Below are 47,814 nucleotides of genomic sequence, written 5' to 3'. Positions count from 1 at the left end.
GGCTCGCGTTTGCGTGGCCGTCGCGTACGCGACGAAGGAGCAAGCGGCGGTCGCGCAAACGCGAGCCATAAGGGGGCCGCGAACACCCAGTGCCGCAGGCGCTGGAAAAATAACACCGTGACCGAATCGCAGAATGTAATCGCCACCGCCGACCTGGCCGACGAGATCGGCCCGGAGATCCGCAGCTGCGACACGCAGTTCATCCAGTTCGGCGGTCGTGCGGCGTTCTCGGGACGCATCACCACCATCCGCTGCTTCCAGGACAATCTGCTGGTGAAGCAGACGCTCGGCGAGCCGGGCGAGGGCAAGGTGCTGGTGGTGGACGGCGGCGCGAGCGTGCACACGGCGCTGGTCGGCGACATCATCGCCGGGCGCGGCGTCGAGAACGGCTGGGCAGGCGTCATCGTCAACGGCGCGGTCCGCGACTCCGCCATCCTGCGCACCCTGGATATCGGCATCAAGGCGCTGGGTACCAACCCGCGTAAGAGCACGCAGACCGGTAGTGGCGAGCGCGATGTGCCGGTCGAGTTCGGTGGGGTCACCTTTGTGCCCGGCGAGGTGCTCTACAGCGACCACGACGGCATCGTCGTGCGCGCCGAGGACTGAGCGGCTCGGCGGCGCGCACGGATCGCTCCGGCCGCCGGCCGAACCCGCGATCAGGCCGACACGATCGCCTTGTGACCGGCGATCGCGACCACATCGCCGATGTGCAGTTGCCGCCCGCGCCGCAGTTCCACCTCGTCGTTCACCCGCACCAATCCGGCGGCGATCACCGTCTTCGCCTCCGAACCGGATTCGATCAGGTTGGCCAGCTTCAGAAACTGGCCGAGCCGAATAACGTCGTCATCGATCGGCACTTCGACTGGTTCCGACATGAAGTAAATACTTACTCCCCCATCCGAACTCGCCGGACACCGCCCCATCCCCTCCGCGATCTCCGGGCAACTCGAGCCGGACCTTCCGCACCGCGCGGAAATCCCACCGTCGAACCGTATGCATCGAATTCCCGCCGATTTGATCGGCTACTCCGCCCAGGTCAGCGCGGAATCGGGAAAGTCGGCGTTCGGCTCCGCCCGGCGAAGAACACGCCGCGAAGAAGTCGGCCCGCGCAAACGCCGCACAAACACGCGCACCGCAGGCTTGGCAAATCCGACACACTCACGTACACACTGGTTCCGTGACCTCCACGCAAGCCCAGCAACACCTCGACACCGCACCACGCGCGGATAAACCGACTCCGCCGGTTCCCCACCGGGGTCACGGACGACTTTCGGAAGTGCCGCATATCGCGGGGTTGACGCTCGGTGTATTCGCGGCGGTGTGCTTCCTTTGGAGCCTCTCGCCGGGCCTGCGTTTCCTGACCCAGGTGCCGCGCCGCTATATCGATACCTATTACTTCGACGCGCCGGACACGAACCTGATGTGGGCGCTGGTGGTCGGTCTGACGGCGGGCGCGATATCCAGCCGCAAACGGATCGCCTGGTGGTTGCTGACCGGTTACCTCACGATCTACACGATCGTCAACGGCGTCACCTTCGCCGACCGGGGCAGTATCCACGCGCTGGTGGCGATGGTGCTGCATCTCGCCGTGATCGGTGTGCTCATCGCGGCATGGCCGGAGTTCTACACCAAGGTGCGCCGCGGCGCAGGGTGGAAGGCGCTCGGTGTGCTGGCGGGTGGCCTGGCGATCGGCGCTCTGCTCGGCTGGGGCCTGGTGGAATTGTTCCCGGGCAGTCTCCCGCGGGGCGTGCAGCGACCGGGCTGGGCGATCTACCGCGTGACCGCGGCGGTGCTGGCGGACAACGAGCACTTCGACGGGCATCCGCCGCCGTTCGTGAATTTCCTGCTCGGCCTGTTCGGCGCCGTAGCGCTGCTGGCCGCGGTGGTGATCCTGCTGCGCTCGCAGCGGGCGGCGAACGCGATGACCGGCACCGACGAGTCGGCTATCCGCGGGTTGCTGGAGCGTTCGGACGTGGAGGATTCCCTCGGCTACTTCGCCACCCGCCGGGACAAGGCTGTGGTGTTCGCGCCCAGCGGCAAGGCGGCGGTGACCTACCGGGTGGAACTGGGTGTCTGCCTGGCCAGTGGGGATCCGATCGGCATCCGCGAGGCATGGCCGCAGGCGATCGATGCCTGGCTGCGCCAGGCCGATCAATTCGGGTGGGCTCCGGCGGTGATGGGCGCGAGCGAACTCGGTGCGACGGCGTACCGCCGGGCGGGTCTTTCCGCGTTGCGCCTCGGCGACGAAGCCATCCTGGACACCAGGAACTTCTCACTGGCCGGGCCCGAGATGAAGCCGGTGCGGCAGGCCGCGAACCGGCTGCGCAAGCACGGCGTGGCGGTCCGTATCCGCAGGCACCGCGATATCCCCGCCGAGGAATTCGCCCGGATCATCGCCCGCGCCGACGCCTGGCGCGACACCGAGACCGAGCGTGGGTTCTCCATGGCGCTGGGTCGGCTGGGTGATTCGCTGGACGGCGACTGCTTGCTGGTGGAGGCGATCAACCCGCAGGAGCGGGTGCTCGGCATGCTGTCGCTGGTTCCGTGGGGCCGCACCGGTGTCTCGCTGGAGCTGATGCGCCGCGACCCCGGTGGCCCCAACGGTGTGATGGAGTTGATGATCTCGCAGCTCGCGCTGAATTCCGAGCAGTACGGCATCACCAAGGTGTCGCTGAACTTCGCGGTCTTCCGCTCGGTGTTCGAGGAGGGCGGCCGGATCGGGGCCGGTCCCGTGCTGCGCTTGTGGCGCGGTGTGCTGCTGTTCTTCTCCCGCTGGTGGCAGCTCGAGGCGCTGTATCGCTCGAATGTGAAGTACCAGCCGTACTGGGTGCCCCGGTTCTTCCTGTTCGAGGAGCGCAGGCAGCTTCCGCGCGTCGCGGTGGCCAGCGCGCTGGCGGAGGGCTTCCTGCCGCGGTTCGGCAAGGAGCCCGACACCGCGACGCACACCGGCGAGCACACGGCGGTGCCCGCCACGGTGACCGGCCTGCACGCCGACGGCAGTCCGCCGGACATCGCCGAGGTCGACGGTGCGGAGCAGCTTCCACGCAGGCCCGAGCAGGTCCGCGTGCGCATGGACAAGCTGGCGCGCCTGGCCGAATCCGGCATCGACCCCTACCCGGTGGCCTACCCGCCGACGCATACCGTCGCCGACGCGCGCCGCTCCCCGCGCGGCACCACGGTCCGGGTGTGCGGCAGGCTGCTGCGCATCCGCGACTACGGTGGCGTGATCTTCGCGGTCGTCCGGGACTGGACCGACGACATCCAGCTGGTCATCGATCGCGACCGGGTCGGAGCCGCACGCAGCGCCGAGTTCGGCGAGTTCTTCGATCTCGGCGATCTGATCGAGGTGAGCGGACAGATCGGGGCGAGCAGGCGCGGTGAGCTCTCGCTGCTCGCGGCGGACTGGCACATGCTCGGCAAGTGCCTGCACCCGTTGCCGGACAAGTGGAAAGGGCTGGCCGATCCCGAGGCCAGGGTGCGGCAGCGCTATGTGGACATGGCGATCAGCACCGAGATCCGCGAGGTGCTGGCCAAGCGGAGCGCGGTGGTGCGCTCGCTGCGGGACTCCTTGGATTCCCTGGGTTACCTGGAAGTGGAGACGCCGATCCTGCAACAGGTGCACGGCGGCGCCAACGCCACGCCGTTCGTCACGCACATCAATGCCTACGACCTCGACCTGTACCTGCGGATCGCACCCGAGCTGTATCTGAAGCGGCTGTGCGTCGGCGGTATGGAGAAGGTGTTCGAGATCGGGCGGACCTTCCGCAACGAGGGCGTCGATTTCAGCCACAACCCCGAGTTCACCATTCTCGAGGCCTACGAGGCGCACAGCGACTACGAGCGCATGATGCACACCTGCCGAAGGCTGATCCAGAACGCCGCGATCGCGGCCAACGGCGCCATGGTGGCGTTGCGGCCCAACGGGAACGGGACCTTCGAGGAAGTGGACATCTCCGGCGAGTGGCGGGTGCGGACGGTGCACGGCGCGGTGTCGGAGGCGATCGAAGCCGAGATCACCCCCGAGACCGGGGTCGAGGAGTTGCGCGAACTGTGTGAGAAGGCGGGGGTGCCCTATCAGCACGGCTGGGACGCGGGCCAGGTGGTGCTGGAGATGTACGAGCACCTGGTCGAATCCCGTACCGAGGAGCCGACGTTCTACATCAACTTCCCGACTTCGGTGTCCCCGTTGACCAGGCAGCACCGCAGTATCGCCGGCGTCACCGAACGCTGGGACCTCGTCGCCTGGGGCGTCGAACTCGGCACCGCCTACAGCGAACTCACCGACCCGGTGGAGCAACGCCGCAGGCTCACCGAGCAGTCGCTGCTCGCGGCCAACGGTGATCCGGAGGCGATGGAGCTGGATGAGGACTTCTTGCAGGCGCTGGAGCACGCCATGCCGCCGACCGGCGGGCTCGGCATGGGCGTGGACCGGATCGTCATGTTGATCACCGGGCGGAGCATCCGCGAGACACTGCCGTTCCCCTTGGTGAAACCACGCTGACCGGCGCTTCGTCATGGAAGGGTCTCATCGAGCGAATCGGACCGCTACCCTTGAAGATTCGGCCCCGGGAGGAGGCCGCTACACCGTAAGGGGTTCGGATATGTACCTTGACCTGCTGACGAACGCGAGTTTGCTGGACCACACCGTTTGGGCCAGCCCGGACACGTGGAACTCCGCGCTCGAGTTGGCCGCCAAGAAGAAGAAGAGCAGGGGCGGGGGCGGCCTGATCATCGGCGCGATCTGCTGCCTGCTGGTGGTCGCGCTGATCATCGGCGGCATCTACCTGCTGACCAAGCGCAAGAAGAACACCTAGCGGCAGACATCGACGGCCCGGCTCGCGCGAAGCGAACCGGGCCGTCGTTTCCCGTTGTCTACCGACCGGCTCAGAGTCGATCGATCTCGGTCAGATCGATGTCCATATCGAACGGCACGGTCAGCTTCAGGCGATCGTGGTGAATCCCGGTGAGCGCGTAGGTCTTCGTGGCCGGATCCAGTTCGTAGACGTAGACGACCGGGCGGCCGTCCGCGTTCTCGACTCGCCAGAAGTGAGCGATTCCCGCACGGGCGTACAGCTGCGGTTTGCGCTCCCGATCACGCGTACGCGATTCGGCGGAGACGACCTCCGCTGCCAACACGACGTCATCGGCACGGTAAGTAGTCAGTTCGGGGCCACCGACGCTTCCGGCGTGGATCACGATGATGTCCGGTTCTGGGCGCTGGTCGCGTCCGAGAGTCACGGTCATTTCCCGTCGTATCCGGAATTGAGACGGCGCCAGGCGGCGAAGTGCGGAGTCGAGCAATGTGATGACCAACATATGGAACTGCGCCTGCGGGCTCACGAAGACAAGACTCCCGTCGATCAACTCGGTATGCGGGGGAAGGTCTGGCAGGCGGTCGAGATCCTCGGCGACAAATCCGCCCGGCGGCGGGCGCAGCCACTGCGGAAACGGCTCGAGATTCATGCTTCGAGTATGTCACCCCGAATGTGCCGGTCATCGAGACCACGGGCCGGATGAAGTGAGTCGTGGGCATGCGGCAGAGTGGGGCGGGTGCAGTTGATTCTCGTTCGCCATGCTCAGCCGGTCCGGATGTCGAGTTCGAGCGGGCCCGCCGATCCGGAGTTGGCTCCGGTGGGGCTGGAGCAAGCCGAGCGGGTGCCCGCGGCGCTCGGTCATCACCGGGTCTCCCGTGTGGTGAGCAGCCCGCAGCGCCGGGCCAGGGAAACGGCGGCACCGACCGCCGCGAAGCTCGGTCTCGGCGTCGACGTCATCGACGGACTCGCCGAATACGATCGCGATCTGCCTGCCTACATCCCCATCGAGGATGCCAAGGTCGAATTCCGGGACGCCTATGACCGGATCAAGGCCGGGCATCTTCCGGTGCAGGTCGACGGTGCGGCATTCAAGGCCAGGGTGCACGCCGCCGTCTCCGATGTCGTCGCGGCCACCGATCCGGCGGACACCGTGGTCGTGTTCGCGCACGGCGGTGTGATCAACGTGCTGCTGCAAGAGGTCCTCGGACTGGAAAGGCCGCTGACCTTCCCCATCGATTACTGCTCGATCACCAGGATCCTGTTCTCCCGGACGGGACGCCGCACGGCCGCGACCGTCAACGAGAACGGGCACGTCTGGGATCTGTTGCCGCGCAATATCGGCCCGCGCTGAGTTCACAGCCGAGTGCCAGGCCGGTCGCATCGATTTGCCAGTGACACGACCTGAAATAGGACACGTGAGCCGCTCCGAACAGCGGCCCACGATCCGAAAGGAAGGAACCTTCGTGTCGCTCTCCAAAACCACTACGCCGCTGCGGCGTCTGGCCCGGGTCGCCGTGGCCGGTGCGCTGATCGCTGTCCCCCTGGCGGCCCTCGCGTCGACCGCATCCGCCGAAACTCCGGCAGCCCCGGACGTGGTACAGGTGGTGGACGCACCGCAGCAGGTAGCCGACCACGACGACTGGTCGCGCCAGTCCGCACATGACGAACGGCGTGACGATCCGGGCCATGGGCAGGACGACGGTCCGGGGCGCGGACCGGACAACGGGCCCGGCCATGGGCCGGACAACGGACCGGACCGCGGCTCGAACGACGGCCCACGACAGGACGGCCCGCAGCAGCAGTTCATGCCGCCGACCGGGTCGAGCTAGCCCGAACGGCCCAATCGAAGCGGGCCCACCTTCAAGCGCGGGGGTGGGCCCCCTTGTGCAGATGAACGGTGCCACACACGGCCGCCGCCGGGAACGATAACGCCCGACGCGGCGAACGGACTGGTGTGGCGCTCGGCCGGATCCTCGACGTGCTGCAAGCCGTTGCGATGGGGGAGGAATACCAGCCGCCGCAGGCAGATACCGACGACCGGTACTGACCTACGCCTTCGGGTGGTAGCGCAGCACCGCGACGTCGCCGAGCTGGGTGACGTCTACCAAACGCATCCGCCGCGTCGAACCGCCCGGGAATTGCGCAGGATTCACGAACCGCGGCGCACTGGGGTCGCCGACCAAGGTAGGGCCGATCGCGAGGTGCAGCTCGTCGGCGAGTCCGGCCGACAGGAAGACCGTGTGCATGTGGGAGCCGCCCTCGACCATCAACCTGCCGACGCCTCGGGCTCCGAGGTTGTCGAGTAGCGCACCGAAGTCCACGGTCTCGCCGAGCGCGACCACGTCCGCCAGTTCGCCGAGCTGTTCGCGCGCCTTCGCTGCGCCGGCGTCGGTTGTGTAGACCACGGGCCGGTGCTCGTCGGTGCCGTGGTGCCAGAACTTCGCCTCCGGGCCGAGATTGCCGCTGTCGGTGACGGTCACCTTCAACGGCTGCCGGGCCCGGCCCGCGGCCGCGCGCTCGTTCTGCCGGTCCTCGCTCTTCACGATGAGCCGGGGATTGTCGGCGCGGATCGTTCCCGCCCCGATCAATATGGCGTCGCACTCGGCGCGGACCTGGTCGACCCGGTCGAAGTCCTCGGCGTTGGACAGCAACAGCCGCTCCGGGCTGGTGTCGTCTATGTAGCCGTCGATACTGGTCGCGGCCGACAGCAGCACGAACGGCCGCGTCACGAGACGACCGCCCAACGTTCGGCCGCCTCGCGGAACTCGACGACCTCGGGCAGGTGCCGCACAGACAGCAGCTCGTCGACGGCGCGCACGTTCTGCAATACCCGCTCCGATCCGGTGCTGACGCCGACCTGCATCGCGGCCAACCCGAGCGTGGCGGCGGGCTCGGCCTCACCCGCGAGCGCGTAAGCGAGAGCCCGCCGGGAGGTGTAGACGGCCTGGTCTCGGGTGAACCCGGACTGCATTCCGCTGATCGCCCGACCGAACTGGTCGATCGCGGCGCGGTAGTCGCCGAGCGCTGTGCGCCCGTGCGCCTGGTGAGCGTCGATGTACTGCGCGTCGAGGAACCCGCCCCACACTGGATCCGCGTCGGCATCGGCCGCGAGCGTGCGGGCCCGGTCGAACGCGCGAGCACTCGCAGAGCGGTCACCGGCCAGCGCGGCACCGTATCCGGCGAATGTTGCTGCCACCGCGGCGAAACGGGTTCCAGGCGGCGCGGCGCGTTCGGCCGCCTCGGCCAACTCCATTGCCTCGGTACCGTCCTGCATGTCGTTCGCGATCTGCGCCTTCCGGATCAGGGTGGCCGCGATGCAGTAGTCGTCGCCGAGCTGATGCGACCACGTCAACGCGCGGTCGGTCCAATGCTGAGCACGGGTCCAGTTGCAGGCGTCCTGGTACAGCCACGCGGCGAACTCCGCGTAGAAGATCCGCATCCGTTGCATCTCGGCGGCGTCGCCGATGCCCGCGCGGCGCAGCTGATTCATTATTTCGAGGTTCTGCTCGACCAGCGGGACCACCGATTGCCCGCCGTACAAATTGTCGCTCTCGATCAACGCCGTTCGCAGCGTGCGGAAGTGGGCGGGATGGTCGATGTGACTGTGGGCCAGGGCCGCCGCGGGCTTGGCGCCCACGGCGGCGGCTAGGGCTCCGGCCCCGAATCCTGCGACTACGGTGCGACGTGGGAGTGACACGAGGACGACCTCTCCGGCGGCGGTCCGGGCGCGCACCCAGACCTGATCAGCATCACCAGCACCCGACGCGATCGGCACCAGCCGACCGGGGGTGTCATTCGTCAGCGTAACCGTTACCGGGGAACCGCCCTCGGGTTCGTCTCGCTGCGATCCGATCTCGGCGAGAACCCGCTCGAACCGGGCAACCACCTCTGGCGAGGCTTCCGCGAGCGCCGTGTCCAGCAGTTCCCGGCTGCTCGGCCGCATGTGCGCAGAGACGCCCTGAAGCTCCCAGTTCGTGACCGACCGCGACGAGATTCCCATTTTGGCCGCGAACTTTTCGACGCTGAGAAGCATCGCCTCGCGCAGCGCTCTCGATTCCACTCCGGTCCAGCGATAGATGATCATCGGCTCGTTCCAGCCCCTGCCCGTGCCGCCGTGGTGAATTCGAAAACTACACCGGTCCAACCTCATCCGCCCTCGAATCGCTCAGGGCAGAGCCTGCGAAGTTGCGTTGCAACTGCATCGCTACTTCCTGGTTGCTTCCACCCGCCCCGGCGACGCTGAGACGGCACACCGGTGCTGGACCGCAGGAGATTCCTCATCACGTCTCGGATACGTACCCGGCCGCGCGAGAGGTCATCTTCGGTTCGGACTGCGCGGCTGGTCCCGGCGCCGGTGTGCCCGAACCGCCTGCCACGGAGGCCGCTATGCGTATATCGCACGACACCCGGGACCTGTGGTCCGCACGTTACCGCGACTGCGGCATCGAACCCACAGACCTTGATCTCGACCGCGCCCGTTTCATCCTCGCCAACCATGCCGCCCACGGCGGTGGCTGCCTGCCTTACCTCGCAGCGATGGCGTACTCGCAGGGATCGAAGGGGTAGGCGCGGGATGGACGCGGGCAACAGATCTCAGTGGCACGAGCTCCGCGCGGCGATCAGCTACATCGCTGGCGACCGTCCGGGCGATCACCTAGTCACACGGTGGGCGCGCGCGCTCGCGCACCTGCACCGCACCCGCCGCATTGAACCCGGCCGCGCCACCGACATCGACCAGCGCCGCGCCGAGGTCGTCACGCTGATCAACCAGTGGGTGAGCACCCACCTTGCGCCGGCCACCCGCGCCGCCAATGTCGGGCCCGCCGCTGACGCACTCGCCGCCGCCTACATCGACGCCGAGGTGCTGCTGCTCGCGCAGAACGAAACCCCCGAGGAAACGCTGCACGCGGCATGGTCGCAGGTGGGTTACCTCGCTACGCAGTGGGCCGACCTCGTGACCGCGGTCGTGGACGGACAGCCATGCCCGCCGCCGGGCCAGTGCTGATGCTCGCCGCGATGACCGCCACGGTCATCGCCTGCGTGTTCGCCGCCGCCTGGGCGCTCGCCGCGCAACCAGCGGCCGGGCCACGGTTCCGTGAGATCGACGAACGCCTCTGCCACGAACCGCCGCCCCTGCCGTTGACGGTCGAGCAGGCGCGCCAGCAGTGGGCCCGGCATGTCGGCTGCCGCCTCACCCACTGCGCGCGCAAGCGGGAGATCCAGCGGACATTGCGCGCGGCCGGAGTCGCCCCACCCCTCGACATCACATCAACGGCACCGACCCGGCGAGGTGGTCGGCACGCCCACGCAAGGAGGAAGCCATGAAATTACGAATCGGCCGCGCGCTGCTCGCGGGGTGCTCCGCAGCGGTAGTGCTCGCCGGAGTAGCCGCCCCGTCCGGAGCCGCACCGGCCATCGAGCCCGTGGCGGCCAAGCCAAGCGGTGTTTGCACCTTCGAGTTCAACAAGACCCCGTACGTGCTGCACAAGGCCGTCGTCGTCGGCGGAACAGTGACCTGCGATCCCGCCCCGCTCGAGTTCCACCTCACGTTGCAGCTGTGGCATCGGTCGGGCACCAGCAACCCGAAGCCGAAGGGGGAACCGGGCATTGTCACGCAGATCCCCAACCCCAGCGTCCACGTCGCCGCGATGGCGCTGGACTGCGTACCCGGCGCGTGGCAGGGCAAGATCGTCATGCGGGCCACCTGGGACACCGGGACGAACGAGGGCCGCAAAGAAACCGTGCCCATTATCCTCCAGTGCTAGGTTCACTCCGGTGAAGCTGCTCGTTGTCCGTAGCGGCCCTGCTACGTGGTCGACTCGTTGGTTTGTATTGCGCTGCCACGTGCACTCCTGGTTCCGGCGCGTCTCCCGCGAGCCCGGCTATACCGGTGAAGGTCAGTGGCATCCTCACCGCGAATACGGCGGTTGGGTCATCCGTCCGGCCAGTGGGTGGCGTCGGTTCCGCTGGGTAACCCCGCCCCTGCACTACACGCGCGCCATCCCTGCCGACGACATGTATGCCCTCGGCACGTGGATGCTGGCGAAGCTGGAGATGTAGACCAGGACACCGGATACAGAGAATCGCGCCCCGCCTCCGAATCGACGGAGGCGGGGCGCGTTATTCGTCGGACAGGACCTACCCGCGCGGACCGCGCGGCATCCACGTCCCGAGCACCACTTGATCGAGGCCGGCGCAGAGCGCGGCCCGGCGCATCGCCGCGGCGTCGTCGGGCGCGTCACGCACCATCGAATCCAGGATCGAAGGCGGGTCCGGCATCGAGTTGTCCTCGGTCTGCCAGAGATCTCTTGCCCCGCAATATCAGTCGTACTGCGCATTCACAGCCGATTGCCAGGCCTGTCGCACCGGTGTCCCAGTGACCGAATCTTCGATAGGACCGGTGAGCCGCTCCCGACAGTGGTTCACGGTTCGAGAGAAAGGAATTCCGTGTCGCTCTCCAAAACCGCTACGCCGCTGCGGCGTCTGGCCCGGGTCGCCGTGGCCGGTGCGCTGATCGCCGTCCCGCTCGCGGCCCTCGCATCGACCGCATCCGCCGAAACCCCCGCCGACCAGGGCCGGGTACAGCTGGTGGACGCGTCGCAGCAGGGCGCCGACATCGACGGCGGGCCCCGTCGTTTCGAACGTCACGAACGGCATGACGGGCCCGGTCGTGGGCCGGACGACCGCCCCGACTGTGGGCCGAACGGCGGCCCCGGGCCGGATGGCCCCCGGCACTTCTACAAGTTCGAGCATGTCCTGCCGCCGACCGGCTCGAGCTAGTCGTTCCGCCCCGACGAAAAGGCCCACCTCCGAGTTCGGAGGTGGGCCTTGTGTTTCAACGAGGGCTCAGGCCATGCCCGCGATCCAGTTGTGCATCCAGGAGATGGCCGTCTGACCGCCGCCCACGGGGTAGCTGCCGTACAGGGTGTGGGACTGCGACTTGTAGAAGCGCTCCAGGTCCTTGGCCCGCTGCTGGGTGGCCGAGTCGGTCAGCTGCGCTTGCAGGACCGGGACGCCGCCCGAGGACATCAGGTCGCCGAAAATGTTGCCCGCCTCGATCTGGTAGCGCCACATGTTCGCGGGGTTGGCGTCCGACGCCTGGGCGAGGAAACCGGCGAACCGCGTGACGAAGTCGTCGGTCGCGGTCGCGCAGTAGAGGTCGTCGAGCGCGCAGATGGTGCGGGTGCGATCGCTGACCCAGCCGAAACCGCCGACCCGGGGGCCGCCCGCGCCCGCGCCAGGAGCGACGGGGCCGACCTGGACGTCGGTGGGCGACCGGCGCGGATCGGAGATCAGGCCGACACCGGCGATGCGATCGGCGGGCACGACGCTGAGGCCGGTGCCGATCTCGGCGGCCAGATCACCGGCGGCGTCCGCACCCTGGCTGTAGCCGACGAGCGCGATCTTGGTGGCGCCGCACCGCTGCGCCATGTTCGCGATCAGGCCGCGCGCGTTGTCGACCGCCTCCTTCTTGGAGTTGCCGTAGATCTCACCTTCCCAAGGGAAGGCGGTCGCGGCGTAGGTCACGTAGTCGACTTCCGCGGAACCGGGCAGCCCCCGAGTGACGCCGGCGAGCATGCCGGGCTGCGGGGTCTTGTCCCGCCCGGTCTCCCAGGTACCCGGGATCGCCACCACATACAGGCTCGGGCAACCGGGAGCGGCGCTCGCCGACCCACTGCCGAAAACCAGGCCGGACATCACAGTCGCGGACGCGCCCAGAGCCGCGACGACCTTCTTCCACTGCATACCGCTCCAAACCTCGCCCTCGTCGAACTTCCCGCCGAGTTGCCGCGTCAATGCTGAACTCACCGGATGTCGTTTCAGTGCACGCCGGGTGAACAACGATCACCCGACCGGTATGACGTGCACCCATTACCGCATCCCAAGATCAGCAGCACGCCGGAGATCACAATAAAGCTACGGACGCCGCAATGCCATTCGAACCTCGTAGTGTGTCGGATTTCCGATGCCTGCTCGGGCAGGAGCACAGGTGAGGCGTGGGCCGGAAGCCCATCGATCGCGAAAAGGCGCCTGCGGACGAGTTGTCCACAGGCGCCTTTGTTTCCGCTCCGGTAAGAGAGGGGTTCTAGCGCTGCGCCACCATGGTGGGGGTGATCGGCGCCGGGAGGGCGGTCTCGCCTTCCAGGTACCGGTCCACACCCGCGGCCGCGGCGCGGCCTTCGGCGATGGCCCAGACGATCAGCGACTGACCGCGGCCCATGTCGCCCGCGACGAAGACGCCGGGAACATTGGTGGCCCAGTTCTTGTCGCGTTGCACGTTGCCGCGCTGGTCGTAGCCCACGCCGAGATCGGTGAGCAGTCCCGGCTTCTCGGGACCGACGAAGCCCATGGCCAGCAGCACCAGATCGGCCTCGAGGGTGAAGTCGGTGCCGTCCACCTTCTCGAAGCGACCGTTGACCATCTTGACCTCGTGGGCATCCAGGCCGGTCACCTTGCCGTCCGCGCCGACGAAGCGCTCGGTGTTCACCGAGAACACCCGTTCGCCGCCCTCCTCGTGCGCCGAGGAAACCCGGTACATCAGCGGGTAGGTCGGCCACGGGGTCGACGCGGCCCGCTCCTCCGGCGGGCGCGGCATGATCTCGAACTGGTGCACGCTGGCCGCGCCCTGCCGGTGCGAGGTGCCGAGGCAGTCGGCGCCGGTGTCGCCACCGCCGATGATGACGACCTTCTTGCCCTTGGCGTGGATGGGCGGCAGGCCCTCGTCATCGGTGACGTCGTCGCCGTGCTGCACCCGGTTGGCCCACGGCAGGAACTCCATGGCCTGGTGGATGCCGTCCAGGTCGCGGCCAGGGATCGGCAGGTCGCGGGCCAGGGTGGCGCCACCGGCCAGCACGATCGCGTCGAACTTCTCACGCAGCTGCTCGGCCGTGATGTCGACGCCCACGTTCACGCCGGTCTTGAAGATGGTGCCCTCGGCCTCCATCTGCGCCATGCGGCGGTCGATGAAGCGCTTCTCCATCTTGAATTCCGGGATGCCGTAGCGCAGCAGGCCACCGATGCGGTCGGCCCGCTCGAACACGGTCACGGTGTGCCCGGCGCGCGTCAGCTGCTGCGCGGCGGCCAGACCGGCCGGACCGGAACCGACGACGGCGACCTTCTTGCCGGTGAGGCGGGTCGGATAGACCGGGGTCACCCAGCCCTCGTCGAAGGCGTTCTCGATGATCTCGACCTCGACCTGCTTGATCGTGACCGGATCCTGGTTGATGCCGAGCACGCAGGACGCCTCGCACGGCGCGGGGCACAACCGTCCGGTGAACTCCGGGAAGTTGTTGGTCGCGTGCAGCCGGTCGATGCCTTCCCGCCAGCGGTCCTTGTAGACCAGGTCGTTCCACTCGGGGATCAGGTTCCCCAGCGGGCAACCGTTGTGGCAGAACGGGATACCGCAGTCCATGCACCGGCTGGCCTGGGTGCGCAGGGTCTCGTGGGAGAACTTCTCCTCGTAGACCTCTTTCCAGTCCATCAGGCGCAGCGGCACCGGCCGCCGCTTGGGCAGTTCGCGTGCGGTGTGCTTCAGAAAGCCCTGCGGGTCAGCCACGTGCGGCCCCCGAATAGTCACAGCGCTTCGTCCACGTCATCTCTAGAACTTCCTTAGCCACGAGCGGCCTCCATAATCGCCTCGTCCACGTCCTTGCCGCTCTTCTCAGCTTCGGAGATGGCGAGCAAAACCTTCTTGTATTCGCGCGGCATGACCTTCACGAAGTGGTTCACCTGCTGCGACCAATCGCTCAGAACGCGCTCGGCCACCGCGGAACCGGTCTGGTCACGGTGCTGGGTGATGATGTCGTGCAGCCAGGTGAAATCGTCACCGGACAACTGCTCGACGGCGTCGGCCTGCTCGGGGTTGAGCTTGGACGCGAAGGTGCCGTTCGGGTCGAACACGAACGCCACGCCGCCGGACATACCGGCGCCGAAGTTGCGTCCGGTCTCGCCCAGGATGACCACCCGGCCACCGGTCATGTACTCGCAGCCGTGGTCGCCCACGCCCTCGACCACCGCGGTGGCGCCGGAGTTGCGCACGGCGAACCGTTCGCCGACCACACCGCGGAGGAACACCTGACCGCTGGTGGCGCCGAACAGGATCACGTTGCCCGCGATGATGTTCTGCTCCGAGACGAACTCGCCGGGCGCGTTCAGCGACGGGCGCACCACCAGGCGACCGCCGGAAAGACCCTTGCCGACATAGTCGTTCGCGTCACCCTGCACGCGCAGCGTGATGCCGGCGGGCACGAAGGCGCCGAAGCTGTTGCCCGCCGAGCCGGTGAACGTGATGTCGATGGTGTCGTCGGGCAGGCCCGCGCCGCCGTAGAGCTTGGTCACCTCGTGACCGAGCATGGTGCCGACGGTGCGGTTGACGTTCGTGATCTTGGTCTCGAACTTCACCGCCTGACCCCGCTCCAGCGCGTCGCGGCTCTGCACGATCAGCTGCTGGTCCAGCGCCTTGTCCAGGCCGTGGTCCTGGGACTTGGTGCAGCGGCGGTCCTGGTACATGAACGCCGTCTCGACGTCGTCGAGGATCGGCGACAGGTCCAGCTTGCTGGCCTTCCAGTGCTGCTTGGCCCGCGAGGTGTCGAGCAGGTCGACCCGGCCGATGGCCTCATCCAGCGTGCGGAAGCCCAGCTGCGCCAGCAGCTCCCTGACCTCTTCGGCGATGAACAGGAAGAAGTTCTCGACGAACTCCGGCTTGCCGGTGAACCGCTCGCGCAGCACCGGGTTCTGCGTCGCGACGCCGACCGGGCAGGTGTCCAGGTGGCAGACGCGCATCATGATGCAGCCCGAGACCACCAGCGGCGCGGTGGCGAAGCCGTACTCCTCGGCGCCGAGCAGCGCGGCGATCATCACGTCGCGGCCGGTCTTCATCTGGCCGTCGACCTGCACGACGATGCGGTCGCGCAACCCGTTGAGCAGCAGCGTCTGCTGGGTCTCCGCGAGGCCGAGCTCCCAGGGACCGCCGGCGTGCTTGAGCGAGGTCAGCGGGGACGCGCCGGTGCCGCCGTCGTGGCCGGAGATCAGCACGACGTCGGCGTGCGCCTTGGAGACGCCCGCCGCGACGGTGCCGACGCCCGGTTCGGCGACCAGCTTCACGTGGATGCGCGCCTGCGGGTTGGCGTTCTTCAGGTCGTGGATCAGCTGCGCCAGATCCTCGATCGAGTAGATGTCGTGGTGCGGCGGCGGCGAGATCAGGCCGACGCCCGGCGTCGAGTGCCGCACCTCGGCGACCCACGGGTACACCTTGTGCGCCGGGAGCTGGCCGCCCTCGCCCGGCTTCGCGCCCTGCGCCATCTTGATCTGGATGTCGGTGCAGTTGGTCAGGTAGTGCGCGGTCACGCCGAAGCGGCCGGAGGCCACCTGCTTGATCGCGCTGCGCCGCCAGTCGCCGTTCTCCTCCGGCTCGAAGCGCGACGGCGACTCGCCGCCCTCACCCGAGTTCGACCGGCCGCCGAGGCGGTTCATCGCGATCGCCAGGGTCTCGTGCGCCTCGGACGAGATGGAGCCGTAGCTCATCGCGCCGGTGGAGAACCGCTTCACGATCTCCGAGGCGGGCTCGACCTCGTCGATCGAGATCGGGCTGCGCGCCTTGTGCTTGAACTTGAACAGACCGCGCAGCGACGCCAGCCGCTCGGACTGGTCGTCGACCAGCTTGGTGTACTCCTTGAAGATCGGGTACTGGCCGGACCGGGTGGCGTGCTGCAGCTTGAACACCGTGTCCGGGTTGAACAGGTGGTATTCGCCCTCACGCCGCCACTGGTACTCACCGCCGACCTCGAGCTCGCGGTGGGCGCGCTCGTTGCGGTTCTCCAGGAACGCGATCCGGTGCCGCTGCGCGACGTCCTCGGCGATCTCGTCCAGGCCGATGCCGTCCAGGTGCGAGCGCAGGCCGGTGAAGTACTCGTCCACCAGATCCTGCGACAGGCCGATCACCTGGAAGAGCTGGGCGCCGTTGTAGGAGGCCAGCGTGGAGATGCCCATCTTGGACATCACCTTCAGCACACCCTTGCCCGCGGCCTTGTTGTAGTTCGCGACCGCCTTGCGGTAGTCGGCGGCCAGGTCGCCGGTGCTGCCCGGCAGCTCGAGGGCGCCGCGCTCGAGCATGTCCTCGATGGTCTCGAAGGCCATGTAGGGGTTGATCGCGGCGGCGCCGAAGCCGACCAGGGTGGCCATGTGGTGCACCTCACGGGCGTCACCGGCCTCCACGACGAGGCCGACCATGGTGCGGGTGCGTTCGCGCACCAGGTGGTGGTGCACCGAGGAGGTCAGCAGCAGCGACGGAATCGGCGCCAGCTTCTCGTTGGACTCGCGGTCGGACAGCACGATGATCCGCGCTCCGCCGTCGATGGCGGCCGACACCTGGGTGTTGATCGCCTCCAGCGCCTTGCGCAGGCCCTTGCCGCCCTTCTTGACGGGGTACAGGCCGCGCACGACCACCGAGCGCAGCTCGGGGTGCGATCCGTCGTCGTTGATGTGCACGAGCTTGGCCAGCTCGTCGTTGTCCAGGATCGGCTGCTCGAGCGCGATCATGTTGCACGACTCCGGCCCCGGGTGCAGCAGGTCGGCCTCCGGGCCGATGTTGCGCTTGAGGCTGGTGACCACCTCTTCCCGGATCGCGTCCAGCGGCGGGTTGGTGACCTGCGCGAACAGCTGGGAGAAGTAGTCGAACAGCAGGCGCGGGCGGGCCGACAGCACCGCGATCGGGGTGTCGGTGCCCATCGAGCCGAGCGCTTCGCCGCCGGTCTTGGCCATCGGCGAGATCAGCAGGTTGAGCTCCTCGGTGGTGTATCCGAAGATCTGCTGGCGGATCAGCACGCGGTCGTGCGACATGTGCACGTGCGGGCGGTCGGGGAGGTCGGCGAGGCGGAACACGCCCGCGTCCAGCCACTCCTGGTACGGGTGCTCGGCGGCGAGCTGGGACTTGACCTCTTCGTCGCCGACGATGCGGCCCTGGGCGGTGTCGACCAGGAACATGCGGCCCGGCTGCAGGCGCGCCTTCCTGACCACCTTGGACGGGTCGATGTCCAGCACGCCGACCTCGGAGGCCATCACGACCAAGCCGTCGTCGGTCACCCAGATACGGCTCGGCCGCAGGCCGTTGCGGTCGAGCACGGCGCCGACGACGGTGCCGTCGGTGAAGCACACCGACGCGGGGCCGTCCCACGGCTCCATCAGCATCGAGTGGTACTCGTAGAAGGCCCGCTGCCGCGGGTCCATGGTGTCGTTGCGTTCCCAAGCCTCGGGAATCATCATCAGCACGGCGTGGGGCAAGCTGCGGCCGCCGAGGTGCAGCAGTTCCAGCACCTCGTCGAACCGGGCGGTGTCGCTCGCCCCCGGGGTACAGATGGGGAAGATCTTCTCCAGCCGGTTCTTGCCCGCCGAATCGACGCCGAAGACGTCGCTGCGAAGTAGCGCCTCACGGGCGCGCATCCAGTTCTCGTTGCCGGTGACGGTGTTGATCTCACCGTTGTGCGCCACCCGGCGGAACGGGTGCGCCAGCGGCCAGGAGGGGAAGGTGTTGGTGGAGAACCGGGAGTGCACGATGCCCAGGGCGCTCTCCACCCGGGAGTCCTGCAGGTCCAGGTAGAACGCGCGCAGCTGCGGCGTGGTGAACATGCCCTTGTAGACGAAGGTCTGCCCGGACAGGCTCGGGAAGTAGACCGACTCCCTGCCGACCGCGCCCTCACCCGCACCGGCCGACCCCAACTCGCGCTCGACCCGCTTGCGCACCACGTAGGCGCGACGCTCCAGATCCATCTCCGACAGCGGATCGGAAGCGTTCTTCGGGGAGGCAATGAAGATCTGCCGGAAGCTCGGCATGGCGTCGCGGGCCAGCGCGCCGAGCGACGACTCGTCGATCGGCACCTCGCGCCAGCCGAGAACCTCGAGGCCCTCTTCCTTGACGATCTTCTCCACGCCGTAGGCGGCGCGCGCGGCTTCGCGGCGGGCCTGCGGCAGGAAGGCGATACCGGTGGCGTAGGAGCCCTCCGGCGGCAACTCGAAGTCCACGATCGCGCGGAAGAAGCGGTCCGGGACCTGGAGCAGGATGCCCGCGCCGTCACCGCTGTTGGGCTCGGCGCCCGCGGCGCCACGGTGCTCCAGGTTCAACAGAGCCGTAATAGCCTTGTCGACGATGTCGCGGCTGCGGCGGCCGTGCATGTCGACGACGAATGCGACGCCGCAGGCGTCGTGCTCGTTCGCCGGGTCGTAGAGCCCGATGGGTCCAGGTGACCTGTGGCCAGGAAGTTGCGTCATGCCTCTGCCTTCAAGAAAGTCGGCCTTCGAAGAAAACGGCCTTTCGCCGAACGCCTCCGTACAAGACTGCGCCCGTACGTTCCGAAGCCAGCCGCGCTGATGGTCTTCGGCGTGCAGTCAGGTCTGCAGTTGTCTCTCCACCCGCTTCTGTGACGTAGTGGGTGCCCTTCGGTAACGGATCCCTAACAAGATCCTTACCTCCGAGCGGGTGCTCGCCCGCTACGCTGAGCACCTGGCTAGGGCTGCCCGAGCGGGCGAGGTAGCCGAACGTTCTGTGTTCGGCGTAAGAGCAAACGATAAGTCAGGTCCAGGGCCCAACCAACTTAGGTTGTGCTAATAACCATGTTTAGCTGGGCTTCTGCATTTGGTCCTCCACGTGTGCGCGTCGTCCAGTGTAAAGCAGCGAGTGCCGTGCGATCGATCCCCATGGCACCCGGTGCCAGCTGGGGAAACCGGCGCGCGACACCGACCCGAGACTTTCCTCACAAAGCCCGGAAACCGCCCTCACCTGCGTCGAAGTGGATTTCCCCGCTGGACGGCGCGGCAAACCAAGCGGCAGCGGCTAACTCGGCGATCGGCCCGTTGAGATATTTCCGACACCGGCGTGACAAGCCATGAATGTGATCCGACCGTCCGGCCTCTTTTGCCTGCTGTGTCATTCAGCACATAACCAGCAAATCTCGGGAAGTGGTGTTGGACACATCTTTCCGCTGACCCGCCACAGACCTGCGGGGCCGGCCTACGACCGGCAGAGCGAGACGGCGGCCCGCACCAGCGCCGCGCGGTGCAGGGCGTCCCCGTTGCCCATGGTGAACACCCCGAAGACGCTGCGCGCCAACCGTTCCGCGCAGTCCGGCGCGGTCAGCTCGGCGCGGTGCATGTCGAGCTGGTCGAGGATCTCGACATTCACGCGGTCGATGACCGGGCGCACCGAGGCGAGCCCTGCGGGCGCGATGGGCGCGGCGGCCGGGTCGAAGCGCCACCGCAGCATCAGCCCGCGCTGCACCGTCTTGTTGGCCTCGATCTGCCCGAGGAAAACCTGCCGCACCCAGTCCTCCGGCAGGTCGCGACCGTTGCCCGACCGGGCCATCGCGTCGTAGACCTCCGCCTCCCTGGCCGGATCGTCGATCGTCGGCTCGATGCCGAGCTCGCCCGCGGCCACCCACTTCGCCGCGGCCACCGCGTCGGCGGTGTCCAAGCGCTCGACCACCAGGGCGACCAGCCGGTCCAAGGACCCGTCGGCCGGAGCGGCGCCCGCGCCGGCCGGCCACATCAGCAGTACCGCCGCCAGCAGCGTCCAACCGACTCGCGCACGTCGTGACCTCCTGGGATCGCCCGCATGGAAACGAATCACCGCGTCAGCGTAGGCGAGGTCGCCCGGCCCGCCCGGCCCGCCGCGGACCGGGCTGTGAGCCTGGCCACATCCGGCCTCCCCTGGTCGCTGGGCACCCGCGGGGCCTGTCACGCTGTCACAACGAATCCGTGACAGTTTCGTCGCGCCCGCGAAAGCGCCTGGGACGTAGAGGATGTGCCTTCCGATGACCGTCACCGGCTTGTTCACCTGGCTCGGCGGGGGCCGGACCAGCGCGATCACCGATCGTCACGAGCGTGCCGGATACGCCGTCACCGGTGCCGTCGTGTTGTTGTTCGCCGGTATCTCCGGTGTGGTCGCCGCACTGGCCGCGGCGTCCGCCTGGCCCTGGTGGGCAGCGACGGTGGTGGGAATCGTGGTCGTCGCGCTGACCGGCGCGGCGGCGCGTGCACTGGCCACGGCACGGCCGAGCGGAGGACCGGACCGGCTCGGGCTGCTCGCGCGCTTCGCGGTCGCCGTGCTGGCCGGTGGATTGCTCGCGGAACTGGCCGCGATCGTGCTGTTCAGCGGGTCCGTCGACCGGGTGCTGGATGAGAAGGCGCAGCGCTCGCTCGATTCGGCACCTCGGGTCGTCGCGGCGCAGGCGGAACTGGACCGGGCGAAGGCCGACCGGGCCGCGCTCGAACAGGCGATCGGCATGGCTCAGAACGATATCGATCACGCCCTGGTGATCGCCCGCTGCGAATTCAACCCGGCCCCCGAGTGCCCGCGCACCAGGATCACCGGCGTGCCCGGTCGCGGGCCGGAGGCGCGGACGGCCGACGCCATGCTCGACGACGCCCGCAAGCAGCTCGCCACCGCGCAGGCCCGGGTGGATGCCGCGGACCGCCGGATCGACGCCGACCGGGACGCCTTGGCAGCCGCGCGGACCGCCGCCTTCGACGACACCGATCGCGGACTCGGCGCGCGCTGGCAGGCGATGAACGACTACACCGTGCACAACGCGCTGCCGCTGCGCATTCTCACCATCGTGGCGTTCGTCGCACTCGCCCTGCTGCCACTTGTGCTGCGGTGGTGGCGTGGCGAGACTTCGTTCGACCGGCACAACGCCGCCCGTACGGTGCACGATCGCGCCGAGCGCGACGCCGATGCGGCGATCGCGGTCAAGCAGGCCGAAGTGCGCACCGAGGCGGAGATCCTGCGTGCCGAGCAGCAACTCACCGCCGCCCGTCTCGCCGTCGAGGCGGACACGGCCATCGATCGGGAGCGGCAGCGCACCCGCATCATCGCGGCCATCGGCGGCATCGAGATCGGCATCACGGAGCCGCCGCGCCGCCCCGAACTTCCCGCCGCGGCGGAAGACCGAAAGGACAGCGACATGCCCGACGAGGTGACGCCGAACCTACCGGCGCCGGTGACCGTGCATTCGCCCGCCGTCGCCGCCCCGCAGGCGGCGCCGCAGAGCGGCGGACTCGAACTGCCCCTGATCGGCACGGTGCCGTTCAGCGACACCGCGGCGCGTCTCATCCGTCCGCTGGTTCCGTCGTTCGTCGCCAACGCGATCGACACGGCGACGCATCCGCTGCGCACCGCTCGGCAGGCGTTCGAGGAGGTCGAGGAGATCACGTTCACGCTGCGGCGCACCCGCAAGGTGACCATCGACGGCCAAGCCACGCATCCGCAGGCCGTCGGCTACCAGCCGCAGCCCGGCTCCCCCGAGATCGCGCATGCCCAGCACATCGCCTCCACCGTCGTCGACGCGGTGCCCCGCTACTCCTCGCTTCCGCCGACCGGCGCCGCGGGCTACGGCCTGCCCACCGGCATCCGCCGAGACGAGCTGCCCGAGCCCGACCGCCGCGAACTGCCACCCGGGCGCTGACAAGACCGGCCTGCCACCGCCTGGCCGCGTCCAGCAGCTGACCGAGGCCGCCCCGGGACCGGTTCAGGCATCGCGCGCGAACGGCATCGCACGTCACGCACTCGGCGCGTCGGGGCGGCGGGCGGGCGCCGACACCTCGGACTCCGGGTGACGCTGCGGCTCGTGTCGGTGATCGTCGCCGCGACGGCCCAGCGCTGTGTGTGCGGGTCCGGTGGCCGCCTCCGGCGGACCGGTCGGACGGGCACGCGGTGGATGCGAAGTCGCCTCCGCGGCGGCCGGATACGCCTCCGCCTACGCTGCACCCATGCAACACAGGGAGGTGACGCTCGCCGCGGCGCCGTGGGGCTCGCCATTGCTCGGGTCCGCCGAGGAGTCGTCGGGGTTGCGGCGCATTCGCATTCAGTTGTTGCTCACCGTGCCCACCCTGTTGGGAAACCTGACGGGCATGGTGGTGTCGATCGTGCTGGTGGGCTTCGTCCTGCCGGGGCCGTCGGTGTTCACCCGGGATCTCCTGCTGCTCGACGTGCTCGCCGCACCGCTGTACGCGAGCTGCGCGCTGCTGCTCGGGCTGTGGTGGGGCACGACTCGCGGGCTGCGCGCGCTGCGGTGGGCCACCGACCCGCTGCACGTGCCCACCGAGGAGGAACAGGCCGCGGCCACGGTGGTACCGCGCAGGCTGGTGCGTAACCAAGCGCTGCTGTGGTTCGGCGGCCTCGTCCTGCTGACCACCCTGTACGGCCTGGCCGAACCGCGGCTGATTCCGAAGGTGGCCTTCGGCATCGCGCTCAGCGCCATCGTGGTGTGCGCGAACAGCTATCTGATCATCGAGTTCGCGCTGCGACCCGTCACCGCGCGGGTGCTGGAAGCCGCGGCTTCCGGTCGACGCCGCGGCATCGGCGTCTTCGGACGCTCACTGGTGGTGTGGGTCGTCGGATCGGGCGTTCCGGTGGCCGGGATGATGGTGCTCGCGGTGTCGGCGCTCGTGATGGACGACGTGTCCAAGGCTCGGCTGGCGGTCTGCGTGCTGTCCCTCGGCGGAGCGACCTTGGTCTTCGGCCTGCTGCTGATGACGCAGACACTGGCCGCGACCGTAGCCCCGATCCTCGGTGTGCGCCGCGCGATGCGCCAGGTGGAGGACGGCGATCTCGCTGTCGCGCTGGCGGTCTACGACGGCACCGAGCTCGGCGAGCTGCAGAGCGGTTTCAACCACATGGTGGAGGGGCTGCGGGAACGCGAGCAGATCAGGGACCTGTTCGGCAGGCATGTCGGGCGCGAGGTAGCCGCGGCCGCGCTGGCGGGCGATCCGACGCTCGGTGGCGTGGAGACCGACGCCGCGGCCCTGTTCATCGACATCGTCGGCTCCACGACGATGGCCGCGACCATCCCCGCGCCGGAGATGGTCGCCCTGCTCAACCGGTTCTTCGCCATCGTGGTGGACGAGGTCGAGCGGCACGGCGGGCTGGTCAACAAGTTCGAGGGAGACGCCGCGCTCGCCGTCTTCGGCACGCCCGCGCCGCTGTCCGATGCCGCGGGCGCGGCGCTGGCCACCGCCCGCGCGATCCGATCCCGGCTCGACGCCGACGCGACCGATTTCGTCGCGGCCATCGGCGTCGCCGCGGGCCGGGTGGTGGCGGGCAATGTCGGCGCTCATCAGCGCTACGAGTTCACCGTCATCGGCGACGCGGTCAACGAAGCCGCGCGCCTGTGCGAGCTGGCCAAGCAGCAGGGTCTGCTGCTCGCCTCCGGTGCCACCGTCGCGGCGGCTGCCGAGGCCGAGACCGAACAGTGGCAGCTCGGCGAATCCGTCACCCTCCGCGGCCGCCTCACGCCGACCCGTCTCGCGCGTCCCGCGTGAGGTTTTCCGGTCGCTCGATTCGCCCGGCGCTCCGGGCGTTCGGAACTCGCGATCACGCCCGCGCATGGCGCAACCGGAACGCCACCACCGCGGCGACGAGCAGGATGGCGGTGGTGCCGATCGCCGCGAAGTGGATGCCGGAGACGAACGAATCGTGCACCGAGGCGAGGAACGCGTTTCCGGCGGCCTCCGGCAGCTCACGGGCGAAAGCCGTGGCCGCGCCGAGGGATTCCGAGGCGGCGTCCGCTCGATCATCCGGCACGTGGCTCAGGTCGAGGCCGTTGCGGAAGATCGCCATTACCACGCTGCCGAGTATCGCCACGCCCAGCGCGATACCGGTCTCGTAAGCGGTCTCCGACACCGCGGCGGCCGCACCCGCGCGCTCCGCCGGCGCCGCGCCGACCACCAGGTCCGACGACACGGTCAGCGCGACGCCGACACCTGCCCCCACGAACAGGAAGCCGAGCACGAACGGCGTCGTGCTGGTGGCCGCCTCCGGGCCCAGCCATCCGAACAGCGCCGCGCCCACCGCCGCGGTGATCAGCGCGCCGCCCAGCACGGTGCCCGGCCGCAGCCGTCGCACCAACCAGGCCGCGGCGAGCGAGGCGATCATCCCGGCCAGCAGGCCCGGCAGCAGCAGCAAGCCCGCCTGCATCGGCGAGCGTCCGAGCACCAACTGGAGGTACTGCGAGCCGAAGAACAGGACACCGGCCAGCGCGAACACCGCGAGCAGGCTGGTCACCACCGCCGTACGGAAGGTGGGCAGCGCGAACAGCGCCAGGTCGAGCATCGGCCGCGCGAGCCGTCGCTGCCTGCGCACGAACCCCGCACCCGCAAGCACACCGAGCGCGCCGATCAGGACCGGTCGCATACCCGGACCGTGCGCCGCGACCTCCTTCACCGCGTATACCACGGGCACCAGGGTGAGCATCGACAGGACGGCGCTGAGCAGGTCGAAGCGACCGGGCTTCGGATCGCGCGACTCCGGGATCAGCACCGGCCCCAGCCCGATCAGGACCAGCATGACCGGCAGGTTCACCAGGAACACCGAACCCCACCAGTAGTGCTCGAGCAGCCAGCCGCCCAGTAGCGGTCCCGCCGCGGCGCCACCGCCCGCCATCGCGCTCCACACCGCGATCGCGACCGTGCGCTGCCGCGGATCGAGGAACATCGACCTGATCAGCGCCAGCGTCGCGGGCATCAGCGTCGCACCGGCGACGCCTTGCAGCACCCGCGCCGCGATGAGCATCTCCGGCGTCGGGGCCCACGCCGCGAGCACGGAGGCGATGCCGAATCCGGCCGCGCCGAGCAGCAGCAGCCTGCGCCGCCCGATCCGGTCCCCGAGGTTCCCCATGACGACGAGCAACCCGGCCAGCACGAACGAGTACACGTCGATGATCCACAGCAGCTGCGGCGTGGTCGGGGCGAGATCGGCGCTGATCGCGGGTACGGCCAGGTCCAGCACGGTCGCGTCGACGGCGAGCAGTAGCAGGGCGAGCGCGAGCACGGACAATCCGGCCCACTCGCGCGCTCCGGCGCGGGGTGGCGCGGTGGCCGATCGTCCGGTGGGCCGCGCGGTCTGGGTGTTCATGACTTTCTCGACTTCCGTCGTCCATTTTATTACCGTCCAGACGGTATAGTAACTGACCAACCGTCCGGACGGTATAGTCGAGTGCGTGACCGCTGACACCCGCGACCGCATCCTGGACGCGCTCGAGACCTTGCTGCTGGAAAAAGGCATGTCGCAAGTGACATTGGAGAACGTGGCGGCCACCGCGGGCGTCTCCAAAGGTGGCTTGCTCTATCACTTCAAGAGCAAGGACGCGCTGCTCGCGGGCCTGGTCCGCAGGCTGGCCGACCGTGCGGGCAAGCAGCTGGACGGCGCGGTCGCCAGAGGCGGCTCGGTAGCCGAGTGGTACCTGCAGACACCCAACCCGGACGACGCGGCGGAAGCGGTGGAACTGGAGCTCTATCGGTCCATGCTCGCGACCATGCGCACGATCGACGCCACACCGGAGCCCGACGAGGTGCAGCAGGCGCTGGTCGACATGATGAACGCGTGGTCGGACGGTCTGGACGCGGAGGTCGCCGACCCGGTACAGGCCGACCTCATCCGGCTCGTGGGCGACGGCGTGTACCTGCGCGCGCTGCTCGGCCTCCCGCCCATCGATCCGGTTCGCTACCGGCACGTGGTGGACCGCTTACTGCGCCGCTGACGGCTAGACTCGGCCCGTGCTGCCAGCCGCCGAACCGGCCGGCGCCGTCGGGGCGGGAACAGATCCGGTACCAGGGTCTCCTGGAACGACGGTGCCGATCCGACCGCTGAGTTTTCGTGAACTGCTCGATGCGCCGTTCGCGCTGATCCAGGCGAACATCCGCGCCATCGCCGGTTCGATCGTGCCGGGCTTGCTCCTGGCCGAGGCCGTGGTCGTCGCGGTGACCGCGGGCGTGTCCGAGCTGACCGGCGGTTCCGACGCGGGCACCGCCTGGGCGGCGATCGGGTCCACCGCGGCCTGTGCCTGGTTGCTGCGGTTCGCGTTACGCGGCACGACCGTGGCCCTGGGGCTCGCGACCGTCGGTGGCGCGCCGATCGGCCGCAGGACCGCGTTGCGCCGATTCGGTGCGACGCTCGGCCCGCTGCTGGTGTTCCAGCTGTTGTTCACGCTGGTGGGCGTCGGCGTGCTCGCGGTGAGCGGCTTGCCGATCGTGACGCTGCCCCTCGCGGTGCTCTGGCTGGGCTGGCTGCGCGCCCGCCGCTGGGTGGCGGTGCCGGTGCTGTTCGTGGAGCGCACCTCGCACCGCGACGGAATCGCCCGCGCCAAGCTGCTCGCCGAAGGCGCGGAGTGGCCGACCGTCGGGCTCTGGATCGCGCAACGCGTCCTGTTCGGGCTGCTGGCGATCCCGCTGCTGGCCATTCCGCTGTACGTCTCGGACTTCTCCGGCACGCACCGGTGGCCGGTGATCGTGCTGACCACGTCGGCGGTGCTGCTGCTGACGGCCTTCGGCGAAGTGGTCGAGGCGTCGTCGCGGGTGGTGTGCTACCTCGATCGCCGTTGCCGCAGGGAGGGATTGGACATTCGCATTCCCCGGCAGGAGACGCGATGAGCGATCCGACACCGCCGGAGATCCCGTCGGCTCGGCATCCGGGTGAGGTCCGGCTGACCGAAGGTCCCCACGCGACCGACGACCCGGCGCCCGGCGCGCCGCGGCTCGGCGCCGCCGCCGACCATCGGGCCGCCGCCGAATCCGCCGCGCGGCACCGCGATTTCGACCGTGCTTTGCGGGAACGTTTCCGTGCCGTGCTGCGCGGCCTGGAACAGGGCGGTGTGCTGGAGGTCCGGCGCTCGCGCACGGCGCGGGAAACCGCCGACGATGTGACGACCGCGTTGCCGCTCGAGGTCGCCACCGAGATCCAGCCCGCCGCCCACAGTTTCGACGAGGTGGTCTACGGCGGACGCCGCGCCACCGAAGACGAATACCGCAGGCTGGAATACGCCGACCGGTTCTCCGCCTCCGCGCCGCCACCCGCGCCGGAACCGGTCGAGATCGAGGCGGTCGAGAAGGCGCCGCGCACCAGGCGCAGGCTTCCCCCGCTGCCCGATCTTCTGCGCGACCCCCGGTTCTGGGCGGCGCTCGCCGCGACGGCCGCGTTGCTGCTGCTGGCCTACGGCGCCCTGCGGTCCTGCGGTGCGCCCACCGCGCCCACTCCGCCGCCGCCACAGCCCCCGCCGGATCTGCCAGATGTCCCGCCGCCCAGCCGCCCCGGCTTCGGGGCGGGCGACGACCCGATCTGGGACCGGCTGCCCGCACCGGTCTTCTACGGCGGCGTGCAGTTCCTGATCGCCGCCGCACTGGTGGTGTGGTGGCGGGCCCGCAGGCGGGGCGCACTGGTGCGCGAGCCCCGCCCGGTCGAGGTGGCGGCGAACGAACTGCTCGCCGGACAGGCCGCCCTCTACCGCCGCTCGAAAGACCACGACCACGTCGCCGGGAAGCTGCGGGCGGCCACGCTGCGCCGCATCCGTGCCCCGCTCGGCATCACGGCCGACACACCGCCGGACCGGATCGTCGCCGCGGTCGCCGCGCGCGTCGGAGCCCACCCCGCCCAGATCGGGGCCGCCTTGTTCGGCCCGGTGCCCGATCCCGGGACGCTGCGGGTGGTCGCCGCTCAGCTCGAATGGATCGAATCGGAGGTCGGATGAGACGCCTTCGCCCAATCCTCGCCCGGCCCACGGCATCCGGGAACGCCCGCGAACCACAGGAGATCGAATGACCAGCACCGAGACCACCCCGACGGCCGAGCAAGCGGGCGCCGCGTTCCACGCCCTGCGCGCCGAGATCGGCAAAGCGGTGGTCGGCAACGACAGCGCGGTCATGTACCTGGTGCTCGCGCTGTTGTGCCGCGGCCACGTGCTGCTCGAAGGTGTCCCGGGCGTGGCCAAGACGCTGCTGGTGCGGGCGCTGGCCACGGCGCTGGACCTGGACCACGCGCGGGTGCAGTTCACCCCCGACCTGATGCCCGGCGACGTCACCGGCTCGCAGATCTACGATCCGCACTCCGCGGAGTTCACCTTCCGGCACGGTCCGGTGTTCACCAACCTGCTGCTCGCCGACGAGATCAACCGCACGCCGCCGAAAACCCAGTCGTCGCTGCTGGAATCGATGGAGGAACGGCAGGTCTCGGTGGACGGGAAGCCGCAGCCGCTGCCCGATCCGTTCGTCGTCGTCGCCACTCAGAACCCGATCGAGCAGGAGGGCACCTACCCGCTGCCGGAGGCGCAGCTGGACCGGTTCCTGTTCAAGGTGGACATCCACCTGCCCGGCCGCGACGACGAGTTCCGCATCCTGCAACGCCACGCCGCCGGCTTCGATCCGCGCGACCTGACCGCCGCGGGCTTGCGTCCCGTCGCAGGCCCCGAACACATCACCGCCGCCCGCGCCGCGATCGCGCAGACGACGATCAGCCCCGAGGTGCTCGCCTACACCGTCGACGTGTGCCGGGCCACCCGCACTTCACCCGCCGTGCAGCACGGGGCCTCGACCCGCGGCGCGACCGCGCTGATGGCGGCCTCGCGCGCGTTCGCCTGGCTCACCGGTCGCGGGTTCGTCACACCCGACGACGTGAAAGCCGTCGCCGTCGCCGTGCTGCGCCACCGCCTGCAGTTGCGCCCGGAGGCCGAGCTGGACGGCGTGACCACCGAGGGTGTGCTGTCGTCGCTGCTGCTGTCGGTTCCGGTTCCGGTGTAGCGCATGGTCGTCACCGGCCGGCTGGCCGCCGCGGCAGGCGTGGCGGCCCTGTTCGTCACCCTGGTCCTGCCGTCCGTGCTCGGCGTGGTCGTGGTGACCTGTGCCCTGGCGGCCGGGGTGCTCATCGATCTCGGCGCGGTGGGACGGGCGCGCGACCTGGCGCTGTCTCGCGAGGCACTCACCACGGTGCGACTCGGGCGCTCCGTCGAGGTGGAGCTCGTCGCGGTCAACACCGGAGCCCGCACGCTGCGCGGCACTGTGTGGGACGACTGGCCAGGCAGCGCACGCGCCGGAAACCGCACGCACGAACTGGATCTCGCGCCGGGCACCAAGGTCCGCTTCCGCACCGCGCTCACACCCACCTATCGCGGCGATCGGGTCGCGGGCCAGGTCACCGTGCGCCTGCTCGGCCCGCTCGGGCTCGCGGGCAGGCAGACGAGGCACGACGTGCCCGCCCGGGTACGCGCGCTGCCCGCGTTCCGCGCCGAACGGCTGTTGCGCTCGAAGGTCAAGCGGTTGCAGCACCTGGAAGGCCGCAATGTGGCCAACCTGCGCGGGCAGGGCACCGAATTCGACTCCTTCCGCGAGTACGTCGCCGGGGACGACGTGCGCGCCATCGACTGGCGCGCCACCGCCCGCGCCACCGACGTCCTGGTCCGCACCTGGCGCCCGGAGCGCAACCGGCACATGCTGATGCTGCTGGACACCGGCCGGGTCAGCGCGGGCCGGGTGGGCGACGGCACCCGCTTGGACGCGAGCATCGAGGCGGCCCTGCTGCTCGGTGGCCTGGCCGCGGCCGCGGGAGACTCGGTCGACCTGCTCGCCTTCGACCGGCGAGCCCGCGCCGAAGTCCGGGGCGTCGCCGGGAAAGGTCTGCAACTGAAGCTGATGCACGCGATGGCGGGCATCACCCCCGCGCTCGTCGATACCGACAGCGCCGGGCTGGTGCGTGCGGCCATCCAGCGCACCCGCCGACGCAGCCTGGTCGTCTGGTTCACCAGCCTGGACGGCGCCGCGGTCGAGGAGAACCTGCTGCCCGTGCTGCCGGTGCTGGCGCAGCGGCACCGAGTGCTCATCGTCTCGGTGACCGACCCCGATGTCGCCGCGGCCGCCACCCGCCGCGACAACCTCGCCGACCTCTACGCCGCGGCCGCGGCAGAATCCGTCCTCGCCGAACGCGCGCTGGTCCAGGAATCGCTGCGCCGCACCGGTATCGCGGTCGTCGCCGCGTCACCGGAACGACTGCCGGAGGCCTTGGCGGACGAATACCTGGAACTGAAACAATCCGGCGCACTCTGAGGAGGATCATGGCCCCATGGCCTCAGATCTCGCCGCCTTCGTCCGTGGACTGCCGAAAGCGGAGCTGCACCTGCATCTGGAAGGGACGCTGGAGCCGGAGCTGAAGTTCCGCCTCGCCCGGCGAAACGGCATCGAGCTGCCGGAGAAGACCGTGGCCGAGGTGAAGCGGACCTATCGCTTCCACGACCTGACGTCGTTCCTCCGCGTCTACTACCCCGCGATGCGCGTTCTCCAGCGCCCGGAGGACTTCCACGACCTCGCATTCGACTATCTGCGCCGGGCGCACGCCCAAGGCGTGCGCCACGCCGAGCTGTTCTTCGATCCGCAGGCGCACACCGGGCGCGGGATCCCGTTTCCCACGGTGATCAGCGGATACCGGTCGGCCATCGCGCGAGCGCGGCGGGAACTGGGGATATCCGCCGAGCTGATCCTGTGCTTCCTGCGCGATCACTCCGCGGAGTACGCGATGGCGACGCTGCTGGAGGCGCTGCCGTACAAGAGCTGGATTCTCGGGGTCGGGCTGGATTCCGACGAGCGCGGCAACCCGCCGAGCAAGTTCGCCGCCGTCTTCGAGCGCGCCCGCGCCGAAGGCTTCCTGCTGACCATGCACTGCGACATCGACCAGCCGGATTCGGTCGAGCACATCCGCCAGGCGCTGGAGGACATCGCCGTCGACCGCCTCGACCACGGCACGAACATCGTCGAGGACGATCGTCTGGTCGAACTGGCCGCGGCCAAGGGAATCGCGCTCACCTGCTGTCCGGTGTCGAACTCCTTCGTCACCGCCGAGATGAAGTCCGCGCAGATCGTCGGCCTGCTCGATCGCGGGCTGACGGTGACGGTCAACAGCGACGACCCCGCCTACTTCGGGGCGTACGTGGCCGACAACTACCTCGCACTCGCCGAGCACGCCGGCCTCGGCATAGATCGGCTGGCCGAGCTGGCCAGGAATTCGTTCCGCGCTTCCTGGCTGACGCCCGCCCGGCAGGACGCGTTCCTCCGCGAGGTGGACGATTACGTCGCGGCGAACGGCTGACCCACGCGCGGCGGGAACACCGGGTACATCGGCGCGGGCAGCACCCGGCGCTGTCGTTCGGCGATGACCGCGCCCAGGATCTGCGGCGGCGGGTAACCGGCAGGCGGCGCGACGCGCAGCCGCCCGCACACCTCACCCACCAGCGCTGTGCCCAGCTGGTGCCGCGCCGCGGGCGTCAGGGTGCGCAACCGCGTCAGGTACTGCCGCACCGCCAAGGCGAGCTCCTCCGGCAGTCCGGACAGATCGAGCTGCGCGCTCCAGCCGGTCAGCCACGGCGGCGCGATCGCGAGCGCGGGCGGTGGCAGCGGGCGCTGCGCGTGCACGACCACGGTGCCCGCGAGCACGTCACCGATCCGCCGCGCGTGCGGCGAGCACATCGAGGTGAGTACCGCGATGGCGCCGAACCCGCCGAGCATCCAGAAATCGACGATCGCGCCGGCCAGGCCGCGGGTGAGCGCGTGCCGGAAGTCGATCGGCCCGCCGTCGGCGCGCACCACGCGCAACCCGAGCATCAGTTTGCCCAGTGTCCGCCCCCGCCAAGCGGTCTCGCAGGCCACCGGGTACCCGACCAACACGGTGACGATGGTGACCAGCATCACCACGTCCAGCCAGGCCGAGTCGACGCCCGCGGGCAGCAGCAGCGTGACGATCGCGAACAGCAGCGCGAAAGCGAGCGTGCACTGGGCCAGCACGTCGATCAGGAACGCGCTCGCCCTGGTGGGGATCCGGGCGATCGGCAGCTCCAGGGCCACTGCTTCGCCGGTGGTGAACTCAGCCATGTCGATAGCATTCTTGCGACCGGCGGGAGTGGGAGGCAACCGAATGGACGTGGACGCATACAGCCTGGCGCACCGCAGGGCGTGGGAGCGGCTCGACTACTTGTCCAAACGGAGCAAGCTGACCGGCGCGGAGGCGGACGAACTCGTCACGCTCTACCGCCGCACCTCCCAGCAGCTGGCACGGTTGCAGTCACACAACCCCGACCCGGAGCTGATCGCCGGGCTGAGCGCACTGCTGGCGCGTGCGCGCGGCCGGGTACTCGGGACCCGAGCCGACACCTGGCAGGAGATCGGCCGGTTCTTCGGCCACCGCTTCCCGGCTGCGCTCTATCGGGCCTGGCCGTGGTGGGTCGGCGTGGCCGCGGTGTTCTTGTGCGTATCGGCCGGCTTGGCCGTCTGGGTGGACCGATTCGAGTCGGCGCGCGAAGTGCTCGGAATCCCGGCCGACACCGGAAGTCTCACCGCACCGGGCGGCGCGTTCGAGACGTACTACTCGGAGCATCCGCAGGGGGCCTTCGCCGCACAGGTGTGGACCAACAACGCGTGGGTGACCGCCATCGCCTTGTTCACCGGCGTACTGATCCTGCCCGCGGTCTATCTGTTGTTCATGAACGCGCTCAATCTGGGCGTCAGCGCCGGGCTGATGGCCGACGCGGGGCGGCTGGACTCGTTCTTCGGGTTCATCCTTCCGCACGGCACGCTGGAGCTCACCGCGGTGTTCGTCGCGGGCGGCGTTGGCCTGAAACTCGGTTGGACGCTGATCGATCCTGGACGGCTCAGCCGCGTGGAGGCGGTGGCCAGGCAGGGGCGGGCGACCGCCACCGTCGCGCTCGGCCTGGTCGGAGTGTTGCTGGTGTGCGGCTTCATCGAAGGATTCGTGACACCGAGCCCGCTGCCGACGCCGATTCGCCTCGCGATCGGCTTCACCGCCGAGGCGTTGTTCCTGGTGTACGTGTTCGGGGTGGGTCGCCGCGCGGTCACGGAGCAGGCGAGCACGGATTCCGCGGCATCCAGCGATCAGCCGTCCGCTGTGACGCAGCCAACATTCAGCACACCCTGAGCGACGCAGCTGGGACAATCGGCAGCTACGCGGTGTGAGATCGGTTCGGAAGTCCCCCATTTGAGTTCCGCTGGCCGCAGCGAGTCCGGCTCGAGCTGCGGCCAGCGTTACCGTCAACTCTACACAATCGTTATCCCTACGCAACCCTCCCCGTCGAGGTCAAGCGTATAAAGCAGCGCCCCAGCAAACCCTGACGACCGCGCACTTTCACCCCCCGCCAGCTAACCGCATGCGACACGCGCGATCACTGTTTCGACGACCCGGCGCCGCCTCGGTGACACTCCCGAAACACTCGATGGGAATCGCCTCCGCAATAGCTCGGGAACTCCTCCGAGGCGTTAGCCGGGGCGGAAGATAGACCTCTCCATGGTTGCTGACATGGGCTCCTACCTGCACGTTCATTTGCAAGAATTGCCGGTTGCTGATCAGCACACGAAAGAAAGAGACCACAGGTTTGTTTACGCGGTAATAAACCGGGTAAGGACATAGTGGGGCGCAGGGAAGACCGGCCAGTTCCCCGACAGGCTCCGGATTAACCCGTTGCGGAAAGAGCGGTCGCTCACCCCGCCCAGTTGCCGGATTCAGCACCTCGGCCGCAACCGTAACGGGGTATGTGATCTTCGCCTCACCTGCCGCAACGAGGGCTGGAACCGCGCGAAATCGACGCCACCACAGCCGACTTGGAGAGACGCACGTCACAGTCCAGCGCTCGACCGGTTCCCGTTCCCTCGCCGAGGCGATCCCCTTGTGCGCGGCCGGAAGCACCACCGAGTTCGTCGATGCGCGGACGAAACGGTGCGCCCCGGTCAGAGGCGGAAAATGGCTCGGGTGGGCTCAGCCGACGCGCAGGATCCCGGTGACCGTTCCTTGGAGGAGGTGGCCGTCCTGCGTGATCAGCGGCGCGGTTTGGAGAGGATCGTCGACGACGGTGCCGGGAAGGTGCTGTGCGGCGGTGACCGCACCGGTTTCCGGGTCGAGCACGGTGAACGCGTACCCGTCGAGGGGCGTGGTGTGGTCCGCGCCGACGCGGGCAACCGTGTACAGCAGGCCGTCGGCGGTGGACAGGCGCGGTACAGCCGCGCTGCGCACCGTGTTCTCCCACACCACGCGGCATCCGTCGCCGTCCACATCGACGCGCGTCATGCCGCCGGTGAACGGCGCGCTCGGGGGAACCGCCGGTCCAGCACCTTCCGGCAGCGCCGGGTAGGGGTATCCGTACGTGCTCGCCACGAAGACCGAACGGCCGATACCGACCGGCGAATTCTCGCTGCCCGGGCCGCCTTCCCCGAGCACCGGTGCCGCACATACCAGTTCGCCGGTCCCCGAACGGAATATGAGGACGTGCACCTGCCCGTCGGCGTTGTCGACGATGGTCAGGTAGTCCGCACCGGTGCGCGGCCCGAAATAGGTGGGGGTAGAACCGGTGCCCCAACTGAGTTGTCCCGGCTTGCGCGCCGATCCCCGGTCGTACGGCGCGCGCCATACGATCTCAGGAACGCCGGACGCGGCGGCGCGCAGTTCGTACAGCGCGTGCGTCGTGGCCACCGCCACCTGCCCGCTCGGCGCCGACGAGATGCTGTTGGCCACGCGCTCTCCCGCGGGCAGCGCGAGCGCCGCGACCTGCCCGGTCGCCGTGACGAACCCGGCCACGCCCTGACCGGACGCGAACCACACATTGCCCGACCAGTCCGGCACGAGTCCGGTCACCGCGTCTCCGGGCGGGAGCACCGGACCGAGATCGGCGAAGGCTTCGCTGATCAGCCGCCACGTCCCCGTCGCGTCGCGCTCGTGCCGGATGCGCAGCAGCCGGTCGGTGCCGTCCACGACCACCAAGCGGTCGACCTGGTCGAGGTAGGCGTACACGCCGCCGAGCAGGCTTCCCCTGTTCAACGGCAGTGCGGCGAGCGAACCAGCCAGCGGGCCCTGCGCCGCGGGATCGAGCAGGTGCACCGTCGGGGTCTGTCCCGCGATCGCGGTGCACAGGGCGACCACGAGGCGGTCCGATACTTCCAGCAGCGTGGGGCACGCGGATGCCAGCGGATAGGCCGCGACCGCGCCCGCGGCGGTTGGCCCGGCGAGCGCCGTCACGTCCGAGGACCCCGCGTCGCCGTGCATGGTCGCGGCGCCGGGCGGCCCGAGGAACGGGTTCGGCGGCGCGAGCGGCCCCCATGGCGCGGCGGCCGAGGCGGGCTGACCGGGCAGCAGAGCCAGCGCGCACGCGGCAAGAACGATCATCGGTCGGCGCATCGAGGTCGTCCTTCACAACGCGGTAGTCGAACGGATACCAACGGAACAGTATTCGGACATTCGCCACACCGACCGGTACGGGCGGGCCGATACGATGGCGCCCATGAACTCCGTTCGGGCCCGCTTGTTGTCCAGCCTCGCCGGCCAGCTCGGAAATCCGCACGGCGTGGTCGGTAAAGGGATCGCCTTCGTGCTCAATCGCGGCAACAAGGCCGCCATCACCGGTGCGGTGGAGGCGGCCTCCGTCGTGCCCGGCGGCACGGCGGCCGACGTCGGATTCGGCGGCGGCGCAGGGCTTTCGCTGCTGCTCGATCGGGTCGGCGCGGACGGTGTGGTGCACGGCGTCGAGATCTCCGCGGACATGCTGGCACGCGCCCGCTCCGGTCACGGAAGCGACATCGAGTCCGGTCGCCTCCGGCTGCTCGAGGGTTCGCTCACCGCGCTGCCCTTGCCTGACGACAGTCTCGATGCCGCGATCACCGTCAACACCGTCTACTTCGTGCCGGACCTGCGAGCGGCCTGCGCCGAACTCGCGCGCGTGGTCCGGCCGGGTGGCCGTCTGGTGATCGGCATCGGAGATCCGGACGCGATGGCGAAGGTGCCGTTCACGCCGTACGGCTTCACCCTGCGCCCGGTGCCGGAGGTGATCGCGGCACTGGAACAGGCGGGCTGCCGGGTCGAGCATCGGCGGCTCGCGAATACGCCGATTCCGCACCACCTTCTGGTGGCGACGCCCCGCTGACTCACATCAGCGCGCCGCCGTCGACCCGGATCTCGGTGCCGGTCATGTACCGCCCGTCATCGGAGGCGACCATGGCGACCACCCCGGCGATGTCCTCCGGAGAGCCGAGCGCGCCGCCATTGAGCCACCCGGTCATCCGGGAGAACAACTGCGGGTCGAAACCCTCGGGCTGGGCCAGGATGGACTTCGTCGTGATACCGCTGGTGATGCCGGCCGGAACGATGTTCACCGCGCGCAAGCCCTGTTTGGCGTACTCCAAGGCGATGGCGTGCGTGAAAGCGTTCACGCCGCCCTTGGACGCCGCGTAGGAGGCCAGGTAGGGCGCCGCGCTGAACGCCGCGGTGGAGGAGATGTTGACCACCACGCCGCGTCCGGTGTCGAGCAGAGCGGGCAGCGCGGCCTGGGTCATCAGGAAGGTGCCGGTGAGATTCACCCCGATCACCTGGTTCCACACCTCGAGCGGCATCTCATGGGTGCGCGCGGGGCGAAGGATGCCTGCCGCGTTGACCAGCACGTCGAGTCCGCCGAGGAACTCGAGCGCCGTTTCGACGGCGGTGCGCACCGATGCCGGATCGGCGGTGTCGACGTCGACCGTTCGCAGTCGCTCGGCGCCGTCGCCCACCTTGTCCGCGGTGGTGGCCAAGCCCGCCGCATCGATGTCGGCGGCGACCAGCTGTGCCCCTTCGTCCAGCAGTCGCAGGGCGATGCCCTGACCGATGCCGGATCCCGCTCCCGTCACCACCACGCGGCGGCCGTCAAATCTGCGCATGCCAAAAATTAGAACACGTTCTCATCGACCGTCAAGGCACTTCCGCGCTCTCCGGCGATCCGCAGCACCATGGCGGCCGTCGCCGCGGCGTACGCACGACTGGCCGCTGCCGGACGGCTCGCCGGGTAGTTGGAGCGATGGGTGACGACGACGCCGTTGGGCAGGGTGACCGTTCGGTCCGCGACGGTCGCGACGCAATTGCCGCCCGCCTTGGCCACGAGATCCACGATCACGGTCCCCGGGCCGAGCAGATCCAACTCCGCCTGCCCGAGCAGGCGGGGCGCCGGGGATCCGCGGTGCACGGCGGTGCAGACGACGAGGTCGGGCGGCGTGGCGGCGATCGATTCCCGCAGCGCCGCGTTGTCCTCCCGGTTCGGCACGAACTGCCCGGCGCCCGCCGCCGACGCGGCCGCCCGTTGTGCGAGACGATTACCGACCGCTGTCGGCTTCTCGTCGCCGAACGTGCGCGCGGCCGCGATCGCGGCGAGCCCGGCCGCCCCGCACCCCAGCACCAGGCCACGGACCGGACGGGTGAGCCGCGCGGGGGCGAGCAGCCGCCTGCCTTCGGCGTAACCCTCCGCGCCCGCGATCCGGCTCATCCCGGACAGCGCATCGATCTCGGCGGTCGAGTCGTCGCGCGGCACCTGGTCGAAGGCGACCGATTCGATGCCGAGGCCACGCAACCGATCGATCTCGCCGCGACGGTAGTGCGGATCCTGGAAGCCGACCAGCGTGGTCCCCGCGCGCAACGGCATCGAATCCAGGTCGAACGCGGGCGGTTTCACCCAGACGACGATGCCCGCGCGCTCGAACACCGCCGCGCGATCCCCGACGAGGTCTGCCCCGGCCGCGCGGTAGGCCGCGTCGGGGAAACCAGCACCTCGCCCCGAGCCTTCCTCGACGAGCACTCGAAGTCCCGCCGTCGAAAGGGTGCGGACCGCGTCGGGTGTGAGCGCCACACGAGTCTCCCGTCGCGCGGTCTCGCGAAGCACCCCGACGATCACCGTGCGGCTCCGGGCTCCGCTACCAAGGCGGTCAGGCCGCGATCGGCGAGCGCGGCGCGATAGGTGAGCCCGCCGGCGATATCGCGGATCAATTGCTCCAGCCGGTCGAAGAGCTCGTCGAGCAAAGCGGGCGATTCGTGTCGTGGCGCTTTGCGGGGAGCGAGCACGTTCAACCGGACGCCGGGTCGCAGCGAGCCGGTGCGGTCGAGCGCGACGCTGTCGACGCCGGCCACGGCGAGCAGCAGGTCTTCCACCTGCGCACTCGTGCGTACACCCGCCGCGTCGAGGAGCGCGCGATCGAACACCACCGAGACGAACATTCCTTCCGGATTGCCCAGCGGTCGCAGGACCTCGGCTCCGAGCCGCGTGTTGATCGCGGCGATGTGGCCGCACGCCCGCTCGATCTGCGCGCGCATCAGCGCGTGGTTGCGGGCGAAGTAGTCCTCGGAGGTGTGCTCGAGAATCGCGCGAGCCAGGTGCGTGGTCTCGCGCTGGAACGAGATGGTGAGCCGTTCTCGGATCCGCTCCAGCCACGCGCTGTCGCCCGTGCATGCCGCACCCATCTTGCAGGGGCCGAAGGCGTTGTAGCCCTTGGAGTTGCCCGTGATGGTCAGCACCACGTCGTACAGCCGCCGATTGCCCTGCTCGGTCGGCACGTGCAGCGCGGCGACCGGGATGTGCGAGGCCACCAGCAGGTCGAAGGCCATGTCGCAGATGACGGGGACGCCACAGTCGAGCAGCACCCGTCCGATCTCCGCCAGCTCGGCGGCCGTGTAGTCGGCGACGACCGGGTTGCCCGGCAGCGTGAGCAGCACACCGCACAGTTCGCCGGTCGCCCGGAGCCCGTCGAGGCAGCGGGCCAACCGGGCGGGGTCGATCTTGAACCCGTCGTCCGGGGCCACCGGGCACGACACGATCCGCAAGCCGAATTTCTCCACGTGGATGCTGGAACTCTTGTAGAAGCCCTCCGGGCACACGATCACCCCGCCGGGCCTGGCCAGGCTCGCGACGGCCTCCTCGAGCAGCATCGTGCTCGAGTACGGGCAGACGATCACCTCTTCCGCGCGCACCCGGACGCCGGGGACCCCTTCCACCGGATGTGACAGGCGCCCGAACAGCCTGCGGGCCGCCAGCTCCCGCAGGATCAACGGCTGCCGCTTGTCGTAGAGCCTGCCGTCGAGATACTCCGCGGCGGGCGCGATGTGCAGGCTCTCTCGCCACGCCCGGTCCAGCGCCGCGACGGCGTGCGCGTCAGGGGCACGGCCGGTCTCGCCGTGGTAGGCGTCGATGACGCCCGAGTGGCGCAGCCCGCCGGTCCCCGCGAACCAGGCGTCCCGCGAAACGTGCCCGCGCACTTGCCGTTTCCTGGCCTCGGAGCGATTGGTCAGCATCGCCAGGTCGGCGAGCGGATCGGTGAGCACGTGGCTCTGAGTCACGGAACCTCGCCTTCTGAAGAGTCTCCCGGTGCGGGCATGGTGTTCCATTTCTCCTGGAGCGCGGCGCGGAACAGGCTGCGGCAGTTGCCCTCGGCGAGTCGTTCGAATTCCGCCAGGGGCGGTTGCGCGACGATCTGGTCGACCACGATGGCCGAACCGGCACGCCGGAGGTCGTAGAGTTTCTCGAACCGCCGGACCGCGAACGCGACGTCGTGCTTCAGCGCGGAGAAGCGCGTCGCCACCCGCGCCTGGCGCGAGTAGTCGTACTCGCCCACCGCGACATAGCGGTCGTCGACCACGAGCATGCTCTGCGCGTTGCGGGCGTATTCGCGCTTGACCAGCACGCTCTCCACGCCCGAGCGCGCCTGCTTCCACAGTTTGTCGTCATAGGGCCACACGTCCGAGATGTCGTCGAGCACGTACATCCGCCGCACATCGATCTTCGGCGGATGGGCTTTGTCGGCCAGGCGCAGGATCGCCGCGTGATAGTCGTCGCCGACGTCGCCGCCGATCGTGCCCAGATCGGCGGTGTGGATCGCGCGCACCGACGTGGTGGCCTGTTCCAGGATCGTCAGCCAGTCGGTGACGGTGTTCCATTCCCATACCGTGGCGCTGCGCGAGGGAATCTGCGCGAGGATCTCCTCGGCGCGTTCCAACTGCCGGTCGGCGACCAGGCGCAGCGGCTCGATTTCCGCTCGCGCGCCGGAGGCGTCGATCAGGCTCTGCGCGATACCCAGTGCGCGCGAGACCAATTCGGGGTCCTTGCCGAGCAGGACGTTGAATCGCATCCGCAGGTCGTAGTAGTTGCCGCTGGTCGGATCGGTCGCGGGATCGGCGCTGCCGTCGGTCGGCAGTTCCGCGCCGAGGGCGAGGCTCAGGCGTTCCCGCAGCGCGAGCGGCGGAATCCGGCTGCCGTTCTCGATCTGCTGAATCAGACTGCGGGAACAGCCCGCTCGGGTGGCCAGCGCCGCCTGCGTGTAGCCGCGTTCCAGTCGTAGCCTGCGGACCAGATCGCCGACCTGCTCATCCGAGCCGGAGCAAGCCATCCCGTGCCTCCCATCCTGCACCTTGCATACGCATGCTCACGGCATGTCACGATGCATCATTCTAATCATCGAGTGGCATCAGGCATCCGACGAATCGCGCTCGCCGAATTTCGTTGTCGAGCAGAGATCCAGCCGCATCCGACACCCCTGCGAAAAGGGCTGCCACATGAGCCCAGGAATGTACCGCCCGGGCTTCATCCCACAGCGATAACCAAAATTTGCCCGGATTCCTGATGAGTATTGAGCTACATGACTATTCAAAGTCATTGAAGCTTATTTTCTATCATCACAAAGCGCTAAAGCTTCGTTGACAGCAAGATGTGGCCGCACCTAGCCTTGATCTCGACGTCACCGCAATTCGGTCTCGGCACAACGGTTTCCGGCCTGCCGATCTCGGTGACCCGATAACTCTAGGAGGTGCCGAATGCGGATACCTCGTCATGGCGCGGCCCGGCATCATCTGCGGCCAGGTGTGACCACCCCGCCTTCTCGCTCGCGCCGGTCTCCCGACGCAATCGGACACCGATACGACCGAAGCGCGGACGAATCCATCGCGTTCGGACCGGTAACCGCCGAGCGGCGGGTCGACGTCATCTCGAAACAGCGTGAATGAGAGCGGATCATGGCACTCGACATCACCGATTCGATCATCACCAGCGACATCAGTCCGGAAATCGCCCGGCTGGTTTCCTCGTCCTCCGGCGCGGCGTGGGAACTCAGCTGGCTGCCCTCCGTCGTCCTGACCCGCGATCAGGCGGTGACCGGGATGGTGCTGGACGAAATGCTCAGCGATCCCGGCACGCTCACCAGCGACCTCGCGCTGGAACTGGCCGCCCTGCACGCCGCTGAGCTCGGCGTCACCCTGCGCGAGGTGCTGATCCGGCTGTACGTCCGCATCACCGAACGCGACAACGAAGCATCCCGCCGCACCCACACGCCCCTTCCCGCCGCCTGACCGCGACAGGGCCCGGCGTCCGGCACTTGCGCGCGGCATCCGAGCGGCGAACGATTGATTGTGCGCCGGCCGCGATCGCGGGCCGGGCGGTGTCCCGCCCTCGGTGGACCACGACGCGACGGCCCGGCGACACCGCGGAGTGATCGCTCCGCCCGAGGAGGAACCGATGTTCATCCAAGTCATTCAAGGCAAGGCCGCCGACCCCGCCCGGCTGAATCGGTGCATGGATCGCTGGAACGAGGAACTGAAGCCGGGAGCCGTCGGCTATCTCGGCACGACCAGCGGACTGTGCGACGACGGCACCTTCATCGCGCTCGCCCGATTCGAATCCGAGGAGGCCGCACGCCGCAACAGCGAGCGCCCGGAGCAGGGCGCCTGGTGGCGGGAGACCGAGCAGTGCTTCGACGGGCCGGTCACCTTCATGGACTGCGCGGAAGTCACGCAGTGGATGGGTGGCGGCTCCGACCGCGCCGGGTTCGTGCAGGTCATGGAGGGTCACACCCGGGACGCCGGACGGATGCGCGAGCTACTGGCCCAGTCGGGCGATCGGTTGCACGAGGTACGCCCGGAGATTCTCGGCGGCACGCTGGCGACCTACGGCGACGACGGATTCGTCGAGACGGTGTACTTCACCTCCGAAGCCGAAGCTCGCGAACACGAGAAGATCGAGATACCGGACGATCTGCGGTCGCTGTTCGAAGAGGAGAACGCCCTCATGGGTGACGTCGCCTACTTCGACCTGCACCAACCGTCGCTGAGTTCGCCACAGAAGTAACAGTCCCGCGACCGGCAACCGCCCGATCCGATCGGCGACTGCGCGCACTGGTCCCACCCTTCGGCCGTTCCCAGCTTCGGGAAGAGACGCCGCGGGTGCCGGAGCTGCTCCCAGAGGACAATGTCTTCTCTCGGTGTGGTTGACGCAGGGTGAAGGGTTTGCCGGGATATGGGTCGGTCGTTGCGGGTGGATACCGACCTGCTGCGAGCGCTGACCCCGGAACTCGCCGCGATCGCCGACGTGGCGCAGGAGGAACTCGCGCGCCTGAAGCAGAGGCTCGCCGCCGAGGGAAGGTGCTGGGGCGACGACGAGCCGGGCCGGATCTTCGGCGACAGCTACGAGCCCGCGGCCGACAAGGGAATCACCGGCTTCGAGAACCTCGTCCACAATCTGCGCGGAATGAGCGGCAGCGTCGCGGATGCCGGCAATGTGCTGGAGGACCAGGACCAGAACATCGGCTCCCGATTTCGCGATCAGGATCCGTTCGCGTCGAGGCCGACCGGCAGCGCTCCGTTCGACCAGCCGCAATGGCGGAGCCCGGCTCCCTATCAACCCGTCTCCGCGCCGAATGCCGCCGAGCCGCAATCCGCTCGCGACTCCACCGCGCCCACCCCGGCCAACGACTCCACCGCTCCGGCGTACAACCCCACCGCCGCGGCAAACGACCCCACCGCCGCCCAGGGAACCGAGCAGCCCGGCTACCAACCGACCGCGGATCCGATCGTGCCCGGCGCGAGCCCCGGCGAATACGGCCCGATTGGCGGACCCGACTCACCCGAGCAGGAGCCGTTACCCAACTCCACCCCGACGCCTTCGGTTCCGGACCGAGCGACGCCGATCGCGCGAGGCGCCGCGCCGGCCGCGCGAACCCCGGCGTCCCCCGCTGCTGCCACGCCGTCCACCACCGGCTCACCCCCTGCGGCGGCGACACCCAAACCGGGCGCACCGCAACCGGGGGCCGTCCAGCGAACACCGGAAGGCCGATGGACGAGGCCGCCCACCGATTCGCCGTGGATGCGAAACGCACCCGGCACGCCGTGGTCGCGAAACGCCGGTGGTTCGCCACCTGGCCAGGTCTACCCGCCGCGTCGCAAAGGTCCCCGGCCCGACGCGGCCCAACCCGGGAAAACCGGCAAGGACGCGAGACGGCGCAAGCCGAAACCGGCCCCGGCGGAAGCGAAGCGCTCCCGGATCCGGACGGATCCGGACGCCGTGGCCGCCGCGCAGGCGCTCGCCGCTCGCCATGGCCTCCGGATAGCCGGATTCGACACCTCCGGTGTGTCCAGACGTACGGTCGACGAAATCGCGGCGGCGGTCGACGGCATCCTCGGCAAACATCCCTACATCGAACTGGCCGGGATAGAGATCACCGACCTACCGGACGGTGCGGTGTCGCGTGTGACATCGGCTCGCGCGACGCAAGAGGCGGAGGGTCCTGTCACCGGTGAGCGGATCCTGCTCGACCGTGTCACGGCGGCCGGCCCGGCGCTGCTGGAAGAAAAAGTCGAGATCGCGATTAGATCGGGCGAGCGGGTAGCCGGATCCGGTGAGCGGCCGATGTATTCGACCATCGTGCACGACCTCGGCCGGATTCTCGAAGCGGGAGCAGGGCCCCGGGTCCGGCAGTCGGCGCATCGGTCGTTGCTCATGGAGTACCAGCGCATCAGCGGGCCTTGGGACCGCGGTGACACACTGGCCGCGATCGTCCGCGGTTACCGGCAATGGCGTGCCCAACTGATCCGAGCGTGCTTCTCCGGTGACCGCTTCGACCCCCGAGCGGCGGTGGTCGAAGGGTTCACCGAAGTCGAACTGCGCGGCGAGGGCGCCTGCGGACCGGCGAAAGTACTGCACAGACTGGTCGTCGAGCACGCGCGCGGACGATCGAGCGCCTGATGGTGCAGATTCCCGACTATTTCCCCGACTGGCTGACCGCGATGGTGCTGGGACACTTTCCGGAGGGGGATCCCGAGGCGATGCGGCGCAGCGCCGACACCTGGTCGGACGCGGCGAACGGGCTCGTCCTGGTGCTGCATCGGCTCGTGCCGACGGTGGAGCAGCTGGAGAAGGCGGTCGAGGGCGAGACCGGTACGGAAGTACAGAAGCAATACCGCAAGATCATCGACCAGATCCAGGCGCAGATCGAGTTCAACAACGCCATGGCGCGGCAGTTGTACGACAACGCCACGGCCATCGAGTACCAGCAGTACGTCATCATCGGGATCGCGGGAGCGCTGCTGGCGCAGGTGATCATCGATATGGCGATGCCACCACCCGGCAGCATCGTGAAGGCGATCGCCGATCGCGCCGAGGCCCGGGCGGGGATGGAACTCGCCAAGCGCGACTTGGTGCTGACCATGCTGACACGCGCCGCGCGGTTCGTCACCGAACACCCACGACTCGTGCTGGCCTCGAAAGGCGTGTTCTTCGGGACGGCGATCGGTGGTGGGGTTCCGTATGTCGCCCAGCGTGTGCAGATCGCCCAAGGCCACCGGAAGGCGGTGGATTGGCAGCAGGTCGAGATCGGAGCGGCAGCAGGCGCCGTCGGCGGATTGGTCGGTGTGGAGGTCGGTCGTCGTGTCGCACCCGCGGCGATGCGAGCCGGCGGCCGGGTGCTCGGTACCGTCGCCGCCGGCGGCGTGGGCGGTATGGCCGGTGGTCTCGCGGGCGGCCTGACCGCATTCGCTCTGACGAAGGGCGAACTGCGCGGCAAGGACCTGGCCACCATGGTGTGGACCGGGTTCGGCTCGGGACTGGTCGGGTCGCTCGGGGCGTCGGTGCGGGCCGCACGGGCCGGGGCATATACCGGCGTACCCGAACCGGTGGCGTCCGCGGATTCTGGTCCACCCTCCGACGCCGCGCCGTCGGTGCGGATTTCCGCGCCTGGGGACGGTCAGCCGCCCCAGACGCAAACGGCGACTCCTGAACCTGTTTCCACCACCAGTGAGGTGGACGCGCCGCAAGCGAGGCGCCCCGGGCCCGAGTTCGGTGATGGTTCCATGGACCGGCCGGACGACCTGACCCCGGAGATGATGGCGGAGGGCGATCAGATCCTCCGCGATATGGTCGACGATGCCCTCGCGCGAATAATGGGGGGCGACGGCCCTGGACAGCTGCCGGACGGCAGCGGCGGAACGACACCCGGCATCGCGCCCGACTACCCGTCGGGAGGGTCGTCACACCCCTCATCCCGTGGCGGCGGCACCGGTTGGCCCGCGTGGGACACCGCCCAGCCCGCACGGGGCGGCGTCGCGGTGGCCGCACATCCCGAAGGCGGTCCGGTCACACCACTGCCTGCCCGTCAGTTCCAGATCAGCGATCCTCAGGTGCGTCCGGACCAGCAGGGGATCAATGTGATCACCGAAGGCGCGGTCACCCAACCGGACATCGCGCCGGGCACCGAAGTCCTGTTCGGCGACGGCAGCAGTGCTTACGCGCCCATCGTGATCGAACACGGACCCGCCGGGGAAATGTACTTGCTCGCGCCGGAACAGACGGCGGGCTATGACATGACGGGACCGCGACCGTCCGGTGAGTCGCTGGACGAGGGGGCTTCCACCCACGAGGCACATCCCGTTCACAAAGTCGATTTCGACGCGGAGATCGCCGCGCTGGAAGCGGAACTGGCACAGACTTCCCCACCGGCGAGTGCGGATACCACCGCGCCCTCGGTGCAAGCGCCGATGCAAGCGGTGGACGCCCCACCGGCGCCTGCGGCTCATACCGCAACGGACGACCTCATCGCGGGGCACGCGCAGATTCCCGATGCCCCACCCGCAGTGTCCGCCGGAACCGATACGCCGATTCCCGGCGCACAGGGCAGTGCGGCGATACCGAAGGCCGACCCGGCGCAGGCGGGATATGCCTCCGCCACGGCCGAGCCGCGAAACCCCGTCGTCCCTTCGAACGCCACGAACTCGGCAACCCCGTCAGCGGCCGCCCCGGCGGCGGCAGGCGGCACCTCGCACACTGGCGGACCGAAGCCACCCCTGGGCCCCACACCGCCCAGCGGCTCCCAAAGCACCGGACCACTGGCGGGCCCCGCGCCGGGTGCCCACGGCCCGGCCGCCCACACGAATGCGCCGACAACATCGGCTTCGGCCATACCCCCGACTTCTTCGACATCACCGCCCCCCATCGCCGCAGCCGTACGGCCGGGCACCGACGACGAACCCGACGCCGACCCAGAAGAATTCCCCACCCCGCCGGGAACCGTCGTGGACGACCCCCGAGAGCACAACGTCCAGAAAGACCCGCGGGAGCACAGCGTCCAACAAGATCCCCGGGACCACAACGTCCAGAAGAAGCCCGCCGGGGATTACGTAACCATCCCCGGCGTCTCCTACCCATTGGAGGACGAACCACCGGCCGATGCCATCCCGGTCATTCCGCACACTCCCGCGCTGACTCCCCTGCCCAACGATTCCGTCGGTTTGGGCCGCGCCTTCCAGAATCCTGACGACTCGGGAAACACTCCCTACCCCACGTCACCACGGCCACCCGACATCTCCAATCCCCTATCGGACCGTCATTCGGCCGCACCGGAAACCAATCTGGACGCCGGGCTCGGCAAAACGCCCGACTCACTGGCGATGCCGTCCCGGTATGCGATCGAACCGAACTCCGAAACCCCAGGCGCTCCGCAAAAACCCGCGGCCCCCCAACTGAACCCGCATTCCCTCGAATACAGCGAGGACCCCAGCCGCCTTCCCGCCATAGGCGGAGTCCCACACCTCTCACCCGCCCCGCAACCGAAGAAGAGGGAAGGTAAGCGCCTGGTCGCCCGAATGGGTGCCGAGCCGGAGGACAAACCCAAACGCCGCAAAAAACAACCGCCGCCCCCACCTCCGCCACCGCCGGAAGACGTGACCAAAACGCCTATCCCGGTGCCGACGCCGGGCGTGCGGTCCGATGCGAAGGATTCCGACAACCGTTCCAGTCGGCCAGCCGACCCGAACCAGCCGGGGCAGGTCAAGACCCACGAAACGGCGGGCCCTCCTCGCGACTTCACTCGAATCAGGGATGGGATCACCGCCGCCTATCGGCAAACCGAGGGTGCGGGGGAGCTTCACCCGGTGAGCCAGGCACTGGCCCGGATGGAGCCACTTGATCTGGCCATTCTCAGCGAGTTGAGTCCGCTGGTGCGCAGGCGCGTCATCGATGTCGTATCCGCGGTCGAGAAGGGCCAAGAGCTTTCACCCTTGCAGGGCGACGCGATCAAGACATTCGTCCGTTCGCTGCCGATGGAGCCGCTTGACAGCACCGGCACGCTGACCGACCTCGAGCTGACCGAACTCCGGCTG

At 69.0% G+C, this 47,814-nt stretch carries 39 protein-coding genes (1 of these 39 cut by a window edge); 23 read left to right on the top strand and 16 right to left on the bottom strand.

The genetic code is table 11. The features are described 5' to 3' along the window. Window positions 1–117: 117 nt before the first annotated feature. Window positions 118–606 (top strand): ribonuclease E activity regulator RraA, encoded by a 489-nt coding sequence (rraA, locus tag ABZ420_RS25670; RefSeq protein WP_062967025.1) that lies wholly within the window; start codon window positions 118–120, stop codon window positions 604–606. Window positions 607–656: 50 nt separating this feature from the next. Here the strand turns inward: rraA and ABZ420_RS25665 are convergent, their stop codons facing one another. Next, window positions 657–875, bottom strand: coding sequence for an RNA-binding S4 domain-containing protein (locus tag ABZ420_RS25665; protein WP_040864166.1), 219 nt, complete (start codon window positions 873–875; stop codon window positions 657–659). A 302-nt stretch (window positions 876–1,177) separates the two neighbouring features. Between ABZ420_RS25665 and lysX the strand changes: the two genes are divergently transcribed. Then, window positions 1,178–4,501 (top strand): bifunctional lysylphosphatidylglycerol synthetase/lysine--tRNA ligase LysX, encoded by a 3,324-nt coding sequence (gene lysX, locus ABZ420_RS25660; RefSeq protein ID WP_357127493.1) that lies wholly within the window; start codon window positions 1,178–1,180, stop codon window positions 4,499–4,501. Between the two features lie 100 nt (window positions 4,502–4,601). After that, a complete protein-coding gene (locus ABZ420_RS25655; RefSeq protein ID WP_062967019.1) occupies window positions 4,602–4,814 on the top strand; it encodes a hypothetical protein in 213 nt (70 codons plus the stop codon). Between the two features lie 70 nt (window positions 4,815–4,884). Here the strand turns inward: ABZ420_RS25655 and ABZ420_RS25650 are convergent, their stop codons facing one another. Then, entirely contained in the window at window positions 4,885–5,463 is a 579-nt protein-coding gene (locus ABZ420_RS25650) for a Uma2 family endonuclease (protein ID WP_357127489.1), read from the bottom strand. A gap of 87 nt (window positions 5,464–5,550) precedes the next feature. On the opposite strand from ABZ420_RS25650, the gene ABZ420_RS25645 reads away from it, so the two are divergent. Continuing rightward, entirely contained in the window at window positions 5,551–6,165 is a 615-nt protein-coding gene (locus tag ABZ420_RS25645; RefSeq protein WP_357040819.1) for a histidine phosphatase family protein, read from the top strand. Window positions 6,166–6,277: 112 nt separating this feature from the next. Continuing rightward, entirely contained in the window at window positions 6,278–6,643 is a 366-nt protein-coding gene (locus tag ABZ420_RS25640) for a hypothetical protein (RefSeq protein WP_357127485.1), read from the top strand. A 219-nt stretch (window positions 6,644–6,862) separates the two neighbouring features. On the opposite strand, the gene ABZ420_RS25635 is transcribed toward ABZ420_RS25640, so the two are convergent. Then, window positions 6,863–7,543, bottom strand: coding sequence for a dihydrofolate reductase family protein (locus ABZ420_RS25635; protein WP_357127482.1), 681 nt, complete (start codon window positions 7,541–7,543; stop codon window positions 6,863–6,865). Further along, window positions 7,540–8,898 (bottom strand): hypothetical protein, encoded by a 1,359-nt coding sequence (locus tag ABZ420_RS25630; protein WP_357127479.1) that lies wholly within the window; start codon window positions 8,896–8,898, stop codon window positions 7,540–7,542. Before ABZ420_RS25630 ends, ABZ420_RS25635 begins: the two co-directional genes overlap by 4 nt. Window positions 8,899–9,387: 489 nt before the next feature. On the opposite strand from ABZ420_RS25630, the gene ABZ420_RS25625 reads away from it, so the two are divergent. Genes ABZ420_RS25625 through ABZ420_RS25615 form a run of 3 tightly spaced genes read left to right on the top strand, consistent with a single transcriptional unit; the run spans window position 9,388 to window position 10,579 of the window. Continuing rightward, a complete protein-coding gene (locus ABZ420_RS25625; RefSeq protein ID WP_357127476.1) occupies window positions 9,388–9,819 on the top strand; it encodes a hypothetical protein in 432 nt (143 codons plus the stop codon). An 11-nt stretch (window positions 9,820–9,830) separates the two neighbouring features. After that, entirely contained in the window at window positions 9,831–10,139 is a 309-nt protein-coding gene (locus ABZ420_RS25620) for a hypothetical protein (RefSeq protein WP_357127473.1), read from the top strand. Next, a complete protein-coding gene (locus ABZ420_RS25615) occupies window positions 10,136–10,579 on the top strand; it encodes a hypothetical protein (protein WP_357127470.1) in 444 nt (147 codons plus the stop codon). The genes ABZ420_RS25620 and ABZ420_RS25615 overlap by 4 nt, the downstream gene beginning before the upstream one ends. 373 nt (window positions 10,580–10,952) lie before the next feature. On the opposite strand, the gene ABZ420_RS25610 is transcribed toward ABZ420_RS25615, so the two are convergent. After that, on the bottom strand, window positions 10,953–11,093 hold the full coding sequence (locus ABZ420_RS25610) for a hypothetical protein (RefSeq protein WP_357127467.1): 141 nt from the start codon (window positions 11,091–11,093) through the stop codon (window positions 10,953–10,955). A gap of 168 nt (window positions 11,094–11,261) precedes the next feature. On the opposite strand from ABZ420_RS25610, the gene ABZ420_RS25605 reads away from it, so the two are divergent. Next, a complete protein-coding gene (locus ABZ420_RS25605; RefSeq protein WP_357127464.1) occupies window positions 11,262–11,594 on the top strand; it encodes a hypothetical protein in 333 nt (110 codons plus the stop codon). A gap of 66 nt (window positions 11,595–11,660) precedes the next feature. Here ABZ420_RS25605 and ABZ420_RS25600 read toward each other — a convergent pair whose 3' ends face one another. The 4 genes from ABZ420_RS25600 to aroQ form a co-directional block, all read right to left on the bottom strand. Next, a complete protein-coding gene (locus ABZ420_RS25600) occupies window positions 11,661–12,560 on the bottom strand; it encodes a cutinase family protein (RefSeq protein WP_357127505.1) in 900 nt (299 codons plus the stop codon). Window positions 12,561–12,900: 340 nt separating this feature from the next. Further along, window positions 12,901–14,370 carry a glutamate synthase subunit beta gene (locus ABZ420_RS25595; protein ID WP_357127461.1) on the bottom strand — a complete coding sequence of 490 codons (1,470 nt, stop codon included), beginning with the start codon at window positions 14,368–14,370 and terminating at the stop codon, window positions 12,901–12,903. 53 nt (window positions 14,371–14,423) lie between these two features. Further along, window positions 14,424–19,076: a glutamate synthase large subunit gene (gene gltB, locus ABZ420_RS25590; RefSeq protein WP_357127457.1), complete on the bottom strand. Its 4,653-nt coding sequence runs from the start codon at window positions 19,074–19,076 to the stop codon at window positions 14,424–14,426. 739 nt (window positions 19,077–19,815) lie between these two features. After that, complete coding sequence (gene aroQ, locus ABZ420_RS25585; RefSeq protein ID WP_357127454.1) at window positions 19,816–20,430, bottom strand: gamma subclass chorismate mutase AroQ; 615 nt, start codon at window positions 20,428–20,430, stop codon at window positions 19,816–19,818. Between the two features lie 184 nt (window positions 20,431–20,614). Here aroQ and ABZ420_RS25580 point away from each other — a divergent pair, with 184 nt between their 5' ends. Together ABZ420_RS25580 and ABZ420_RS25575 are read left to right on the top strand one after the other, a co-directional pair. Further along, on the top strand, window positions 20,615–22,267 hold the full coding sequence (locus ABZ420_RS25580) for a DUF4407 domain-containing protein (RefSeq protein WP_357127451.1): 1,653 nt from the start codon (window positions 20,615–20,617) through the stop codon (window positions 22,265–22,267). 304 nt (window positions 22,268–22,571) lie between these two features. After that, window positions 22,572–24,122, top strand: a complete 1,551-nt coding sequence (locus ABZ420_RS25575) for an adenylate/guanylate cyclase domain-containing protein (protein WP_357127449.1) — start codon at window positions 22,572–22,574, stop codon at window positions 24,120–24,122. Window positions 24,123–24,174: 52 nt separating this feature from the next. Here the strand turns inward: ABZ420_RS25575 and ABZ420_RS25570 are convergent, their stop codons facing one another. Continuing rightward, a complete protein-coding gene (locus ABZ420_RS25570) occupies window positions 24,175–25,713 on the bottom strand; it encodes an MFS transporter (RefSeq protein ID WP_357127446.1) in 1,539 nt (512 codons plus the stop codon). 85 nt (window positions 25,714–25,798) lie between these two features. Here ABZ420_RS25570 and ABZ420_RS25565 point away from each other — a divergent pair, with 85 nt between their 5' ends. The 6 genes from ABZ420_RS25565 (at window position 25,799) to add (ending at window position 31,701) form a co-directional block, all read left to right on the top strand. Further along, window positions 25,799–26,338 carry a TetR/AcrR family transcriptional regulator gene (locus tag ABZ420_RS25565; protein WP_357127443.1) on the top strand — a complete coding sequence of 180 codons (540 nt, stop codon included), beginning with the start codon at window positions 25,799–25,801 and terminating at the stop codon, window positions 26,336–26,338. Window positions 26,339–26,429: 91 nt separating this feature from the next. Then, on the top strand, window positions 26,430–27,227 hold the full coding sequence (locus tag ABZ420_RS25560; RefSeq protein WP_357127440.1) for a hypothetical protein: 798 nt from the start codon (window positions 26,430–26,432) through the stop codon (window positions 27,225–27,227). Further along, window positions 27,224–28,321: a DUF4129 domain-containing protein gene (locus tag ABZ420_RS25555; RefSeq protein ID WP_357127437.1), complete on the top strand. Its 1,098-nt coding sequence runs from the start codon at window positions 27,224–27,226 to the stop codon at window positions 28,319–28,321. Before ABZ420_RS25560 ends, ABZ420_RS25555 begins: the two co-directional genes overlap by 4 nt. Before the next feature lie 67 nt (window positions 28,322–28,388). Further along, a complete protein-coding gene (locus ABZ420_RS25550; RefSeq protein ID WP_062966988.1) occupies window positions 28,389–29,366 on the top strand; it encodes a MoxR family ATPase in 978 nt (325 codons plus the stop codon). A 3-nt stretch (window positions 29,367–29,369) separates the two neighbouring features. Beyond that, the gene (locus ABZ420_RS25545) at window positions 29,370–30,665 is read left to right on the top strand and encodes a DUF58 domain-containing protein (protein WP_357127434.1); all 1,296 of its coding nucleotides are present in this window, start codon (window positions 29,370–29,372) and stop codon (window positions 30,663–30,665) included. Window positions 30,666–30,681: 16 nt separating this feature from the next. Beyond that, complete coding sequence (gene add / locus ABZ420_RS25540) at window positions 30,682–31,701, top strand: adenosine deaminase (RefSeq protein WP_357127431.1); 1,020 nt, start codon at window positions 30,682–30,684, stop codon at window positions 31,699–31,701. Here add and ABZ420_RS25535 read toward each other — a convergent pair. Then, entirely contained in the window at window positions 31,680–32,480 is an 801-nt protein-coding gene (locus ABZ420_RS25535; protein WP_357127428.1) for an RDD family protein, read from the bottom strand. The two genes, add and ABZ420_RS25535, sit on opposite strands and share 22 nt — an antisense overlap. A gap of 43 nt (window positions 32,481–32,523) precedes the next feature. On the opposite strand from ABZ420_RS25535, the gene ABZ420_RS25530 reads away from it, so the two are divergent. Beyond that, window positions 32,524–33,540 carry a stage II sporulation protein M gene (locus tag ABZ420_RS25530; RefSeq protein ID WP_357127425.1) on the top strand — a complete coding sequence of 339 codons (1,017 nt, stop codon included), beginning with the start codon at window positions 32,524–32,526 and terminating at the stop codon, window positions 33,538–33,540. 834 nt (window positions 33,541–34,374) lie between these two features. Here ABZ420_RS25530 and ABZ420_RS25525 read toward each other — a convergent pair. Beyond that, entirely contained in the window at window positions 34,375–35,787 is a 1,413-nt protein-coding gene (locus ABZ420_RS25525) for a hypothetical protein (RefSeq protein ID WP_357127422.1), read from the bottom strand. A 103-nt stretch (window positions 35,788–35,890) separates the two neighbouring features. Between ABZ420_RS25525 and ABZ420_RS25520 the strand changes: the two genes are divergently transcribed. Next, window positions 35,891–36,529 (top strand): methyltransferase domain-containing protein, encoded by a 639-nt coding sequence (locus ABZ420_RS25520; protein ID WP_357127419.1) that lies wholly within the window; start codon window positions 35,891–35,893, stop codon window positions 36,527–36,529. A gap of 1 nt (window position 36,530) precedes the next feature. Here ABZ420_RS25520 and ABZ420_RS25515 read toward each other — a convergent pair whose 3' ends face one another. The 4 genes from ABZ420_RS25515 to ABZ420_RS25500 are packed head-to-tail and all read right to left on the bottom strand — an operon-like array spanning window position 36,531 to window position 40,784. Continuing rightward, window positions 36,531–37,298, bottom strand: a complete 768-nt coding sequence (locus tag ABZ420_RS25515) for an SDR family NAD(P)-dependent oxidoreductase (RefSeq protein WP_357127416.1) — start codon at window positions 37,296–37,298, stop codon at window positions 36,531–36,533. 8 nt (window positions 37,299–37,306) lie between these two features. Further along, window positions 37,307–38,290 (bottom strand): hypothetical protein, encoded by a 984-nt coding sequence (locus ABZ420_RS25510; protein ID WP_357127503.1) that lies wholly within the window; start codon window positions 38,288–38,290, stop codon window positions 37,307–37,309. A gap of 8 nt (window positions 38,291–38,298) precedes the next feature. After that, window positions 38,299–39,738, bottom strand: a complete 1,440-nt coding sequence (locus tag ABZ420_RS25505) for a pyridoxal phosphate-dependent aminotransferase (RefSeq protein ID WP_357127413.1) — start codon at window positions 39,736–39,738, stop codon at window positions 38,299–38,301. After that, window positions 39,735–40,784, bottom strand: coding sequence for a helix-turn-helix domain-containing protein (locus tag ABZ420_RS25500; protein ID WP_357127410.1), 1,050 nt, complete (start codon window positions 40,782–40,784; stop codon window positions 39,735–39,737). The genes ABZ420_RS25505 and ABZ420_RS25500 overlap by 4 nt, the downstream gene beginning before the upstream one ends. Window positions 40,785–41,406: 622 nt before the next feature. On the opposite strand from ABZ420_RS25500, the gene ABZ420_RS25495 reads away from it, so the two are divergent. The 4 genes from ABZ420_RS25495 to ABZ420_RS25480 all read left to right on the top strand — a co-directional run. Next, the gene (locus ABZ420_RS25495) at window positions 41,407–41,739 is read left to right on the top strand and encodes a hypothetical protein (protein ID WP_357127407.1); all 333 of its coding nucleotides are present in this window, start codon (window positions 41,407–41,409) and stop codon (window positions 41,737–41,739) included. 166 nt (window positions 41,740–41,905) lie between these two features. Then, entirely contained in the window at window positions 41,906–42,514 is a 609-nt protein-coding gene (locus ABZ420_RS25490; protein WP_357127404.1) for a hypothetical protein, read from the top strand. Window positions 42,515–42,682: 168 nt separating this feature from the next. After that, window positions 42,683–44,407, top strand: a complete 1,725-nt coding sequence (locus ABZ420_RS25485; RefSeq protein ID WP_357127401.1) for a hypothetical protein — start codon at window positions 42,683–42,685, stop codon at window positions 44,405–44,407. Continuing rightward, window positions 44,407–47,814, top strand: partial view of a M3 family metallopeptidase gene (locus tag ABZ420_RS25480; RefSeq protein WP_357127398.1) — the beginning only. Its footprint extends 19,161 nt past the window's final position; 3,408 of the gene's 22,569 nt are visible here — the first part of the coding sequence; the start codon lies at window positions 44,407–44,409; its stop codon lies beyond the right edge, outside the window. Before ABZ420_RS25485 ends, ABZ420_RS25480 begins: the two co-directional genes overlap by 1 nt.

This window comes from Nocardia sp. NPDC005745, assembly GCF_040630775.1.
Classification (GTDB): domain Bacteria; phylum Actinomycetota; class Actinomycetes; order Mycobacteriales; family Mycobacteriaceae; genus Nocardia.
The sequence above is the reverse complement of the archived record's forward strand: the minus strand, read 5'-3'. Positions and strand labels throughout refer to the sequence as shown.

Coding starts and splice junctions, on each gene's coding strand:
- ABZ420_RS25665 (WP_040864166.1), bottom strand. CDS start 875: ATGTCGGAACCAGTCGAAGTGCCGATCGATGACGACGTTATTCGGCTC.
- ABZ420_RS25655 (WP_062967019.1), top strand. CDS start 4,602: ATGTACCTTGACCTGCTGACGAACGCGAGTTTGCTGGACCACACCGTT.
- ABZ420_RS25650 (WP_357127489.1), bottom strand. CDS start 5,463: ATGAATCTCGAGCCGTTTCCGCAGTGGCTGCGCCCGCCGCCGGGCGGA.
- ABZ420_RS25630 (WP_357127479.1), bottom strand. CDS start 8,898: ATGATCATCTATCGCTGGACCGGAGTGGAATCGAGAGCGCTGCGCGAG.
- ABZ420_RS25625 (WP_357127476.1), top strand. CDS start 9,388: ATGGACGCGGGCAACAGATCTCAGTGGCACGAGCTCCGCGCGGCGATC.
- ABZ420_RS25620 (WP_357127473.1), top strand. CDS start 9,831: ATGACCGCCACGGTCATCGCCTGCGTGTTCGCCGCCGCCTGGGCGCTC.
- ABZ420_RS25615 (WP_357127470.1), top strand. CDS start 10,136: ATGAAATTACGAATCGGCCGCGCGCTGCTCGCGGGGTGCTCCGCAGCG.
- ABZ420_RS25610 (WP_357127467.1), bottom strand. CDS start 11,093: ATGCCGGACCCGCCTTCGATCCTGGATTCGATGGTGCGTGACGCGCCC.
- ABZ420_RS25600 (WP_357127505.1), bottom strand. CDS start 12,560: ATGCAGTGGAAGAAGGTCGTCGCGGCTCTGGGCGCGTCCGCGACTGTG.
- gltB (WP_357127457.1), bottom strand. CDS start 19,076: ATGACGCAACTTCCTGGCCACAGGTCACCTGGACCCATCGGGCTCTAC.
- ABZ420_RS25580 (WP_357127451.1), top strand. CDS start 20,615: ATGACCGTCACCGGCTTGTTCACCTGGCTCGGCGGGGGCCGGACCAGC.
- ABZ420_RS25575 (WP_357127449.1), top strand. CDS start 22,572: ATGCAACACAGGGAGGTGACGCTCGCCGCGGCGCCGTGGGGCTCGCCA.
- ABZ420_RS25570 (WP_357127446.1), bottom strand. CDS start 25,713: ATGAACACCCAGACCGCGCGGCCCACCGGACGATCGGCCACCGCGCCA.
- ABZ420_RS25555 (WP_357127437.1), top strand. CDS start 27,224: ATGAGCGATCCGACACCGCCGGAGATCCCGTCGGCTCGGCATCCGGGT.
- ABZ420_RS25550 (WP_062966988.1), top strand. CDS start 28,389: ATGACCAGCACCGAGACCACCCCGACGGCCGAGCAAGCGGGCGCCGCG.
- ABZ420_RS25545 (WP_357127434.1), top strand. CDS start 29,370: ATGGTCGTCACCGGCCGGCTGGCCGCCGCGGCAGGCGTGGCGGCCCTG.
- add (WP_357127431.1), top strand. CDS start 30,682: ATGGCCTCAGATCTCGCCGCCTTCGTCCGTGGACTGCCGAAAGCGGAG.
- ABZ420_RS25535 (WP_357127428.1), bottom strand. CDS start 32,480: ATGGCTGAGTTCACCACCGGCGAAGCAGTGGCCCTGGAGCTGCCGATC.
- ABZ420_RS25530 (WP_357127425.1), top strand. CDS start 32,524: ATGGACGTGGACGCATACAGCCTGGCGCACCGCAGGGCGTGGGAGCGG.
- ABZ420_RS25525 (WP_357127422.1), bottom strand. CDS start 35,787: ATGCGCCGACCGATGATCGTTCTTGCCGCGTGCGCGCTGGCTCTGCTG.
- ABZ420_RS25520 (WP_357127419.1), top strand. CDS start 35,891: ATGAACTCCGTTCGGGCCCGCTTGTTGTCCAGCCTCGCCGGCCAGCTC.
- ABZ420_RS25515 (WP_357127416.1), bottom strand. CDS start 37,298: ATGCGCAGATTTGACGGCCGCCGCGTGGTGGTGACGGGAGCGGGATCC.
- ABZ420_RS25500 (WP_357127410.1), bottom strand. CDS start 40,784: ATGGCTTGCTCCGGCTCGGATGAGCAGGTCGGCGATCTGGTCCGCAGG.
- ABZ420_RS25495 (WP_357127407.1), top strand. CDS start 41,407: ATGGCACTCGACATCACCGATTCGATCATCACCAGCGACATCAGTCCG.
- ABZ420_RS25490 (WP_357127404.1), top strand. CDS start 41,906: ATGTTCATCCAAGTCATTCAAGGCAAGGCCGCCGACCCCGCCCGGCTG.
- ABZ420_RS25485 (WP_357127401.1), top strand. CDS start 42,683: ATGGGTCGGTCGTTGCGGGTGGATACCGACCTGCTGCGAGCGCTGACC.